This window comes from Roseateles sp. P5_E1 (assembly GCF_054049335.1).
Genome location: NZ_JBFUMN010000001.1, coordinates 436,671 through 493,597, shown reverse-complemented (window position 1 = coordinate 493,597; position 56,927 = coordinate 436,671). Strand labels below are relative to the sequence as shown.

At 67.2% G+C, this 56,927-nt stretch carries 51 protein-coding genes (2 of these 51 cut by a window edge); 35 read left to right on the top strand and 16 right to left on the bottom strand.

Annotated elements, in window-relative coordinates:
* From ACXJKJ_RS02365 to ACXJKJ_RS02340, 6 genes are all read right to left on the bottom strand, one after another.
* Positions 1-1,184 carry the 5' portion of an efflux RND transporter periplasmic adaptor subunit gene (locus ACXJKJ_RS02365; protein ID WP_457388923.1) on the bottom strand. 46 nt of this gene lie to the left of the window's left edge, so the window shows 1,184 of its 1,230 coding nt (coding positions 1-1,184); the start codon lies at positions 1,182-1,184; its stop codon lies off the left edge, out of view.
* Positions 1,185-1,351: 167 nt separating this feature from the next.
* Positions 1,352-2,926: a peptide MFS transporter gene (locus ACXJKJ_RS02360; RefSeq protein ID WP_457388921.1), complete on the bottom strand. Its 1,575-nt coding sequence runs from the start codon at positions 2,924-2,926 to the stop codon at positions 1,352-1,354.
* A gap of 146 nt (positions 2,927-3,072) precedes the next feature.
* Positions 3,073-3,654: a L,D-transpeptidase gene (locus ACXJKJ_RS02355; RefSeq protein ID WP_457388919.1), complete on the bottom strand. Its 582-nt coding sequence runs from the start codon at positions 3,652-3,654 to the stop codon at positions 3,073-3,075.
* 126 nt (positions 3,655-3,780) lie between these two features.
* Entirely contained in the window at positions 3,781-4,611 is an 831-nt protein-coding gene (locus ACXJKJ_RS02350) for a hypothetical protein (RefSeq protein ID WP_457354824.1), read from the bottom strand.
* 35 nt (positions 4,612-4,646) lie between these two features.
* A complete protein-coding gene (locus tag ACXJKJ_RS02345) occupies positions 4,647-5,045 on the bottom strand; it encodes a hypothetical protein (protein ID WP_056191498.1) in 399 nt (132 codons plus the stop codon).
* A gap of 215 nt (positions 5,046-5,260) precedes the next feature.
* Positions 5,261-6,043 (bottom strand): exodeoxyribonuclease III, encoded by a 783-nt coding sequence (locus ACXJKJ_RS02340; protein ID WP_056191496.1) that lies wholly within the window; start codon positions 6,041-6,043, stop codon positions 5,261-5,263.
* Positions 6,044-6,223: 180 nt separating this feature from the next.
* Between ACXJKJ_RS02340 and ACXJKJ_RS02335 the strand changes: the two genes are divergently transcribed.
* From ACXJKJ_RS02335 to ACXJKJ_RS02325, 3 genes are all read left to right on the top strand, one after another.
* Positions 6,224-8,542, top strand: a complete 2,319-nt coding sequence (locus tag ACXJKJ_RS02335) for a TonB-dependent receptor (RefSeq protein WP_457388917.1) — start codon at positions 6,224-6,226, stop codon at positions 8,540-8,542.
* A 164-nt stretch (positions 8,543-8,706) separates the two neighbouring features.
* On the top strand, positions 8,707-9,375 hold the full coding sequence (gene pyrE, locus ACXJKJ_RS02330) for an orotate phosphoribosyltransferase (protein WP_457354828.1): 669 nt from the start codon (positions 8,707-8,709) through the stop codon (positions 9,373-9,375).
* Complete coding sequence (locus ACXJKJ_RS02325) at positions 9,375-10,067, top strand: hypothetical protein (protein WP_056191490.1); 693 nt, start codon at positions 9,375-9,377, stop codon at positions 10,065-10,067. The genes pyrE and ACXJKJ_RS02325 overlap by 1 nt, the downstream gene beginning before the upstream one ends.
* 24 nt (positions 10,068-10,091) lie before the next feature.
* On the opposite strand, the gene gatB is transcribed toward ACXJKJ_RS02325, so the two are convergent.
* From gatB to gatC, 3 genes are read right to left on the bottom strand one after another with little or no spacing between them, the layout of a single operon-like run.
* The gene (gene gatB / locus ACXJKJ_RS02320; protein WP_056191488.1) at positions 10,092-11,540 is read right to left on the bottom strand and encodes an Asp-tRNA(Asn)/Glu-tRNA(Gln) amidotransferase subunit GatB; all 1,449 of its coding nucleotides are present in this window, start codon (positions 11,538-11,540) and stop codon (positions 10,092-10,094) included.
* A 2-nt stretch (positions 11,541-11,542) separates the two neighbouring features.
* Positions 11,543-13,030 (bottom strand): Asp-tRNA(Asn)/Glu-tRNA(Gln) amidotransferase subunit GatA, encoded by a 1,488-nt coding sequence (gene gatA / locus ACXJKJ_RS02315; protein ID WP_457388914.1) that lies wholly within the window; start codon positions 13,028-13,030, stop codon positions 11,543-11,545.
* Positions 13,027-13,326, bottom strand: coding sequence for an Asp-tRNA(Asn)/Glu-tRNA(Gln) amidotransferase subunit GatC (gene gatC / locus ACXJKJ_RS02310; RefSeq protein ID WP_056191485.1), 300 nt, complete (start codon positions 13,324-13,326; stop codon positions 13,027-13,029). Before gatC ends, gatA begins: the two co-directional genes overlap by 4 nt.
* Before the next feature lie 212 nt (positions 13,327-13,538).
* On the opposite strand from gatC, the gene ACXJKJ_RS02305 reads away from it, so the two are divergent.
* The 5 genes from ACXJKJ_RS02305 to rodA all read left to right on the top strand — a co-directional run bounded on the left by ACXJKJ_RS02305 (position 13,539) and on the right by rodA (position 19,424).
* The gene (locus ACXJKJ_RS02305) at positions 13,539-14,582 is read left to right on the top strand and encodes a rod shape-determining protein (RefSeq protein ID WP_056191483.1); all 1,044 of its coding nucleotides are present in this window, start codon (positions 13,539-13,541) and stop codon (positions 14,580-14,582) included.
* Between the two features lie 149 nt (positions 14,583-14,731).
* Complete coding sequence (gene mreC / locus ACXJKJ_RS02300; RefSeq protein WP_457388913.1) at positions 14,732-15,724, top strand: rod shape-determining protein MreC; 993 nt, start codon at positions 14,732-14,734, stop codon at positions 15,722-15,724.
* Positions 15,721-16,242, top strand: a complete 522-nt coding sequence (gene mreD / locus ACXJKJ_RS02295; protein WP_056191481.1) for a rod shape-determining protein MreD — start codon at positions 15,721-15,723, stop codon at positions 16,240-16,242. The genes mreC and mreD overlap by 4 nt, the downstream gene beginning before the upstream one ends.
* Positions 16,243-16,248: 6 nt before the next feature.
* Positions 16,249-18,273 (top strand): penicillin-binding protein 2, encoded by a 2,025-nt coding sequence (gene mrdA / locus ACXJKJ_RS02290; protein ID WP_457388911.1) that lies wholly within the window; start codon positions 16,249-16,251, stop codon positions 18,271-18,273.
* On the top strand, positions 18,270-19,424 hold the full coding sequence (rodA, locus tag ACXJKJ_RS02285) for a rod shape-determining protein RodA (RefSeq protein WP_056191477.1): 1,155 nt from the start codon (positions 18,270-18,272) through the stop codon (positions 19,422-19,424). The genes mrdA and rodA overlap by 4 nt, the downstream gene beginning before the upstream one ends.
* On the opposite strand, the gene ACXJKJ_RS02280 is transcribed toward rodA, so the two are convergent.
* Both ACXJKJ_RS02280 and ACXJKJ_RS02275 read right to left on the bottom strand, forming a co-directional pair.
* Entirely contained in the window at positions 19,402-20,841 is a 1,440-nt protein-coding gene (locus ACXJKJ_RS02280; RefSeq protein WP_457389019.1) for a sensor histidine kinase, read from the bottom strand. The two genes, rodA and ACXJKJ_RS02280, sit on opposite strands and share 23 nt — an antisense overlap.
* A 99-nt stretch (positions 20,842-20,940) precedes the next feature.
* The gene (locus ACXJKJ_RS02275) at positions 20,941-21,612 is read right to left on the bottom strand and encodes a response regulator (protein ID WP_056191475.1); all 672 of its coding nucleotides are present in this window, start codon (positions 21,610-21,612) and stop codon (positions 20,941-20,943) included.
* A gap of 176 nt (positions 21,613-21,788) precedes the next feature.
* Between ACXJKJ_RS02275 and recA the strand changes: the two genes are divergently transcribed.
* The 13 genes from recA (at position 21,789) to ACXJKJ_RS02210 (ending at position 34,823) form a co-directional block, all read left to right on the top strand.
* Positions 21,789-22,826 (top strand): recombinase RecA, encoded by a 1,038-nt coding sequence (recA, locus tag ACXJKJ_RS02270; protein ID WP_056191472.1) that lies wholly within the window; start codon positions 21,789-21,791, stop codon positions 22,824-22,826.
* Positions 22,827-22,842: 16 nt separating this feature from the next.
* Entirely contained in the window at positions 22,843-23,373 is a 531-nt protein-coding gene (locus tag ACXJKJ_RS02265; protein ID WP_056191470.1) for a regulatory protein RecX, read from the top strand.
* Positions 23,374-23,550: 177 nt separating this feature from the next.
* The gene (locus tag ACXJKJ_RS02260; RefSeq protein WP_457321236.1) at positions 23,551-24,204 is read left to right on the top strand and encodes a DUF2889 domain-containing protein; all 654 of its coding nucleotides are present in this window, start codon (positions 23,551-23,553) and stop codon (positions 24,202-24,204) included.
* A 25-nt stretch (positions 24,205-24,229) separates the two neighbouring features.
* Positions 24,230-25,390: an ADP-forming succinate--CoA ligase subunit beta gene (gene sucC, locus ACXJKJ_RS02255; RefSeq protein ID WP_457388909.1), complete on the top strand. Its 1,161-nt coding sequence runs from the start codon at positions 24,230-24,232 to the stop codon at positions 25,388-25,390.
* A 21-nt stretch (positions 25,391-25,411) separates the two neighbouring features.
* Positions 25,412-26,305: a succinate--CoA ligase subunit alpha gene (gene sucD, locus ACXJKJ_RS02250; protein WP_057297752.1), complete on the top strand. Its 894-nt coding sequence runs from the start codon at positions 25,412-25,414 to the stop codon at positions 26,303-26,305.
* Positions 26,306-26,432: 127 nt separating this feature from the next.
* Positions 26,433-27,128, top strand: a complete 696-nt coding sequence (locus ACXJKJ_RS02245) for a TerC family protein (protein WP_056191462.1) — start codon at positions 26,433-26,435, stop codon at positions 27,126-27,128.
* A gap of 10 nt (positions 27,129-27,138) precedes the next feature.
* Positions 27,139-28,278 (top strand): serine/threonine-protein kinase, encoded by a 1,140-nt coding sequence (locus ACXJKJ_RS02240; RefSeq protein ID WP_457321232.1) that lies wholly within the window; start codon positions 27,139-27,141, stop codon positions 28,276-28,278.
* Positions 28,275-29,072: a Stp1/IreP family PP2C-type Ser/Thr phosphatase gene (locus ACXJKJ_RS02235; protein WP_056191460.1), complete on the top strand. Its 798-nt coding sequence runs from the start codon at positions 28,275-28,277 to the stop codon at positions 29,070-29,072. The genes ACXJKJ_RS02240 and ACXJKJ_RS02235 overlap by 4 nt, the downstream gene beginning before the upstream one ends.
* A 52-nt stretch (positions 29,073-29,124) precedes the next feature.
* Complete coding sequence (locus ACXJKJ_RS02230; RefSeq protein WP_056191458.1) at positions 29,125-29,775, top strand: FHA domain-containing protein; 651 nt, start codon at positions 29,125-29,127, stop codon at positions 29,773-29,775.
* A gap of 165 nt (positions 29,776-29,940) precedes the next feature.
* Positions 29,941-30,726, top strand: a complete 786-nt coding sequence (locus tag ACXJKJ_RS02225) for an MBL fold metallo-hydrolase (protein WP_056191456.1) — start codon at positions 29,941-29,943, stop codon at positions 30,724-30,726.
* A 241-nt stretch (positions 30,727-30,967) separates the two neighbouring features.
* A complete protein-coding gene (locus tag ACXJKJ_RS02220; protein WP_457388907.1) occupies positions 30,968-31,420 on the top strand; it encodes a pilin in 453 nt (150 codons plus the stop codon).
* Positions 31,421-31,608: 188 nt separating this feature from the next.
* Entirely contained in the window at positions 31,609-33,015 is a 1,407-nt protein-coding gene (locus ACXJKJ_RS02215; RefSeq protein ID WP_457388905.1) for an O-antigen ligase family protein, read from the top strand.
* A 185-nt stretch (positions 33,016-33,200) separates the two neighbouring features.
* Complete coding sequence (locus ACXJKJ_RS02210) at positions 33,201-34,823, top strand: Wzy polymerase domain-containing protein (RefSeq protein WP_457388903.1); 1,623 nt, start codon at positions 33,201-33,203, stop codon at positions 34,821-34,823.
* Here the strand turns inward: ACXJKJ_RS02210 and moaC are convergent.
* A complete protein-coding gene (gene moaC, locus ACXJKJ_RS02205) occupies positions 34,815-35,303 on the bottom strand; it encodes a cyclic pyranopterin monophosphate synthase MoaC (protein WP_457388901.1) in 489 nt (162 codons plus the stop codon). The two genes, ACXJKJ_RS02210 and moaC, sit on opposite strands and share 9 nt — an antisense overlap.
* A gap of 74 nt (positions 35,304-35,377) precedes the next feature.
* On the opposite strand from moaC, the gene ACXJKJ_RS02200 reads away from it, so the two are divergent.
* A complete protein-coding gene (locus tag ACXJKJ_RS02200) occupies positions 35,378-36,970 on the top strand; it encodes a M48 family metalloprotease (protein WP_457388899.1) in 1,593 nt (530 codons plus the stop codon).
* Between the two features lie 123 nt (positions 36,971-37,093).
* On the opposite strand, the gene ACXJKJ_RS02195 is transcribed toward ACXJKJ_RS02200, so the two are convergent.
* Positions 37,094-37,726 (bottom strand): glutathione binding-like protein, encoded by a 633-nt coding sequence (locus ACXJKJ_RS02195; protein WP_457388897.1) that lies wholly within the window; start codon positions 37,724-37,726, stop codon positions 37,094-37,096.
* A gap of 69 nt (positions 37,727-37,795) precedes the next feature.
* Here ACXJKJ_RS02195 and ACXJKJ_RS02190 point away from each other — a divergent pair, with 69 nt between their 5' ends.
* Entirely contained in the window at positions 37,796-38,425 is a 630-nt protein-coding gene (locus ACXJKJ_RS02190) for a TetR/AcrR family transcriptional regulator (protein WP_457388895.1), read from the top strand.
* A gap of 185 nt (positions 38,426-38,610) precedes the next feature.
* Here ACXJKJ_RS02190 and ACXJKJ_RS02185 read toward each other — a convergent pair whose 3' ends face one another.
* Positions 38,611-38,967 carry a phage holin family protein gene (locus ACXJKJ_RS02185; protein WP_235531772.1) on the bottom strand — a complete coding sequence of 119 codons (357 nt, stop codon included), beginning with the start codon at positions 38,965-38,967 and terminating at the stop codon, positions 38,611-38,613.
* Positions 38,968-39,094: 127 nt separating this feature from the next.
* Here ACXJKJ_RS02185 and ACXJKJ_RS02180 point away from each other — a divergent pair, with 127 nt between their 5' ends.
* The 7 genes from ACXJKJ_RS02180 to ACXJKJ_RS02150 all read left to right on the top strand — a co-directional run bounded on the left by ACXJKJ_RS02180 (position 39,095) and on the right by ACXJKJ_RS02150 (position 45,603).
* Complete coding sequence (locus ACXJKJ_RS02180; RefSeq protein WP_457388894.1) at positions 39,095-39,868, top strand: energy transducer TonB; 774 nt, start codon at positions 39,095-39,097, stop codon at positions 39,866-39,868.
* A gap of 97 nt (positions 39,869-39,965) precedes the next feature.
* Positions 39,966-42,275, top strand: coding sequence for a TonB-dependent receptor (locus ACXJKJ_RS02175; protein WP_457388892.1), 2,310 nt, complete (start codon positions 39,966-39,968; stop codon positions 42,273-42,275).
* A 23-nt stretch (positions 42,276-42,298) separates the two neighbouring features.
* Positions 42,299-42,982, top strand: a complete 684-nt coding sequence (locus tag ACXJKJ_RS02170; protein ID WP_457388890.1) for a Fe2+-dependent dioxygenase — start codon at positions 42,299-42,301, stop codon at positions 42,980-42,982.
* Entirely contained in the window at positions 42,979-44,097 is a 1,119-nt protein-coding gene (locus ACXJKJ_RS02165) for an alpha-hydroxy acid oxidase (RefSeq protein ID WP_457388888.1), read from the top strand. Before ACXJKJ_RS02170 ends, ACXJKJ_RS02165 begins: the two co-directional genes overlap by 4 nt.
* Before the next feature lie 10 nt (positions 44,098-44,107).
* On the top strand, positions 44,108-44,392 hold the full coding sequence (locus ACXJKJ_RS02160) for a PepSY domain-containing protein (protein ID WP_056191418.1): 285 nt from the start codon (positions 44,108-44,110) through the stop codon (positions 44,390-44,392).
* A gap of 6 nt (positions 44,393-44,398) precedes the next feature.
* Positions 44,399-44,944 (top strand): cytochrome b/b6 domain-containing protein, encoded by a 546-nt coding sequence (locus ACXJKJ_RS02155; RefSeq protein ID WP_457388886.1) that lies wholly within the window; start codon positions 44,399-44,401, stop codon positions 44,942-44,944.
* Positions 44,945-45,165: 221 nt separating this feature from the next.
* Complete coding sequence (locus ACXJKJ_RS02150) at positions 45,166-45,603, top strand: SWIB/MDM2 domain-containing protein (protein ID WP_056191416.1); 438 nt, start codon at positions 45,166-45,168, stop codon at positions 45,601-45,603.
* A gap of 154 nt (positions 45,604-45,757) precedes the next feature.
* Here ACXJKJ_RS02150 and ACXJKJ_RS02145 read toward each other — a convergent pair whose 3' ends face one another.
* Positions 45,758-46,147, bottom strand: a complete 390-nt coding sequence (locus ACXJKJ_RS02145) for a response regulator (RefSeq protein ID WP_056191414.1) — start codon at positions 46,145-46,147, stop codon at positions 45,758-45,760.
* A 221-nt stretch (positions 46,148-46,368) separates the two neighbouring features.
* On the opposite strand from ACXJKJ_RS02145, the gene ACXJKJ_RS02140 reads away from it, so the two are divergent.
* A complete protein-coding gene (locus ACXJKJ_RS02140) occupies positions 46,369-47,181 on the top strand; it encodes an MHFG family PEP-CTERM protein (protein WP_457388883.1) in 813 nt (270 codons plus the stop codon).
* 152 nt (positions 47,182-47,333) lie between these two features.
* Here the strand turns inward: ACXJKJ_RS02140 and uvrA are convergent, their stop codons facing one another.
* The gene (uvrA, locus tag ACXJKJ_RS02135) at positions 47,334-50,237 is read right to left on the bottom strand and encodes an excinuclease ABC subunit UvrA (RefSeq protein ID WP_457388881.1); all 2,904 of its coding nucleotides are present in this window, start codon (positions 50,235-50,237) and stop codon (positions 47,334-47,336) included.
* 71 nt (positions 50,238-50,308) lie between these two features.
* Here uvrA and ACXJKJ_RS02130 point away from each other — a divergent pair, with 71 nt between their 5' ends.
* The 4 genes from ACXJKJ_RS02130 to ACXJKJ_RS02115 form a co-directional block, all read left to right on the top strand.
* Entirely contained in the window at positions 50,309-52,294 is a 1,986-nt protein-coding gene (locus ACXJKJ_RS02130) for an alpha/beta hydrolase family protein (RefSeq protein ID WP_457388879.1), read from the top strand.
* A gap of 137 nt (positions 52,295-52,431) precedes the next feature.
* A complete protein-coding gene (locus ACXJKJ_RS02125; RefSeq protein WP_457388877.1) occupies positions 52,432-52,656 on the top strand; it encodes a hypothetical protein in 225 nt (74 codons plus the stop codon).
* A gap of 151 nt (positions 52,657-52,807) precedes the next feature.
* The gene (locus tag ACXJKJ_RS02120) at positions 52,808-54,058 is read left to right on the top strand and encodes a hypothetical protein (RefSeq protein WP_056191403.1); all 1,251 of its coding nucleotides are present in this window, start codon (positions 52,808-52,810) and stop codon (positions 54,056-54,058) included.
* A 96-nt stretch (positions 54,059-54,154) separates the two neighbouring features.
* Positions 54,155-56,927, top strand: the 5' portion of a protein-coding gene (locus ACXJKJ_RS02115) for an ATP-binding protein (protein ID WP_162247721.1). The gene runs 188 nt beyond the window's last position; only the first 2,773 of its 2,961 coding nucleotides appear in the window; its start codon is at positions 54,155-54,157; the stop codon falls past the right edge of the window.

Genomic DNA, 56,927 nt, shown 5'->3' with positions numbered 1-56,927 from the left:
GCGCCCGGTGCGCCCGGTGGCGCGGCGGGGATGGGCATGCCCTTGTCGTCGACCTTCAGCACCTGCGGCGTGACCGGCGCGCCGGGGAAGGCACGCAACAGGCCGTCGACGATGACCATCTCGCCGGCCTTGACGCCATCGACGACGCGCATGCCGTCGATCAGCGCGCCCGGCGTGACGGGGCGGGGTTGCACGATGTTGTTGGGGCCGACGATGAGGACGATCTTGCGCGTCTGGTCGGTCGTGATCGCGCGGTCGGGCACGACAACGGCGTTGTAGTTGCCGCTGCCGACCAGCTTGATGCGGGCGAACAGGCCCGGCGTGAACAGGCCCTGCTTGTTGTCGAACACCGCGCGGCCGCGGATGGAGGCGGTGGCCGGGTTGAGGCGGTTGTCGACGAAGTCCATCTTGCCGGCGTGCGGATAGCCCTGCTCGTTGGACAGGCCCATCTGCACCGGGTTGGCGACGTCGCGCGACGAGGTGCGGCTGCCATCGCGGGCGGCGCGCATGTACTTCAGGTAGGTTGCCTCGCTGGCGTCGAAATAGGCATAGACCTTGTCGCTGGAGACGACGGTCGTCAGCACCGGGTCGCCCACGCCGACGAGGTTGCCCGGCGTCACGTTGGCGCGCGAGGTGCGGCCGCTGACCGGCGCCGTCACGCTGGCGTACTCGACATTGAGCTTGGACTGCACCAGGGCCGCCTCGGCCGCCTTCTGGTTGGCCTCGGCCGAGCGCAACGCCGAGCGCAGCTGGTCGATCTCCTGTTGGCTGACGGCGTTGATGCTGATCAGCTTCTCGGAGCGGGCCAGATCGGTCTTGGCGAGCTCGGCCTGGGTACGGGCGGCGGCGATCTGCGCCTCCACCCGCGCCACGTCGGCCTTGAAGGCGCGGGCGTCGATGGTGAACAGCGGGTCGCCCTTCTTGACGAGCTGGCCTTCCTTGAAGCGCACCGCGTCGACGGTGCCAGCGACACGGGAGCGCACGTCGACGGTATCCGGCGCTTCCAGGCGGGCGGTGAACTCGTCGAACTCCTGCACCTCGCGCTGGGTGGCCGGCGCCACCGACACGGGCGGCGGGCCGCCATGAGCCCCCGGGCCGCCGCCGCCCTCCTGCTTCTGACCACAGGCGGCGAGCAGGGCGATGAGGACGGGAGACAGGGTCAGCGCCAGATTCTTCTTGGACATGGGGGGCTCCGAATGCAAGCGGGCGACTGTAAGCACATCGACCCGACGCCGTTACCCCAAAACCTAAAGCCCATTCAGGCTGCTGACATTCCTTGTCAACAGGTCGGAACTGTGAACAAAAAAAGCCGCCCGAAGGCGGCTGATGTGTCGCTCAGTAACGCACAGATCTAGTGCACACCATGCATCTTCTTCTTCATCCAGGGCGTCAGCAGCATCAGGATGACGCCAGCGCCGATGGGGATGGCCGTGAAGATCAGAAAGAAGACCGACATCGAGTAGTGGTTGGAGATGTCGTCGATGTAGGAGCCCGTCACGCCGGCCAGCTTGTTGGCGATGGCCGTGTTCAGGAACCAGACGCCGAACATCAGCCCCAGCAGGCGTGCGGGCGCCAGCTTGGAGATATAGGACAGGCCCACGGGCGACAGGCAGAGCTCGCCCATGGTGTGCAGCAGATAGGCCAGGCTCAGATAGAGCATGCTGACCTGGGCCGTCTTGGCACCCTGAGGGATGCCGGCCGAGCCATAGGACAGGGCCGCAAAACCCAGGCCGAGCAGCACGAGGCCGACGCCGAACTTGACCGGACCGGCCGGGTTCCAATGCCTCTCCCACATCTTGGAGAACATCGGTGCCAGGATGACGAGGAAGAAGGAGTTCAGCACGCCGAACCAGCTGGCCGGCACTTCGGACTGCTCCAGCGCGAACTCGCGCGCCAGCATCCAGATCACCAGGCCCCAGATGACGGCGAAGGCCAGGCCCAGCATGGTGTTGGCCAGCAGGTAGCGGCTGCCGGTGCTGCGGTTGAGCTTCCACAACAGCCAGGTCAGGATCACGGCCGGCAGCACCGTCATCAGCGAGTTGACGACCTTGAAGATGAAGCCGCTGGTGCCCACCAGCGCACGGTCGGTGTAGTCGGCCGCGAAGATGGTCATCGAACCACCGGCCTGCTCGAAGGCGAACCAGAAGAAGATCGTGAAGAAGGAGAAGACGAAGATGGCTTTCAGCCGGTCGGCCACGACGTGGGCCGGCGCTTCGTCAGCCGCGGCCGCAGCAGCGGCCTTGGCGCGATCCTCGACCTTCGGGGGCGCGCCGATGTCGCCGAAGATGTGCTGGCTGAAATAGAACTGCAGCGCGCCCAGGATCATGAACAGGCCGGCGAGGCCGAAGCCCAGGTGCCAGGACACCTTCTCGCCAATGTAGCCGCACAGCAGGATGCCGAAGAAGGCGCCGGCGTTCACGCCCATGTAGAACAGCGTATAGCCGCCGTCGCGGGCGTTGTCTTCCTTGGGGCCGTAGAGCTGGCCGACGATGGCCGACACATTGGGCTTGAACAGGCCCGTGCCCAGCACGACGAGGCCGAGGCCGATGTAGAAGCTCGGCACCGTGTTCAGGAACATCGAGATGTGGCCGGCCGCGATGACGAAGCCGCCGAACAAGACGGCGCGGCGCGTGCCGAGGTAGCGGTCCGCCAGGTAGCCGCCCAGCACCGGCAGCAGATAGGCCATGCCCGTGTACCAGCCATACAGCGACGTCGCCTCGGCACGGCTCCACCCCCAGCCGCCCTTGGCGACCTCGGTCACGAGGAAGAGCACCAGCAGGCCGCGCATGCCGTAGTAGGAGAAGCGCTCCCACATCTCGGTAAAGAACAGCACGAAGAGCTGATTGGGCTGGCCGAGGATGGTCGCCGGGGTAGGCGCCGCTCGGCCGGCCGTGGCCGGGTTGGCCACGGGGGTGGTGGTAGTCACGTCAGTCGTTCCAGGTGAAACCGCGAGGAGGCGGGCGGGTAGCCCGTGCGGAAGCCTGGAATTGTCCCGCCAGCAGGGCGTTTTCCGCGGACGGGCGGCCCAGGGATTGCCCTGGGTCGGTTCAAGCCCGCGGTATGCCGAGGAACTCAGGGCGCAGCGGCGTGCGGTGCGCCCGCGGCGGCGGCGAGAACGGGCTCACGCTCCGGCAGGATGTAGACCAGGCTCTTGCCAGCGCCCAGTGTGGGCAGCACGACCTCGTCGAAGAAGGCCGGTTCGACGACGACGCAGCCCAGCGTGATGCGACGGTCTTCCAGCTTGGCCGAGGCCAGGCGCTCTGGGCGGCGCTGGCTGGCCGGCGCGGGACGCAGCCGGTGGATGGCAAGGTTGGCTTCGTAGTCGAACCAGACAATGCGCTCGCCGTTCAGGTTGACGCCCGGCTGGGCTTCAAAGCGGCCGGCCGGTGTCACGCGTTCGTTGACCTTGAGCGCCGCCGGCTGCTTGCCGCGCGAGCTCTGCGGCTCCTGGTCACCGGGCGTCAGGCCCAGCAACACGGGGGCGCGGCCGACGAGACTACCGTCCGCGGCATAGATCGACAGCGTCGCCTGGCGCTTGTCGACGATCGCAAAAGGGCGGCCGTCCCGGGCGTCACTGGCCACCGGCCTTGAGATGACCTGCGCACCAGCCGAAGCCGTCGCAAAAAGGCTCCACACTGTGGCGATGCCACACATGACGGCCCTGGCCCGATCTGCCCAACTGCTGCCCACTCGACGCCCCTTGTCCCGGGCGGCGCAACCATCGCGCCTGCCTTGGCGGGCAGTCTAGGAAAGCAGTCTTGTAACCAACAGACAAGGACTTCACGGTTTGGCGTTGTTACCTCGTCTTGACCCGGCCTGGGCCAGCACCTGGGGCGGTGCAGCGCCTGGGAAGAAGGCCATCAGGGATTTCTTTTCCGGCAGCACGTAGACAACGGCACGGCTCTGGCCCAGGTTGGGCAGGACGGTGCGCTCGAAGAAATCGACGGGAACGTTGATGCAGCCCCAGCTGATGCGGTTGTCGGCCGCCGTCTTGGTGGCCAGGCGCTCCAGGCGGCGCTCCTTGGGGTTGGAGTTGATCACGCGGTGCATGGACACGGCGGCGTCGTAGTCCACCCAGACGACCTCCTTGCCGTCGGCGTTGCGACCAGGGGCCGACACGAAGCGGCCGGCCGGCGTCGTGCGCTCCTGCGGCTTGATCTGCTCGATGCTCTTGCTGCCGATGCCAGCCACCGTGAGGTCGCCGGAGGCATAGCCGAGCAGCACCGGACTGGTGCCAAGCAGGCGGCCACCAGCGGTGAAGACGTAGACCTGGGCGCGGCGCTTGTCGATGATGGCGAAGGCGCTGCTGCCGTTGTCGGCCTCGCGCACGGCCCAGGCGGCCACGCGGGTCACGTCCAGCGGCGCACGGACCTTGCCGAAGTCAAGCTGGCGGTCGATGACCGCGGGCGGCTGGGTTGGGGCGGGCGCCTTGGCGACAGCCACCGGGCGATGGGCGGACGCCACGGCGGGCTTGCGCTTGAAGCTGCCGCTAAAGAAGGTGAAGAAAACGGCCAGTGCCAGGGCAGCGATGACGCCACCCTGGCCGAGGCCGATGAGGATGTCACGCCGCCGGGCTGCGGCGGCGAGATCAGCGCGTTCTCCGAAACGCATGGTTTGTGACGGAGGCAGCGCTCAGCCGACGACGATCAGTGGCGGTCGGCGCGGGGGGCGGGCGCAGCCGGCTGGTCGTACGACGGGCTCGGCGTGGTCGTCGTGGTCGTGGTCGTCGTGTCAGTCGTCGTGGTGGTCGGCGTCGCGGCGGTGCTGTCGACCGGCGGCGTCACCTTGGCCGGGTCGTCGGCGGGCGGCTGCTGCTCGGCCATGGCGGCCGTGGCGGCGGTGCTGTCCGCAGGCGCCGCTGCATTCGGATCAGCCGGCGCCGCATTCGGGTCGGCAGGGGTCTGTTCGCTGGTGGGCGAAGCCGTGGCAGCGGCCATCGGGTCGGTAGGCTGCTTTTGATCTTCGGTCTGGGCGAAAGCCAGGCCGATGCTGGTCACGAGAACGGCGGCGGTCAGTGCACTGGTGGCGGTCTTGAGGGCGGACATGGGGGGAACTCCTTTTGAAAGCGGGAACCGGCCTGGAGCCGGGTGGCTGGGCCGGGCATTTCCACCGGCTGAGGTCCACTCTAGGCCTGCACCCTTGCGCCCGGCGTCGGCGCCGAGCGTCATCTCATGTAGGAGGCTCCCCCAGTCCGTAGCGGCCGGTTACGCCGTGTAGCTGCCGTGCCTCGCCGCTCGCATTCGCCTGAGCCTTCGCAGCCTCAGAGATTGAAGTCGTAGTCCACCGTCAGCGGTGCGTGGTCGCTGAACATCTGACCGGTGTAGATGGCCTCCCGCCGGGCCAGCGCCGCGATGCCGGGTGTGGCGAGGTGGTAGTCCAGCCGCCACCCGACGTTGTTGGCGCGCGCCGCACCGCGGGCGCTCCACCAGGTGTATTGCTCGGCCTTGTCGTTCAACGTACGGAAAACGTCGACGACACCCCCGTCGTCGAAAAGCGTGGTCAACCAGGCGCGCTCCTCGGGCAGGAAGCCGCTGTTCTTCTGGTTGCCGCGCCAGTTCTTCAGGTCGATCTCCTTGTGCGCGATGTTGACGTCGGCGACGAGGATGAACTCGCGCTCGGCCTTCAACGCCTGCAGATGAGGGTAGAGCGCCGCCAGGAAGCGGTACTTGACCGCCTGGCGCTCCTCGCCACTGGTGCCGCTGGGAAAGTAGACGCTGATGAGGCTGAGCTTGCGGCCGGGCTTGTCAAAACGCTTCTCCACCCAGCGGCCCTCGCAGTCGAACTCGGGCATCGCCAAGCCCGTGATCAGGTCGCTGGGCTCTTCCTTGGTGTACAGGCCCACGCCCGAGTAGCCCTTTTTCTCGGCGTAATGGAAATGGCCGTTGAGCAGGTCGCAGCTGCGGAACTTGGCTTCCACGACATCCGCCTGCGCCTTGAGCTCCTGCACGCCGACGGCATCAGCCTGCTGCTTGTCGAGCCAGTCGAAGAAGCCCTTGCTGGCGGCGGAACGCACGCCGTTGAGATTGGCGGTGATGAAGCGCATCGGATTAGGGAGAGGGTTTGACCTGGAGAAGTATCGCAGTGCAGCAAATGCACAACACAGCGGCACGCTTTCATCACGGAACCGTCATGTGATCTTTACGATCCAGTAGGAATCAGAGGCGCCGCGAGCGCCCATTTCTTTACCCACTTGCCCGCGAACCCGTCAACCCGAGGATTTCTCATGCCCAAATACAGCCTTTCACCGACCCTGCTCGCGCTGGCGCTGAGCACGGCCTTCCCGATGGTGGCCCTGGCGCAAGCCACGCCGGCAGCCGAAGCCAAGAAGGACGTCAGCCAGCTCGAAGCCGTCATCGTCACCGGCAGCCGCCGGGCCGAGAACCTGAAGGAAGTGCCGCTGTCGATCTCGGCGATCAAGTCCGAGGATCTGGACACCTACAACGCCAGCGGCCAGGACGTCCGCGCCTTATCTGGCAAGGTGCCGAGCCTGAACATCGAGTCCGACTACGGCCGCACCTTCCCGCGCTTTTACGTGCGCGGCCTAGGCAACACCGACTTCGACATGAACGCCTCCCAGCCGGTCGGCCTGGTGTACGACGATGTCGTGCAGGAAAGCATCGCGCTCAAGGGCTTCCCGGTCTTTGACATGGCCCAGGTGGAACTGCTGCGCGGCCCGCAGGGCACGCTGTTCGGCCGCAACTCGCCGGCCGGCGTCATGAAGTTCGATTCGGCCAGGCCCACCAAGCGCCTGGAAGGCTACGCCAACATCGGCTTCGGCCGCTGGAGCGCCGTCAACCTCGAGACGGCCGTCAACGTGCCGGTGAACGAAGACCTGCAGCTGCGCGTGGCGGGCCTGGCCCAGCGCCAGAGTGACCGCGTCCACAACCCGGTGACCAGCGCGACCTCCGACCTGGAGGGCTACAACGACAAGGCGCTGCGCCTGCAGGCCCTCTACAAGAGCGGCAACTTCGAGGGTCTTTTCAAGGTCCAGGCCCGCGACTTCAAGGGCACGGCCACGACTTTCCGCGCCAACATCATGAAGCGCGGCACCAATGACCTCGTCGACGGCTACGACGACAGCTCCTACCCCAGCGACGGCTACAACTCGCAGACGCTGAAGTCCAGCGAGATCAGCGCTCGCCTGCGCTGGGATTTCGACGGCGTGTCGCTGTACTCCATCACCGCCCACGACCGCGCCAAGTTCTACAGCCGCGGCGACGTGGATGGTGGCTTCGGCTGCCGCTTCTGCGGCATCCCGGACGGCCCGAAGTACTTTCCCGCAGGCTCGAACACGCCCTACCCGTCCGTCATCCCGTTTGACGCGCAGACGGCCGACGGCATCCCCTACCTGCGCCAGACGACCCAGGAATTCCGCCTGCAGTCCAACACCAGCGCGCCGTTCCAGTGGATCGCCGGCCTGTACTACTTCAATGAGAAGCTGCAGGTCGACAGCTTCAACTTCGACAGCTTCGCCGCGGGTGACCCGCAGAACGGCTATGCCGTGCAGCACCAGGAAGCCAAGTCCTGGGCGGCCTTCGGCAATGTGAAGTACGCCGTCACGCCGGACTTCAAGCTCACCGCCGGCCTGCGCTACACCGACGACAAGAAGGACTTCGACGCCGTGCGCACCTGGACGCCGGGCAAGGCCAACAACGTCGACATCATCGGCCCGTTCTACACCCACCCCAAGTCGACGAACTGGAGCTGGGACTTCGGCGCCAACTACAACCTCGACAAGTCCACCAGCGTGTTCGCGCGCGTTGCCACCGGCTACCGCGCACCGTCCATCCAGGGCCGCGTGCTCTTTGGCGACTCGATCTCGGTGGCGAACTCCGAGAAGGTGCTGTCCGTCGAGGCCGGCTTCAAGGCCGACCTGCTCGACAACACCGCCCGCGTCAGCGGCACGGTGTTCAAGTACCGCGTCAAGGACATGCAGCTGACGGCCGGCTCGGGCTCGACCAATCAGAACCGCCTCGTCAACGCCGCCAAGGCCGAGGGCCAGGGCTTCGAGCTGGACGCCCAGGCCATCATCGCGCGCGACTGGCGCACGACGCTGGGCTTCTCGTACAACGACACGAAGATCAAGGACGCCAATCTCTTCGTGCAACCCTGCGGCAATGCCAACTTCCAGTTCCTGGAAGCCAACACCGGCTGCACGGTGCTCGACCCGGCCGGCCCGCTGGCTGGCACGGTCAGCATCAACGGCAACCCGCTCCCGCGCGCACCCAAGGTCACCTGGAACTGGACGCTCAAGTACAGCGTCGAGCTGGGCAACGGCGAGCTGAGCGTGCTGACCGACTGGGCCTACAAGGACAAGTACAACATGTTCCTGTACGAGGCCGTCGAGTACAAGGCCAAGTCGGCGCTGGAAGGCGGCCTGCGCGTGGGCTACGGCTGGAACAACGGCAAGTATGAAGTGGCGGCCTACTCGCGCAACATCACCAACCACCGCCAGGTCGTCGCCGCCATCGACTTCGACAACCTGACCGGCATCGTCAACGAGCCCCGCAGCTACGGCGTTCAGTTCAAGGCCAGTTTCTGACCTTGTGGGACGGACCTGGCCAGGTAATCCTGGACAGCTCGGTCCTCAACTGATTCAGCGTAAGACGTCATGCGGGCCCCGCCCGCGACTTGGTGAAAACCATCGACGGCCCGGCCCCTTCTAGGGGTCGGGCCTGTTTTTTTGACCCCTAGAATCTTTGTCACATGTCCGCCGCGCCCACCGACTCTCTCGCCCAGTCTTTTGTCGCCTTCGCCGTCGAGGCCGGCGTGCTGCGCTTTGGCGAGTTCAAGACCAAGGCCGGCCGGCTCAGCCCCTATTTCTTCAACGCCGGCCTGTTCGATGACGGTGCCAAGCTGGGGCGACTGGCTGGCTTCTACGCCGAGCGGCTGATGGCCTCGGGCCTGCAGTTCGACATGATCTTCGGCCCGGCCTACAAAGGCATCACGCTGGCCGCCGCTGTATCCATGGAGCTGGCGCGCCGCGGCCACAACGTGCCGTTCGCCTACAACCGCAAGGAAGCCAAGGACCATGGCGAGGGTGGCACCCTCGTCGGCGCGCCGGTCCAGGGCCGCGTGCTGATCATCGACGACGTCATCTCCGCCGGCACCTCGGTGCGCGAATCCATCCAGATGATCGAGGCCGCCGGTGCCGCGCCCTGTGGTGTGAGCATTGCGCTGGACCGCCAGGAGAAGGCGGCCGAAGGCGGCGTCGACAGCCCGCAGTCTGCCGTGCAACAGGTTCAGCAGCGCTACGGCCTGCCGGTCGTCGCCGTGGCGGGTCTTGCCGACCTGCTGGCCTTTCTTGAAGGCGCGCCGGAGCTGGCCGCCCACCGCCCGGCCGTGCTGGCCTACCGAGAGCGTTACGGGGTCTGATGCGCGTCCTGCCCGCCCTGCCCGTTCTTGCCGGCCTGTTCGTCGCCAGCACCGCGCTGGCGCAAGACGTCACGCCCGCCAAGGGCATCTACACCTGCACGACGGCCGATGGCCGCAAGCTGACCGGCGACCGCCCCATCCCCGAGTGCACGACGCGCGAACAGCGCGTGCTCAACCCCGACGGCTCGCAGCGCGCGACGCTGCCGCCCTTCCTCAGCCCCGAGGAGCGCACCGCCAAGGAGGCCGCGGACCGCCGCGCCGCGGCGGAACGCATTGCCCAGTTGGACGCCATCCGCCGCGACCGCACGCTGATGCTGCGCTATCCCACCGAGGCCGCCCACCAGCGCGCCCGCAACGCCGCGCTGGACGACTCCAACAAGGCCATGCGCATGTCCGAGCGCCGCATCAAGGACCTGAACATCGAGCGCAAGCCCCTGCTCGACGAGGCCGAGTTCTACAAGGGCCGCCCACTGCCGGCCAAGCTCAAGCAGATGCTGGACGCCAATGACGCGAGCATCGAGGCCCAGCAGGTTCTCATCGAGAACCAGAAGGCCGAACTCGTGCGCATCAACAAGACCTTCGACGCCGAGCTCGCCCGGCTGAAGAAACTCTGGGCCGGCGCCACGCCGGGCTCACTGCCACCGCTTGGCGAGCTGCCGCCGACGGCACCGCCGCCGACGCCCAAGCGCTGAGTTCAGCTTCGGGCAAACCCTGGGCTAACCGAGCTTCTTCTTCAGCAGTTCATTGACCAGGGCGGGGTTGGCCTTGCCCTTGGTCGCCTTCATCGCCTGGCCGACCAGCGCGTTGAAAGCCTTGTCCTTGCCGGCCCGAAACTCGTCGACCGACTTCTGGTTGGCGGCCAGCACCTCGTCGAGGATGGCCTCGATGGCGCCGGTGTCATTCGACGTCCTGAGGTCCTTGGCGTCGATGACTGCATCGACATCCTTGCCCTCGCCGCTCCACAAGGCTTCGAAAACTTGCTTGGCAGAGTTGTTGGAGATCGTGCCGTCGGTAATGCGCACGATCAACTTGGCCAGCAACTCCGGGCCGACTGGCGCGGCATCAATCTCGCGGTCTTCCGAATTCAGCCGGCGCGACACCTCGCCCATAACCCAGTTTGCAACCAGCTTCGGAACCGCACCCGCGGCCTTCGCGGCCTCGTAGTAGCGCGCCGTCGCCAGGCTCTGCGTCATCATCGTCGCGTCATAGGCGGGCAGGCCATCGACGCTCTCGAAGCGCGCCGCCATCACGCGCGGCAGCTCGGGCATCTCACCCTTCACACGCTCCACCCACTCCGGCGCAATGACCAGCGGCGGCAGGTCGGGGTCGGGGAAGTAGCGGTAGTCCGCCGAGTCTTCCTTGCTGCGCATCGCGCGGGTCTCACCCGTGTCCGGGTTGTAAAGGATGGTCGCTTGGCTGATTCGGCGGCCGTCCTCCAGCTCGTCGATCTGCCAGTTCACCTCGTAGTTCACCGCGTCGACCAGGAAGCGGAAGCTGTTGAGGTTCTTGATCTCGCGGCGCGTGCCATAGGGCTCGCCGGGCTTGCGCACCGACACGTTGACGTCGCAGCGGAACGAGCCTTCCTGCATGTTGCCGTCGCAGATGCCCAGCCACATGACGAGGGCGTGCAGCGTCTTGGCGTACTCGACCGCCTCGGCTCCCGAGCGCATGTCGGGCTCGGAGACGATCTCCAGCAGCGGCGTGCCGGCGCGGTTCAGGTCGATGCCGGACTGGCCGTGATAGTCCTCGTGCAGGCTCTTGCCTGCATCCTCCTCGAGGTGGGCGCGGGTCAGGTTGACCTTGTGCTTGACGTCGCCGACGAAGAACTCGACCGAGCCGCCCTGCACCACCGGGATCTCGAACTGGCTGATCTGGTAGCCCTTGGGCAGATCCGGGTAGAAGTAGTTCTTGCGCGCGAAGATGGACAGCGGCGCCACCTTGGCGCCAACCGCCAGGCCAAAGCGGATGGCCCGCTCGACCGCCGCGCGGTTCAGCACCGGCAGCGTGCCGGGCAGGGCCAGGTCCACCGGCGAAGCCTGGGTGTTGGGCGCCGCACCGAAGGCGGTCGAGCTGCCGCTGAAGATCTTGCTCTGCGTGGAGAGCTGGACGTGGTTTTCGAGGCCGATGACGACCTCATAACCGCGGATGAGCTTGGAAGTTGGCATATTCAGAATCCTGCGGGCGCGGCCAGATGCCAGTCGGTGGCCTGCTGGAGGGCATGAGCGGCGTGCAGCAATTGCCCTTCCCTGAAGTAGTTGCCGATCAGCTGCAGGCCGACCGGCATGCCACCGGCGCCCGTGCCTACCGGCACGCTCATGCCGGGCAGGCCAGCAAGCGAGCCGGGCAGCGTGAAGATGTCGGCCAAATAGGCCTGCGTCGGGTCGTCCTTGCCCTCGCCATGCTTCCAGGCGACGGTGGGCGCCACCGGACCGGCGATGACGTCGCACTGGGCGAAGCACTGCTGGAAGTCGTCAGCGATCATGCGGCGCAGCTTCTGAGCCTGCAGGTAATAGGCGTCGTAGTAGCCGTGTGACAGCACGTAGCTGCCAATCATGATGCGGCGCTTGACCTCTGGGCCGAAACCCTCGGCGCGCGTCTTCTTGTACATATCGAGAAGATCGTCGTACTTGGCCGCACGATGGCCGAACTTGACGCCATCAAAACGGCTCAGGTTGGAACTCGCCTCGGCCGGCGCAATGATGTAGTAGACGGGAATGGCCAGTTCGGTGCGCGGCAGGCTGACGTCCACCAGCGTGGCGCCCAGCTTTTCCAGCTCGGCCAGACCCGCGCGCACGGCGGCGTTCACGTCCGCCGACAGGCCCGCTGGGAAGAACTCCTTGGGCAGGCCAATACGCAGGCCCTTCAGCGGTTTGCCGGCAGAAGCACCTTCGCGAGCGGCCAGCATCTGCGCATGAAAGTCCTGCGGCGGTTGCTGCACGCTGGTCGCGTCGCGCTCGTCGAAGCCGCTCATGCTCGAGAGCAGCAGCGCGCAGTCCTCGGCCGAGCGGGCCATGGGGCCGGCCTGGTCCAGGCTGGAGGCGAAGGCGATCATGCCGTAGCGGCTGCACACGCCATACGTCGGCTTGATGCCGGTGATGCCCGTGAAGCTGGCCGGCTGGCGGATGGAGCCGCCGGTGTCGGTGCCGGTCGTGGCAGGCACGAGGCGCGCAGCCACGGCCACGGCCGAGCCGCCGGACGAACCGCCGGGCACGCGGCCGAGGTCCCAGGGGTTGTGGGCCGGGCCGTAGGCGCTGTTCTCGTTGGCCGAGCCCATCGCGAACTCGTCGCAGTTCAGCTTGCCTAATGAAACCGTGCCGGCCGCGTTCAGCTTGGCGACAACGGTCGCGTCAAACGGGCTGCGGTAGCCGGCCAGGATCTTGGAGCCGGCCGTCGTCGGCATGTCGGCCGTGACGTAGATGTCCTTGTGCGCAATCGGCACGCCGGTCAGCGCAGCGGCATTGCCGGACGCCAGCACCGCGTCAGCCGCAGCCGCACGGGCCAGCGCGCCGTCGGCGTCCACATGCAGGAAGGCGCCCAGGCTGGCGTGGGCGGCAATGCGCTCCAGCAGGCTTTGCGTCGCCTCGCGGCTGGACAGGGCACGGCTTTTCAGGGCGGCGGCCAGCTCGGCCACGCCCATGTCGTGAACGGGCTTCATTCGATGACCTTGGGAACGAGGAAGAGGCCGTCCTCGACGGCCGGGGCGCTGCGCTGGTTCAGCTCGCGCTGGTTGGTCTCGGTGACGGCGTCATCACGCAGGCGCAATTGCACCTGCTGGATGGCCGACAGCGGCGTGTACAGCGGCTCGACGCCGGCCGTGTCGACGGCGCTCATCTGGTCCACGATCTTGAAGAAGTCGTTCAGGTTGCCCAGCAGCGCCGCAGATTCAGCCGGTTGCAGTTCCAGCCGGGCCAAATTGGCGATGCGGCTCACGTCATCGGGAGTGAGGCTCATGAGTCGTTTTCAGAAGTAAGGATTGAGCCAGAAACCCAGTATTGGCGGGCTCAAAACGAAGGGGTTCGGTTATTATCGCCGTCCATCTTCATGGCCTTCGGGGCTGCCCTCTCAGCGACAGATTTCGTCGCGGTCCGGGCGGCCTTGCTGCTTTAAGCACCCCCCATTTTCAGAGCCGCGCCCCGCCGGCGAGGCTCCTTCCGCGCCCACCCATGTTCGCCTCCCTGCGCCGCTATTTCTCGACCGACCTCGCCATCGACCTCGGCACCGCCAACACCCTGATCTACGTGCGTGGCAAGGGCATCGTCCTCGACGAGCCCTCGGTCGTTTCCATCCGCCACGAAGGCGGCCCCAACGGCAAGAAAACCATCCAAGCCGTTGGCCGCGAGGCCAAGGCCATGCTGGGCAAGGTGCCCGGCAACATCGAGGCCATCCGGCCGATGAAGGACGGCGTCATCGCCGACTTCACGGTGACCGAGCAGATGCTCAAGCAGTTCATCAAGATGGTCCACGACTCGAAGACCTTCAAGCCGAGCCCGAGGATCATCATCTGCGTGCCCTGCGGTTCCACCCAGGTGGAGCGCCGTGCGATCCGCGAGAGCGCCCTGGGCGCCGGCGCCAGCGAGGTCTACCTGATTGAGGAACCCATGGCCGCCGCGATCGGCGCCGGGCTGCCGGTGGCCGAGGCCTCGGGCTCGATGGTCGTCGACATCGGCGGCGGCACCACCGAAGTCGGTGTCATCTCGCTGGGCGGCATGGTCTACAAGGGCTCGGTCCGCGTCGGCGGCGACAAGTTCGACGAGGCCATCATCAACTACATCCGCCGCAATTACGGCATGTTGATCGGCGAGCCCACGGCCGAGGCGATCAAGAAGAACATCGGCAGCGCCTTCCCCGGCTCCGAGGTCAAGGAGATGGAAGTCAAGGGCCGCAATCTCTCCGAAGGCGTGCCGCGCAGCTTCACGATCTCGTCCAACGAGATCCTGGAAGCCCTGACCGATCCGCTCAACCAGATCGTTTCCGCCGTGAAGAACGCGCTGGAGCAGACGCCGCCCGAGCTGGGCGCCGACATCGCCGAACGCGGCATGATGTTGACCGGCGGCGGCGCRCTGCTGCGCGACCTGGACCGCCTGCTGGGCGAGGAAACCGGCCTGCCGGTGCTGGTGGCCGAAGACCCGCTGACCTGCGTCGTGCGCGGTTGCGGCATGGCCCTGGAGCGCATGGAGCGCCTGGGCTCGATCTTCACGTCGGAGTGAACCGGCCTTCTTCCCACGCTGAAGCAATGCAACCACAGAGGCACAGAGGCACGGAGAACAGACCGGCTCCGCATTTCCTCTGTGCCTCTGTGCCTCGGTCGTTGCGTTTATCGTCGCAACCGCCACTGTCGGCCTGACCTCGCGGCGCCATGCCCCTCGGCACACTAGACCGCACCCCCCCGCCGTTCTTCCGCCAGGGTCCGTCGGCGCTGACCAAGCTCGCGCTGTGTTCGGCGCTCGCGCTGCTGCTGATGGTGGCGGACGCGCGTTTCAAGCTCATGCAGCCGGTGCGCGCCGCCTATGCGCTGGTGCTGCACCCGGTGCAGCGCCTGCTGCTGACGCCGGTGGACGCCTGGGAGACGGCTGGCGACTACCTGCGCGGCACCAAGCGCGCCATGGAGGCCGAGGACCAGGCCAGGCGGCAGCTCAGCGCCCAGGCCGAGCGCCTGTCGCGCGCCCAGGCGCTGGAGGCCGAGAACGACCATCTGCGCAAGCTGCTGGGCCTCAAGCCCTCGCTGATTGCGCCCTCGATGCCTGCCGAGGTGCTGTTCGAAGCACCCGACCCCTTTTCACGCCGTGTCGTCATCGACCGGGGTGCCACGCTGGGCGTGGTGGCTGGTTCGCCGGTCATCAATGAGGCCGGCGTGCTGGGGCAGGTAACGCGCGTCTACCCGCTGTCGGCCGAGGTCACGCTGCTGACCGACAAGGAGGCAGCCATCCCGCTGTTGAACGCCCGCACGCAGATGCGCAATGCCGCCGCCGGCCGCGCTGACGGATCGGGCATGGAATTGCGTTTCCTGGCCGCGAATGCCGATATCAAGGTCGGCGACCTGATGACGACCTCCGGCCTGGACGGCGTCTACCCGCCGGGCCTGCCGGTCGCCAAGGTCAGCGTCGTCGAGCGGCGCGGCGATTCCAGCTTCGCCCAGGTGCTGCTGGCACCCATTGCCCAGCCCGACAGCGCCCGCCACGTCCTCATCTTGCTGCCGCAGGACCGTCATCTGCCTGCCAAGAAGGAAGCGGAAGCGGCCGCCGCCGATGAAGCCGCCTCCGCCGCGGCCACCAAGGCCGCCGTGCGCGCCGCCAAGAAGGCCGAGCGTGCTGAAAGAGCCGCCGCCAAGGCTTCGGGAGCCTCCCAATGATCATGCCGCGCGCCGCCGACCAGCTGCTGCTGCCGGCCAACCCCTGGTTCATCGGCTTCACGCTGATCGTCGCGCTGATGATCGACATGGTGCCGGCCGGCCGGCTGGCGGCCTCGCCTGACGTGCTGGCCGTCGTGCTCGTGTTCTGGGGCGTGCACCAGCCCCGGCGCGTCGGCGTGTTGTGGGCCTTCATCTTCGGCCTGGCCATGGACGTGCACGACGGCGCCCTGCTCGGGCAGCATGCGCTGGCCTACAGCGGCCTGAGCTTCGGCGCCATCACGCTGCACCGCCGCCTGACCTGGTTCCCGCTGGGCGCCCAGGCCGTGCAGGTGCTGCCGCTGTTCTTCGGCGCCCATGCGCTGGCCTTGATCGTGCGGATGATCATCGGTGGCATGTGGCCGGGCTGGGGCGTGCTGCTGGCGCCGGTCTTCGAGGCGGCGCTGTGGCCCGTGGCCAGCTTCCTGCTGCTGGCACCGCAGCGCCGTGCGCCGGATCGCGACGCCCACCGGCCGCTGTAGACGTCCGTGGTCGTCCTCAAGAACCTCCACCAGGAGCTGTCGCGCTTCCGGCTGCGCGTGCTGGCCGCGGGCGCCTTCGTGCTGTTCTGCTTCGGCCTGCTGGTCGCGCGCCTGCTGTGGTTGCAGGTGGTGCAGTACGACAGCTTCGCCGAACGCGCCGAGTCCAACCGCATCGCCGTCGTGCCCATCGTGCCCAATCGCGGCCTCATCAAGGACCGCAACGGCGTCGTGCTGGCGAGCAACTACTCGGCCTACACGCTGGAAATCAACCCCGAGAAGGTCGTCGATCTGGACGCCACCATCGAGGCCCTGGGTCAGGTCATCGAGGTTCAGGCCCGCGACAAGCGCCGCTTCAAGCGCTTGCTGGAAGAAACCAAGCACACCGACTCCCTGCCCATCCGCACCAAGCTGACGGACGAAGAGGTCGCCCGCTTCACGGCCCAACGCTTTCGCTTTCCCGGCGTGGAGATCAAGGCGCGGCTGTTCCGCTCCTATCCCCTGGGCGAGGTTGGCGCCCACCTGATCGGCTATATCGGCCGCATCAACCAGGCCGAGAAGAAGGCCATGGACGATTGGGAAGAAGAAGACCTCGCCAACTACCGCGGCACCGAGTACATCGGCAAGCTGGGCCTGGAACAGGCCTATGAAAAGGAGCTGCACGGCGCGACCGGTTTCGAGCAGGTGGAGACGAGCGCAGGCGGCCGCGCCGTGCGGCGCCTTGCCCACAAGCCGCCGACGCCCGGCAACACGCTGAACCTGTCCATCGACATCAAGCTGCAGGCGCTGGTGGAGCGGCTTTTCGGCGAGCGCCGCGGCGCGCTGGTCGCCATCGATCCGCGCAACGGCGAGGTACTGGCCTTCGTCTCCAAGCCGACCTTCGACCCCAACCTCTTCGTCGACGGCATCGACGCCGACTCCTGGCGCGACCTCAACGAGGACATCGACAAGCCACTGCTGAACCGGGCCCTGCGCGGCACCTACCCGCCGGGTTCGACGTTCAAGCCGCTGATGGCCATGGCGGCGCTGAACAGTGGCAAGCGCTCGCCCAGCACGGTCATCATCGACAACCTGACCTACAGCTTCGGCGGCCGCACCTTCGGCAGCCCCGAGACCGATCGCGCCGGCCCCAAGGACATGCGCCTGGCCATCGTCAGCTCGTCCAACGTCTACTTCTACAGCCTGGCCAACGAGATGGGCGTGGACCTGATCCACGACCAACTGGAGCCCTTCGGCCTGGGCCGCAAGACCGAGATCGACGTGCAGGGCGAGGTCACCGGGGTCCTGCCGTCGCAGGAATGGAAGCGCCGCTACTTCGCCAGGAGCCCGGCGAATCAGAAGTGGTTCCCCGGCGAGACCATCTCGCTGGGCATCGGCCAGGGCTACAACAGCTTCACCATGCTGCAGATGGCCACGGCCTACTCGACCATCGCTTCCGGCGGCCAGCGCTACAAGCCGCGCCTGGTGCGCGAGATCGAGGACGTGGTGAAGCACGAGCAGCGCCGCATCGCCAGCGATGCGCTGCCCGCGCTGCCGCTGAAGCCCGCCGACGTCGCCGTCATCCAGAACGCGATGAACGGCGTGACGCTCGAGGGCACGTCGCGCCAGGTTTTCCTGGGCGCGGGCTACCAGAGCGGCGGCAAGACCGGCACGGCCCAGGCCGTCGGGTTGAAGGCCGGCGAGAAGTACAGCAGCATCAAGGCAGACGAGCGCAAGCGCGACCATTCGCTCTACGTCGCCTTCGCGCCGGTGGACAACCCGACGGTGGCCCTGGCCGTCATCGTCGAGAACGCCGGCTGGGGATCTTCTTCCGCTGCGCCGATTGCGCGCCGCGTATTCGACTATCTGCTGCTGGGCCAGTACCCCAGCGAGGAAGACATCGCCAAGACGCAGCTGGGCCAGACCTTCGCCCCCACCGGCACACCGCGCAAGGTGGCGGACGTGCCACTGTCAGGCTGGCAGCCGATAGCGCCCTCGGTCTCGGCCTCCGCAGCTTCGGCGCCCCCCGCACCCGCCTCGGGAGCCTCGCGATGACCGTCATCGAACGCCCGCCCCTGTGGCAACGCCTCAAGCCCTGGCTCAGCGGCTTCGACATCCCGCTGCTGCTCGCCGTGCTGTGGATGTGCGGCTGGGGCCTGCTGTGCATGTACTCGGCCGGCTACGACCACGGCACGCGCTTTGCCGACCATGCCCGCAACATGGTGCTGGCACTGGGGCTGATGTTCATCGTCGCCCAGGTGCCGCCGCAAAAGCTGATGGCGCTGGCCATCCCGCTGTACACGATCGGCGTGATGCTGCTGATCGCGACTGCCCTGTTCGGTGTCACGAAGAAGGGGGCCACGCGCTGGCTCAGCATCGGCGTCACGCAGATCCAGCCGTCCGAGCTGCTCAAGCTGGCGACGCCGCTGATGCTGGCCTGGTGGTTCCAGAAACGCGAGGGCCTGCTGCGCTGGCCGGACTTCATCGCCGCGTTCGCGCTGCTGCTCGTGCCCTTTTTGCTGATCGCCAAGCAGCCCGACCTGGGCACCGGCATCCTGGTGCTGGCGGCCGGCCTTTACGTGATCTTCTTCGCCGGCCTGCCGTGGAAGCTCATCGTGCCGGCCCTGGTGCTGGGCGCCGCCGGCGCGACCGCCCTGGTGCTCAGCGAGGACGCCATCTGCCAGCCCGACCTGAAATGGCCGGTGCTCAAGGAGTACCAGAAACACCGCATCTGCACGCTGCTGGACCCGTCAAAGGACCCGCTGGGCAAGGGCTTTCACATCATCCAGGGCGAGATCGCCATCGGCTCCGGCGGCATGACCGGCAAGGGCTTCATGCAGGGCACCCAGACTCACCTGGAATTCATTCCCGAACGCACCACCGACTTCATCTTTGCGGCCTTCGGCGAGGAGTTCGGCCTGATGGGGGCGCTGGCCCTGCTGGCCGGATTCACGGCGCTGATCCTGCGCGGGCTGATGATCGCCTCCGACGCGCCGACCCTGTTCACCCGCCTGATGGCCGGCGCGGTGACGCTGTCCTTCTTCACCTATGTCTTCGTCAACATGGGCATGGTCAGCGGCATCCTGCCGGTCGTGGGCGTGCCCCTGCCCTTCGTCAGCTATGGCGGTACGGCGATGGTGACGCTGGGGCTCAGCCTGGGCCTGCTGCTGTCGATCGCCCGCGTCAAGAAGCTGGTGAAGACGTAGCCGGAAACCTGATCGTGAACCGCGCCCCCGGCCCCTGGCCGTCGGGCGTCTCGCCCCCCACGGCGCGCCGCACGCGCGCGTCATCCAGGGTCAGCTCGGCCTCGTGGTGCTGCACGATCTCCTGCACGATGGCCAGCCCCAGGCCCGAGCCTTCCACACCGCTGCCGAGCGAGCGGTAGAAGGGCTGGAACACCTTGTCGCGCTCGGCGGGCGCGATGCCCGGCCCGGTGYCCTCGACCTGCAGCACGACAACTTGGCCAAAGGGGTCCTCCACCACGCGCACCGTCACCAGGCCGCCGGCCGGCGTGTAGAGCAGCGCGTTGTCGACGAGGTTGCGGATCAGCTCCCCGATCAACACTGGCTGGCCATGCACACGCAGCCGGCTTTCATCCGGCACCACGCCGTCGTAGCCCAGGTCAATGCGGCGCTCCAGCGCGCGCGGCACGAAATCGCGCACCGTGTCGATGGCGATCTCGGCCAGGCTGACGGGTTCACGCCGCATGGCCTGTTCGGCGTCTTCAGCGCGGGCCATGGACAGCAGCTGGTTGACCATGTGGGCCGCTCGCTCGCTGGCGCGGGCAATCTGGGCCAGCGAACGTTTCAATTCATCGGGGTTGGAGCGGCCAGCATCGATCTCGCGCTGCATGAACTCGGCCTGGGTACGCAGGCCAGCCAGCGGCGTCTTGAGCTGATGGGCAGCGTCGGCCAGGAAGTGCTTCTGCCGGCTCATCGATGAGTCCAGCCGCGCGAGCAGGTCGTTGATGGCCTGCACCAGCGGCGCGACCTCATCGGGCACGCGCTGCTCGTCAATGGGCGACAGGTCTGAACTCTCGCGCGAACGGATGCGCCGCTGCAATTCATTCAGCGGCGAGATGCCACGCGCCAGCGCCAGCCAGACCAGCAGCACCGCCAGCGGCAGGATGACGAACTGCGGCAGGATGACGCCCTTGATGATCTCGTTGGTCAGCCGGGCGCGCTTGCCCAGCGTCTCGGCGACCTGCACCAGCATGGTCTTGGCCGACCCGGCCTGCCCCTCGGGCGCCACCCAGAGATAGGCCACGCGCACGGCGTCGGTGCCGACCTCGTCGTCGCGGAAATGCAGCTCCCAGGGCACGACGGGGGCATCCTCGGTCGGCACCGCCAACGTCGCATCGCCACTGAGCAGTTCGCCACGCAGGCCCAGCACCTGGTAGAAGACCGTGTCCGACGCGTCCGCCCGTAACAACGCCGCGGCCTCGGGCGCCAGCGCATAACGGTCCTTGCCCTTGACAGGCGCCGCCTCGGCCGCCACCTGCAGCCCGAGGCTGCGCGCCATCTCGCCCAGCTCGCGGTCATAGGGCCGGCTGGCAATGCCCTGCGCCACCAGCCAGGTCAGCGCGACGCTGATCGGCCAGATCAGCAGCAGCGGCGCGAGCATCCAGTCGAGGATCTCGCCGAACAGCGAACCCTGCGCAGCAGGGGCGCCCGCCCGAACCAGCGTGCCCTGTTCGGGGCTGGCGCCGTCCTTGTTGGGCATTTAGGAGTTGATCTTCTCTAGGCAGTAGCCGAGGCCGCGCACCGTCGCGATGCGAATCGGCCCCTGCTCGATCTTCTTGCGCAGCCGGTGGATGTAGACCTCGATGGCGTTGTTCGAAACCTCCTCGCCCCACTCGCACAGGCGCTCGACGAGCTGGTCCTTGCTGACCAGCCGCCCGGCGCGCTGCAACAGCACCTCCAGCAGCGACAGCTCGCGTGCCGACAGCTCCAGCATCTGCTCATTGATATAGGCCACGCGGCCAGTGGCATCAAAGGTCAGCGGCCCATGCTTGATGAGGCTGCTGGCGGTGCCCAGGCCACGGCGGGTCAGCGCGCGCACGCGCGCCTCAAGCTCCTGCAATGAGAAGGGCTTGGCCATGTAGTCATCGGCGCCCAGGTCCAGCCCCTTGACGCGCTGCTCGACGCTGTCCGCCGCCGTCAGGATCAGCACCGGCATGGTGGAACCGCGTGCGCGCAGCTTGCGCAGCACCTCCAGCCCATGCAGGCGCGGCAGACCAAGGTCGAGGATGACCAGGTCGAACTCATGCGTCGCCAACGCCGAATCGGCCTCGGTGCCAGAACTGACCCTGTCGACAGCGTAGCCAGAGGCCCGCAAGGCCCGCAGCAAGCCATCGGCCAGCACTTGGTCGTCTTCGGCAATCAGGATGCGCATAGGTTTTGTCTCCGCCGCCGATGTTAGGCGGTGGCACGCTGGCTCATGCCATGAGCCACCCCACACCTAGGATGCTCCTCAATCCTGATCCGCTAGCTGCCGTGGATCGGGGGACAAACCACTGTACAAACCCACAGCTTGCCCCATAATTCAGCCCATTCCCCACGGAGATTCGCATGGACGCCCCCGTCAAAGCCCTGAACACCGAAAAAGCCAAGGCCCTGCAGGCCGCCCTCGCCCAGATCGAAAAGCAGTTCGGCAAGGGCTCCATCATGCGGCTCGGTGAAGGCGAGGTCATCGAAGACATCCAGGTCGTCTCCACCGGCTCCCTGGGCCTGGACATCGCACTGGGCGTCGGCGGCCTGCCACGCGGCCGCGTCGTCGAGATCTACGGCCCCGAGTCCTCCGGCAAGACGACGCTGACGCTGCAGGTCATCGCCGAGATGCAAAAGCTCGCCGGCACTTGCGCCTTCATCGACGCCGAGCACGCGCTGGATATCCAGTACGCCCAGAAGCTCGGCGTCAACCTGCAGGAACTGCTGATCAGCCAGCCCGACACCGGCGAACAGGCCCTCGAGATCGTCGATGCGCTGGTGCGCTCCGGCTCGGTGGACCTGATCGTCATCGACTCGGTCGCAGCGCTGACGCCCAAGGCCGAACTCGAAGGCGAGATGGGCGACAGCCTCCCCGGCCTGCAGGCCCGCCTGATGAGCCAGGCCCTGCGCAAGCTGACCGCCACGATCAAGAAGACCAACTGCATGGTCATCTTCATCAACCAGATCCGCATGAAGATCGGCGTCATGTTCGGCTCGCCCGAGACGACCACCGGCGGCAATGCGCTGAAGTTCTAYGCCTCCGTGCGCCTGGACATCCGCCGCATCGGCTCGATCAAGAAGGGCGAGGAAGTCATCGGCTCCGAGACCAAGGTCAAGGTCGTCAAGAACAAGGTCAGCCCCCCGTTCAAGACTGCCGAGTTCGACATCCTCTATGGCGAGGGCATCAGCCGCGAGGGCGAGATCGTCGACATGGGCGTGGTCGCCAAGGTCGTCGAAAAGTCCGGCTCCTGGTACGCCTACCAGGGCGAGAAGATCGGCCAGGGCAAGGACAACGCTCGCGAGTTCCTGCGCGAGAACGTCGACGTGGCCCGCGAGATCGAGAACAAGATCCGTGAATCCCTGGGGGTCGCTCCGCTGACCACGGCGGCCGAGGAGTAAGCCGCCAGCCCTCCCCATGGCGACCCGGGCGCCGCTGTCGTTGAAAGCCCGCGCCATCGGCCTGCTGGCCCAGCGCGAGCACAGCCGTGCCGAGTTGCGGCGCAAGCTGTTGCGGATCGAGCAGCAACGGCGGCAGCGTGCGCGCCTGGCCGCGGCGCAGGCCGCCGGCGAGGGCGAACCGTCGGCGGCTGTCGAAGAGGAAGATGGCGCTGAGGACGTTGCGGTCGCGGTCGATGCCTTGCTCGACGCCCTCGCGGCCACCGGTTACCTGGACGAAACCCGTTTCGTCGAGTCCCGCCTGCATCTGCGCGCCAACCGCTTTGGCGCCCAGCGCATCCAGCAGGAGTTGGCCCAGCACGGGCTCAAGCTGGGTGCCGAACAGCAGGCAGCCCTGCGCGAAACGGAGATGGAACGCGCCCGTGAAGTCTGGCGCAGGCGCTTCGGCGACGATCCTTCGCGCGACGCCGCCGAACGAGCGCGTCAAAGCCGGTTCCTGCTGGCACGCGGTTTTGCCCCCGAAGTGGTGCGCCGCTTGCTGAGGGCCTAAGGGCCGCTTGACCGAGCGCGCAGGGGGAGTTTTCACCCTCCGTGCTACATTGCCGCCTGCCCCAAAAACGAGGGTTCACCCGGTTACAAGCCCCTTTGCCCCTCTGGCAGAGCGGTGCAAAGACCGGGCCGACCCCGTCCCGGCATCGGCCGGGGTGATTCGCCATTCCCCCGTTTCATGCCTGTCGCCCACCCGTCCGTCCCGCGCCGCCCGCTGCATCGCCGCGCCCTCGATGTGCAGGTGTTCGCGCGTGATGACGGCTTGTTCGACGTCGAAGCCAGCCTGACAGACACCAAGACGCATGACGTGCCACTGGCGGGCGTGCCGCGCAAGGCCGGCCAGCCTATCCACGAGATGCACCTGCATCTGACCGTGGACGCGACGCTCACCATCACCGCAGCCCGTTCCGAGACGCTGTGGATGCCGTATCCCGGCGCCTGCGACCACCATGGCAATGCCTATGCCCGCCTCATCGGCCTGAACCTGATGAAGGGCTTCCGGCAGGCCGTCGGTGAACGCCTCGGCGGCACGCGCGGCTGCACCCACGTCACCGAGCTGTGCCAGATCTTGCCGACGGCCGTCATCCAGGCCATGGCTGGCTCCGTCATCGACACGCGTGAGAGCCCCCACGCGCCTTCGGCGCTGCCCCCCGAGGGGGCTGAGACGCCTAGGGGCGGCCCGTCGCCGTCTCGCGAAGGCGATGCCGCCGGCAACCCGCCCTTCCAGCTCGACCGCTGCCACGCCCTGCGCCGCGACAGCGTGACCGTCGCCAAGTTCTATCCCCGCTGGCATCAACAAACCGCTGCCCAGCCGGCCACTTCCGAATCCTGACTTCCCCGACCCGAGAGACCCAGCCATGAAAATCCACGAATACCAGGGCAAAGAGATCCTGCGCCAGTTCGGCGTGCCGGTGCCGCGCGGCATCCCGGCTTTCACCGTGCAGGAAGCCGTCGAGGCCGCCCAGAAGCTGGGTGGCCCGGTCTGGGTGGTCAAGGCCCAGATCCACGCCGGCGGCCGCGGCAAGGGTGGCGGCGTCAAGGTCGCCAAGACACAGGACGACGTCAAGGCGCTGGCCGAGAAGATCCTCGGCATGCAGCTGATCACGCACCAGACCGGCCCTGATGGCCAGAAGGTCCGGCGCCTCTACATCGAAGATGGCGCTGACATCAAGAAGGAGCTCTACGTCTCGCTGGTCACCGACCGCGGCACGCAGAAGGTCGCCTTCATCGCGTCGAGCGAAGGCGGCATGGACATCGAAGAGGTGGCCCACTCCACGCCCGAGAAGATCATCACCGAGATGATCGACCCGCTGGCCAGCCTGACCGAAGCCCAGTCGCGCAAGATCGCTGCGGCCATCGGCCTGACTGGCGCCTCCATCGACCAGGCCGTCGACATCTTTGCCAAGCTCTACAAGTGCTACATGGACACGGACGCGTCGCTGGTTGAAATCAACCCGCTGAATTGCGACAGCAAGGGCAACCTGATGGCCCTGGACGCCAAGTTCAACTTCGACGCCAACGCGCTGTTCCGCCACCCCGAGATCGTGGCCTACCGCGACCTGGACGAAGAAGATCCGGCCGAAGTTGAAGCCAGCAAGTTCGACCTGGCCTACATCAGCCTGGACGGCAACATCGGCTGCCTGGTGAACGGCGCCGGTCTGGCCATGGCCACGATGGACACCATCAAGCTGTTTGGCGGCGAGCCGGCCAACTTCCTGGACGTCGGCGGCGGCGCCACGGCCGAGAAGGTCACCGAGGCCTTCAAGATCATGCTCAAAAACAAGAGCGTGAAGGGCATCCTGGTCAACATCTTCGGCGGCATCATGAAGTGCGACACCATCGCCGAAGGCGTCATCACCGCCTGCAAGGCCGTGAACCTGTCCGTGCCGCTGGTTGTGCGCATGAAGGGCACCAACGAAGAACTGGGCAAGAAGATGCTGGCCGAATCCGGCCTGCCCATCATCGCGGCCGACACGATGGCCGAAGCGGCCACCAAGATCGTCGCCGCAGTCGCCTAAGCCCGCCCAGAGGAATCAGACATGTCCATCTACATCAACAAAGACACCAAGGTCATCACCCAGGGCATCACCGGCAAGACCGGCCAGTTCCATACCCTGGGCTGCCAGGCCTATGCCAACGGCAAGAACGCCTTCGTCGCGGGCGTGAATCCGAAGAAGGCTGGCGAGAAGTTCAGCGAGATCCCCATCTACGCGACCGTCAAGGAAGCCGCCTCGCAGACCGGCGCGACCGTGTCGGTGATCTACGTGCCGCCCGCCGGCGCCGCCGCCGCCATCTGGGAAGCCGTCGAAGCCGACCTGGACCTGGCGATCTGCATCACCGAAGGCATCCCCGTCCGGGACATGCTGGAAGTGCGCAACAAGATGAAGGCCAAGGAAGCCGCTGGCGGCAAGCGCACGCTGCTGCTGGGCCCCAACTGCCCCGGCCTGATCACGCCGGAAGAAATCAAGATCGGCATCATGCCCGGCCACATCCACCGCAAGGGCCGCATCGGCGTCGTGTCACGCTCCGGCACGCTGACCTATGAAGCCGTGGCGCAGCTGACCGAGATCGGCCTGGGCCAGTCGTCGGCCGTCGGCATCGGTGGCGACCCGATCAACGGCCTGAAGCACATTGACGTGATGAAGGCCTTCAACGACGACCCGGACACCGACGCCGTCATCATGATCGGCGAGATCGGCGGCCCGGACGAGGCGGAAGCCGCGCGCTGGTGCAAGGCCAACATGAAGAAGCCCATCGTCGGCTTCATCGCCGGCGTCACGGCGCCCCCCGGCAAGCGCATGGGCCACGCCGGCGCGCTGATCTCCGGCGGCGCCGACACGGCCGATGCCAAGCTCGCCATCATGGAAGAGTGCGGCTTCACGGTCACGCGCAACCCATCCGAGATGGCCAAGCTGCTCAAGGCCCTGCTCTGAGTGCTCCTCGTGAGCGATTCGAGGGCCGTTCACTGAACGGCCCTTTTCCTTTGCTGCCTGCGTAGTTGCACGCAGACGCAGCCCGCCCGGGCGGACCGACACTCGGGCGACCAACACCGAGCCTGCCATGGACCTGCTGAACGCCGCCTTCTTCATCGCGCTGCTGAAGATCATCTGGGTCAATATCCTGCTGTCCGGCGACAACGCCGTCGTCATTGCGCTGGCCTCGCGCAATCTGCCGCACAGCCAGCAGAAGAAGGCCATCGTCTTCGGCAGCGGCGCTGCCATCCTGCTGCGGGTCGTGCTGACGCTGTTCGCCGTACAGTTGCTGCAGCTGCCCTGGCTGAAGCTGATCGGCGCCGTGCTGCTGTTGTGGATCGGCATCCAGCTGCTGGCCGACAGCGAAGACGACGCCGACGTGCACGCCAGCGGCAATCTGTGGACGGCCGTGCGCACCATCCTGATCGCCGATCTCGTCATGAGCCTGGACAACGTCATCGCCGTCGCGGCCGCCGCCAACAGCGCGCCCGAGGGCGCCCGCCTGATGCTGCTCATCATCGGCCTGGGCCTGTCCATCCCACTCATCATCTTCGGCAGCACGCTGCTGTTGAAGCTGATGGAGCGCTTCCCGGTCATCATCACGCTGGGGGCCGCCCTGCTGGGCTTCGTCGCCGGCGAGATGGCGACGACCGATGCGGCCGTGCACGAGTGGTTCGAGGCGCATATGCATGGCCTGGACTACGCCGTCAGCATCAGCTGCGCGGTCCTGGTCGTCGTCGTTGGCATGGCGCTGGCCCGCCGCAGCAAGCGCGAGGCCGCCTAAGATCGACCGCATGGCAAGCGGCGGCAAATCCGGCAAGGCAGGCAGCTTTTGGCAGCGCCTCATCGGTCGGGTGCCCGATCCTGCTGGCTCACCGTACGGCGATCCGTCGGCCCTGCCGACCGTGCAGCAGACTCAAGGCCCCGGCGCGTCCACGCCGCAGGTCAGGGCCGCACAGCCGCCCCCCGACCTGCGCGATTTCGAACTCGGTGCCGAGATCGGCCGCGGCGCGATGGCCGTGGTCTACAAGGCCACGCAACGCTCAACGGGCCGCCAGGTCGCCATCAAGCGCCTCGCGCTGAGCCGCGAATTCTCGGCCGAAGACCTGGCGGACGTGCGCGAGCGCTTCATGCGCGAGGCGCGTGCAGCCGGCCAGCTGGAACATCCAGACATCCTGCAGGTCGTCGATGCCGGCCAGGACGGCGCTGACGCCTGGATCGCCCTCGAATACGTGCTCGGCCGCGACCTGAGCAGCTTCACCAAGGCCGGCCAGCTGCTGCCCGCTCGCGAAGTCGTGCAGATCGGCGCGCGGCTGGCGCGGGCCCTGGCCTATGCCCACAGCCAAGGCGTGGTGCACCGCGACATCAAGCCCGCCAATGTCATGCTGGACCGCATCAATGGCAGCCTGAAGCTGATGGACTTCGGCATTGCCCGCGTTGGCGACGGCAGCCGCACCCGCACCGGCCTCGTGCTGGGCACGCCGTCCTTCATGTCTCCGGAGCAACTTGCCGGCCTGACGGTGGACGGCCGCAGCGACCTCTACTCCCTGGGCGTGCTGCTCTACCAACTGCTCAGTGGCGCACTGCCCCATCAGAGCGAGTCCATGGCGCGGCTGATGCAACAAATTGCGACCGAGCCTGCACCCGATATCCGCATTCACCGCCCCAGCCTGCCCGAGGCCCTCGCCCTGGTGCTGGCCCTGGCGCTGGAGAAGCGCCCCGAGCTGCGCTACGCCGACGGCGAGCAGATGGCTCGTGATCTCGAAGCCGTGCTCGTGCTCGGCCTTCAGGCCGAACCCGCTGCGCCCGAAACGGCTGCAGCGGCTTCCCCCCAGGATGCGGCCTTCGCACAAACACTGCGCTTGGCGCCTGAGGAAGCAGGGCAGAATCCTTGCTCCTCTGCCGAGCCCCACGAGCCACCGCAAGCCTCATGACCCTGGAGTTCTTCAGCGCCACCGACGTGGGACGTGCGCGTGACAACAATGAGGATTCGGTCGCCCTGGACGAGGCCGCAGGCCTGACCGTGCTGGCCGACGGCATGGGCGGCTACAACGCCGGCGAAGTGGCCAGCCAGATGCTGACCAGCTTCGTCAGTTCCGAGCTGGGCCGCTGGCTCAAGGACGCCGGCCGCGAGGCCCGGGCCGGCGAGGTCAAGCGCGCCATGGACATCTGCGTGGACAACGCCAACCGCGCCATCTTCAACGCCGCCAACACCAACCCGCGCTATGCCGGCATGGGCACGACGCTGGTGCTGGGCGTCTTCCGCCCCGAAGGCCTGCTGCTCGGCCATGTCGGCGACTCGCGCGCCTACCGGCTGCGCGCCGGCCGTCTGACGCAGATCACGCGCGACCACTCGCTGCTGCAGGAGCAGATCGACGCCGGTCTGCTGACCGTCGAAGAAGCCGCGTTTTCCAGCAACAAGAACCTCGTCACGCGCGCTGTTGGCGTCGAGGACACGGTGCTGATGGAGCTGCATCTGCACGAGGTCCAGCCGGGCGACACCTACCTGTTGTGCTCCGACGGCCTGTCCGACATGCTCGACGATGACAGCCTCGCCAACCTGCTCAACGGCAATCCGGCCTTGCCCGAAGCTGCACGCGCACTGATCAACGCAGCCAATGACAGCGGCGGTCGCGATAACATCGCGCTCATCCTGGCCCGCGCAGAAGGACGCCAACGTACCGAAGGACGGGGCTGGTGGCCCTTCGGTCGACGCGGCGGCAACTGACTTGCTACCCCATGCAAAGTCAGGGCACGTACAACAGAACTTGAGGTCATAAATGGGCAAACTGGTGGTTTCGCTCGACGGCGTCGTGATCAAGGAGGTGCAGATCACCAAGGACAAGACCACCCTCGGTCGACGTCCCTACAACGACATCGTCATCGACAATCTCGCGGTCAGCGGCGAACACGCCGTGCTGCAGATGGTCGGCGCCGACGTCTTCATTGAAGACCTCAATTCCACCAACGGCACGTACATCAACGGCAAGGCGATCAAGAAGCAGCTGCTGGCCGACAACGACACGGTCGAAATCGGCAAGTACAAGATCAAGTTCCTGCTGAACGACGGCGGCGACTACGAGAAGACCATGATCCTCAAGCCCGGTTCCGGCGCGCCGCCGAGCCTGGGCCTGGGCTCCAACTTCGGCTCGCTGGGTGCGGCCGCCATCGGCCCGGCCTCCATCAAGGTGCTGACCGGCGCCGCCGCCGGCCGCGAGGTCGCGCTGACCAAGGTCGTCACCACGCTGGGCAAGCCCGGCGTGCAGGTCGCCTCCATCACCAAGCGCCCCACCGGTTATGTCTTCGCCCACGTCGAAGGTAACCAGCGCCCCAGCGTCAACGGCATCCCGCTGACGGGCGAATCGATTGCACTCCGCACCGGCGACCTGATCGAGCTGGCCGGCACGCAGATGCAGTTCATCCAGGGTTGATCGCCCGAAGTCCAGGCCGGCCGCGGCCTTCGCGGCTGCTGTGACTTCCTCACGATAGCGACACCCCCAACTCGGTAATCCGACCGTCCGACCCACGGGGCGGGTGCGTACATTCTTGGCTCGGCCTCGCCTGATGCGAGCCACCCATTCCGAGCCACGCACCGCATGAACATCCGCGTCCTGGGCTGCTCCGGCGCCATTGCCGCCGGCTACAAGACCACTGCCTTCCTGCTGGACGACGATGTCCTCATCGACGCCGGCACCGGCGTGGGTGACCTGCCGCTGGATGCGCTGGCCGCGGTCGACCACATCCTGCTCAGCCACTCCCATCTGGATCATGTGCTCGGCATTCCGTTGCTGGCTGATGCGGTGCTGCGCCTGCGCGCCGCGGCGGGCCGTCCGCCCATCCAGGTCCACGGCCTGCCCGAGACGTTGGCCGCCCTGCGCCAGCACATCTTCAATGGCGTGATCTGGCCCGATTTCACCGTCCTGCCCAGCCGCGAGGCGCCGGTGCTGAGCCTGCACCCCTTCCAGATCGGCGACCGCGTCGACCTGGGCGGCCGCCTCATCGAAGTGCTGCCGGCAGCCCACACCGTGCCGGCCGTCGGTTTCGCCGTCGATGCCGGCACCGCGAGCGGCCACGCGCACTGGGTTTTCACCGGCGATACCGGCCCCAACCCGGCCCTGTGGCGGCGCCTGGCCGACCTGCGCCTGTCCCATCTCGTCATCGAGACGGCCTTCAGCGACGACGAGGCCGAGGTGGCCCACGTCAGCCAGCATCTTCATCCGGCGGAGCTGGGCCGCGAATTGACCCATCTGGCCGGCAGCGTCGACGTGCGCATCACCCACATCAAGCCCGGCGAGGTCGAAGCCGTCATGCAAGGCGTGCAGGCCTTGAACAGTCCCCATCGGATCAGCGCGCTGCAGGCCGGCCAGGAAATGGAACTTTGAGCCCGCCTTGCGATCGAGTCTGGCGCCCTGCGGCGCCATTTTTTCGCCTGACGTTTCTCGGCCCGCCACGCTGCAATGACAGAACGCGTCAGCTCGAAGTGACGTTTTTTGTCAGATCTGGCGACTCAACCACCTCAGCCGTGCGCTTTCGCACAGTTTGAGGGCCCGAAAAAGCTGGCACGGCCCCTGCATTCAGGGGGTGTGCCCTCCTCCCACCACTCACACTCGCTGGAGTACTGACATGAACCTGAAAGCACGCGCCCAACAAGGCTTCACCCTGATCGAACTGATGATCGTCGTGGCCATCATCGGCATCCTGGCTGCGGTCGCGATTCCGCAATATAAGGACTACACCGCCAAGGCCAAGGCTGGCAACGCGCTGTCGTCGGCCGACACCGCGAAGGCTGCCGTGGCCCTGTGCGCACAGGAAGAGGGTGGCCTCTCGACGTGCAATACAACCGGCGTGCTGAGCGCTTACAGCTTCACGCCGACCGCCGAGGTCGCCTCGCTGACGATCACCGGCAATGGCGTGATCGCACTGACTTTCAATGCTGCAACCAAGGTTGGCAACGACTTGGGCGCCAAGACCATCACGTTCACGCCGAGCCTGGGCACTTCTAGCGTCGTGTGGACTGCCACCACGACCGTGACCGCTCCGGTGCTCGTGGCAGCGATCCAGAAGAACAACACTTGATCTAGCGTTGTTCAATAAAAAGGGGCCTAGCGCCCCTTTTTTATTTTCTGCGGGGTGATTCGTCAATCTTTACCCAATGGCTTGCGGCGCTTCAGAACATCACTGGCTTCAGGAATTTCGACGTTGCGCCTGCGAAGCAGGCGCATATCGCATTTGTAGAGCCACTTCCTAAGATTTCCAGTCCTGCCATGTATAGAAAAAGTTGGGACACCAAACTGACTGCAGTTTCGTTTGGCGGCGGCTTGCTGATGTTTATCTGCATGATGCCGTTTTATTCGGCATTCAGCGCCTCCGCTCATGACTTGGCAAGGTTGGCGCAAATCCCACTATTCTTGCTCGCCACGATCTATCTGCTTTTGGGCGAACACGCGCCATGGGCACGGGAGAACGTCACAACGGTCGGCGTCTTGGTAGCACTGATGCTGCTTTCCGCTCTTCATGCTCATCAGCCCGCCGCCGCCTTCAGAGAGCTTTCGCTCGTCTTTTCACTGTTCTTCTTGACGCTTGCCATTGGCGCCCTTCGAAAGGAAATGGGGACAGAAAAGATTCTCCTTGCCATCGTCTTGTCGTGGCTCGTCTACGAGATCTTTTTTTTGCTAGCCTGGAGTGCCAGCGCTCTCAATGGCGGTGTGGGTAATTTTTGGCTGATGGTTCCGGGATTCGATAATCCTCGTTTCCTGAATCACGCCCAGACTCCCGCAGTTCCCCTCTTGATTGGCATCGCGAGCGACAGGAACCATTCCCTCAAACTCAGACGTTTCGGCTGGGTCGCCGCTACCTTCAGCATCGCTATCCTCATTGGCCTGGCATCGCGGGCGAGCAGCGTCGCATTGGTGTTGAGCGCGCTGGGGGTTGCAGTTATTTTCCGCCAACGAGCCGGCGCTTACCTGAAGTGCGGCCTGATTTCATTGACGGCGGCGTCGATTCTTTATTTTTGCGTTTTCTACGCAGTACCGCTCCAACTTAACGCCGCGGCGATGACCGCGCCGCACACAGCCAACGACCTGGTCAGCGATCATTCGCGCATATTTCTGTGGAAGATTGCCATCGATCAACTGATGAGTTCGCCGTTGCTGGGTGTTGGCCCGATGCATTTTTCAGAATATATCAATCTGCGCGCCGCGCATCCCCATAATATGTACTTTCAGATTCTTGCAGAATACGGATTGCCGATCGCATTGCTGATATTCTATTGGTTACTGCGCTTGCTATGGGAAGGCATTCGACGCCAACAAGCCGCGAAAAGCGGAATCACCGCGATGGCTGTTTCGGCGACCGCGGGCGTTTTGGCGTTGGCCATTGACGGGTTTTTCTCCGGCAATTTTGTGATGCCCGTATCACAGGTTTGGATATGCATCGCGATCGCCCTGTTTGCCAAGGCTCCGGCTGCCGCGTCAGCACGCAACGCCGTAGAGCAGCCCGAAAAACCCATGGCACCGAGGCTCATCCTGTTGGTACTTCTGATAGTTCAGCTGCTGTTTTCATACTCGACCATCAGGGAATATGAAATGCCGCGGCCCACGCTGGGGCAGCGGCCTGCATCGCCAGCGTCGGAACCGAACAACCCCCGCTTCTGGCTCGACGGGTGGCTGTAAGGGCTTCGCGCGCATCCAAAATACGCCCCTCTCGCCTGGGCTGCCACGCGCTCGGGCCCAGTCCAATACCCAGTCTCCTTAAAGCGTCGCCTACGTGCGTGACACCTATCTCTGCCATGTCGTCGCCTGCTTCCGCTGACTCCGCGCCCCTCAGCCTAGTTCTGGCCGCCGCCCTACCGCCGCTGTTGGCGTTCAACCAGACGCCCGCGGCCACCCTCTACAACCAGTTGCTCGCCCTCTCTGGCTGGGGCCTGGTGCTGCTGTTGTGGGCCCGGTCCACGCCAGGCTGGCGCGCAGGCCTGACGAGCCCCGCAGCCGTCGCCCTGGCCCTGCTGCTCGCCGCTCCGATGTGCTCGGTGGTCTGGCGCGGTTTGCCTGCGTCTCTTGGCCTGAGCGCCACCGCCATCATTGGCGCCGGGCTGGCCGTGCTGCTGGTGGCCCAAGGCTTGCCCCGCGACCAACGCGGCCGCGCCGCTGAAGCGCTCTGCTGGGGCGTGCTGGTGGCCGGGCTCGTCAGCGTGGCCATCAGCCTCGTGCAAGTCTTCATGCCCGACTGGGCTGATGGCAGCGTCATTGCCCGCTCGGGCGTGCCGGGCCGCGCGGTCAGCAATCTGCGTCAGCCCAACCACCTCGCCAGCCTGATGATGTGGGCGGCCGTCGCCAGCGTCTTCTTGACCGAGAAGCGCAACTGGCGCGCCGCGCTGCCGCCACTGCTGTTCGCCTTCGTGTTCACCGTCGTGATGGGCGCCTCGCGCACCGGTTTCATCGGCATCGCGATGCTGGCCCTCTGGGGCTTGGCCGACCGCAAGCTCTCGCGCGCAGCGCGTCTGTGTCTCATCGCGACTCCGTTGATGCTCGGCATCAGCTGGTGGCTGCTCTCGCTGTGGTCGGCTGAAGGACACACCTTCGGTGCGGCCTCGCGCCTGTCCGAGGGTGCCGGTTCACCGGCACGGCTGGCCATCCTGCGCGACGCCTGGGCGCTGACTGTCGCCAACCCGCTCTTCGGCGTCGGCTGGGGTGAATTCAATTTCGCGTGGAGCCTGACGCCCTTTCCGACCCGGCCCATCGCCTTCTTCGACCACACACACAACCTACCCTCACAGCTGGCCGTCGAAATGGGCCTGCCTTGGGCCGGCGCCGTGCTCGGCCTGCTCGGCTGGGCGCTGTGCAAGGCCTGGCGCGGCGCGGCACGCGCGGGCGAAGATGCCCCTCTACGCCGCGCTGCGCTGATGATCGTGCTGACCATCGCGCTGCACAGCCTGCTGGAGTACCCGCTCTGGTACGCCTACTTCCTGCTGCCGGCCTGCTTCGCCCTAGGCCTGGCGCTGCCGGCGGAGGCCGACGCCGCGCCCGCGTCGGCAACAACCTGGCAAGTCATCGGTGCGCTGCTGATCGCCGGCAGCGCCTTCGCAGTGTGGGACTACCAGCGCGTCGTTGCCATCTACACGCCGAGCGAGGACGCGATGCCGCTGAACGAACGCATCGCGAACGGCCAGCGCTCGCTGTTCTTCAGCCACCAGGCCGACTACGCGGCCGCCACCAGCCAACCCCCTGGGCCGCTCGCGCTGGAGGCTGCGCGCCGCACGGCCTTCAATCTGATCGACGCGCGGTTGCTGATGCACTGGTCGCAATCGCTGGACAAGACCGGTGACCAGGAAGGCGCGCGCTTCCTCGCCGACCGCCTGCGCGAGTTCCGCAATCCGACCGGGGACAACTGGTTCGCCAACTGCGAGATCGCCGCCTCAGCCGCCGCCATGCCGCAATGCCAACCGGCATCCGGCGTCGTCCCCTGGCGAGCGCTACGCTGATTCGGCGGCACTCCAGTCGCCGCTCTTGCCGCCCTGCTTCTGCAGCACCCGCACGTTGCCGATGACCATGCCGCGGTCCGCGGCCTTGCACATGTCGTAGATGGTCAGCAGGCCGACCTGCACGGCGCACAGCGCCTCCATCTCGACGCCGGTGCGGCCCAGCGTCTCGACCTGGGCGCGGCACAGCACGCGGCCGCCGGCTTCGTCCAGATCGAAGTCCACCGCAACGCGAGTGATCGGCAGCGGGTGACACAGTGGCACAAGGTCGGCGCAGCGCTTTGCGCCCTGGATCGCCGCGATGCGTGCCACGCCCAGCACATCGCCCTTCTTGGCCGTGCCGCTGGCGATCAATGCAAAGGTCGCCGGCTGCATGCGAATCTCGCCTGCGGCGACGGCGACACGGTGGGTCTCGKCCTTGGCCGACACGTCCACCATATGGGCCTGGCCCTGGGCGTCGAAGTGAGTCAGCGGGGTCGACATACCAAGAAACATTCAGGAAACCGAGTTGCAGGCATCATAGACAGCCGGCTCCCGCCGGCCGGAGTCTCTGTTCGATGAAGAAGTCACCCGCCTCCCGCGCCCTGCTGACCCTGCTTGCGGCCGCCTGCCTCATCACCACCAGCCCGATCCGGGCCCAGGTCAACCTGCCCGCCCTGGGTGACTCGGTCTCGCAGGATCTCGATGTCGTGGCCGAGCGGCAGCTCGGCGAGCGCTACATGCGCATGATCCGCATCGACCCCGCGTGCGTGCAGGACCCCATCCTGCAGGAGTACATGGCCGGCATCTTCGAGCCGCTGGTGGCCGCGTCGCGCAAACTCGGCCATATCGGCGAAGACATCCAGACCCGCTTCGCCTGGGAAAGCTTCCTCGTCGAGGACAAGAGCGTCAACGCCTTTGCGCTGCCGGGCGGCTTCGTTGGTACCCACCTGGGGCTCATCGCGATGACGGTGTCACGCGACGAACTGGCCTCGGTGCTGGCGCACGAGATCTCGCACGTGACGCAGCGCCACATCGCACGCCGCATTGCCGGTGACTCCAAGAACAGCATGGTCGCCATCGCGGGCCTGCTGCTGGGCGTGCTGGCCGCGTCGCGCGGCAACATCGACCTGGCCAATGCCGGCATCGTCGGCGGCCAGGCGGCGGCCACGCAGTTGTCGCTGAACTTCTCGCGCGACATGGAGCGCGAGGCCGACCGCGTCGGCTTCAACGTGCTTGTCGAGGCCGGTTTCGCGGGCAGCGGCATGGTCAGCATGTTCGAGCGCATGGAGCAGGCTTATCACCTGATGGACAACGGCGCCTTCCCGTACCTGCGCTCCCATCCGCTGACGAGTGAGCGCATCGGCGACGCACGCACGCGCCTGGCCCTCGAACCGTTCGCGCGCCCGCGGGGCCTCGCCGAGCATGCGCTGATGGCAGCGCGTTCGCGAGTGCTGATGGACCCCCGCGTCGAGGCCTGGAAGGTACTGGAGAACTACGACGCCGGCGCCCGCAACATCCGCGAGAGCGGCGGCTACGAACAGCTCGGGGCGCGCTATGCCGCGGCGCTGGCGTCCATCAAGCTGCGCAACTTCGACCGCGCAGAGGCCACGCTGCGCAGTGCGGAGGTGACGTTGCAGCTCGTCAACCCCAGCCCCGCCGAGACGGTGGCCGCCAGGCGGCAACTGACCTATCTGCGTGCCGAGCTCGCGCAGGCCCGCGGCCGCCCGATGGAGGGCACCGCCGCGCTGGACACGCTGTCAGGCGAGAAATCCCGCCCCATGCTGATGCAGCGCGTGGGCCTGGCGCTGGCGGCCGGCCCGGGGTCGCCGACCCTGCGCGAGGCCGCGGATGCACTGCAGACCCATGTCAGCCTGGAGCCGCGGGACTCCCTGGCCTGGGCCCAGCTCGCACTGATCTGGCAGAAGCTGGGCCAGCCGCTGCGGGCCGTGCGGGCCCAGGCCGAGGTGCATGCCGCCGCCGGCGACTTGAACGGTGCCATCGACCGCATGCGCTCAGGCCTGCGCCAGTCACGCGGGCCGGATGCCGACCAGGTCGAAGCCTCCGTCATCGACGCCCGGCTGCGCGCCCTGGTCTATGAGCGCCAGTCGCTCCTGGGCGAGATGTACCGCGGCCGCTACATCCCGCCGGACGTCGAACTGCCGAATTGAGACCACCCCGTACGGCCTGACGGCCGCCCCCTTCAAGGGGGCACTCCCGACGGACCGGCAAAGCCGGATCCGTGGGAGTCGCTGGAGGAGCGGCAGCGCTACGCGCGCCTAGAGCACCCACCTTCAAGCGGCGCGGAGACGTTGCTCTTCTTGATAGAGGGCGAACTCCTCACGCAGCGCCCGCGCCACGGCTTCACGCTGGCCGATGCGGCGGTGATAGACCTTGACCGCGGGCCATCCGCCCAAGTCCACGCCGGCATAGGGCGCCCAGTTCAATACGACGGCGAGGTAGATGTCGGCGATGCCATAGCTGCCCTCCAGGTATTCGTGCTGCTGCAGATGAGCTTGCAGGACGCCCAGGCGCAGCGCCGCCTTGTCCATCGAATAGGCCTTCACGTCGGCGCTGGCCTTGGGATCGAGCAGCGGCACGAAGACGGCCTTGTGCAGTTCGGTGCCGATGAAGCCCAGCCATTGCCGCACACGGGCGCGCGCATCGGCTTCGGCGGGCAGCAGGCCCGCCGCCGGGAAGGCCTCGGCCAGATATTGCAGCACCGCGGCGTTCTCGTTCAGCAGCCAGCCCTCCGGGGTGCGCAGCGCCGGCACCTGCCCCATCGGGTTGACCTGCCAGTAGTCGCGCCCGTCCAGCGTGCGCTTGGCCTTGCCGTCCACCTGCGTGAAGCGCGCATCGGCACCTACTTCATACAGCACGGTGCGGCTCGCCAGCGAACAGGCCATAGGGGAAAAGAACAGCTCCATCAAGATCTCCAACAGTGTTTTTGTACTGTATTGAATAGAATTCATTGTCGTCAATGAATTTCATGCGCCGTGGTACAAAAATCTGAAGATGAGGCCAAGCCAACCCCGCGCCCTCGCGGGCGGCCGCGCAGCTTCGACACCGAGGCCACGCTCGCGCAGGCCACGCTGGCCTTCTGGCAGCGCGGCTATGCAGCGACGTCGCTGGACGATCTGAGCCATGCCACCGGCCTGAACCGGCCCAGCCTTTATGGCGCCTTTGGCGACAAGCACGCCCTCTATCTGCAGGCGCTGCGTCTGTATACCGAGCAATCCAATGCCGCCATCGCCGCGGCGTTGGCGGACCGTTCGCTACGCGATGGCCTGCTGCGCGTCTACGAGTTGGCGCTGCAGCTCTACTACCCGCCCGACGAGGCCGCTCGGGGTTGCCTGCTGATTGGCACGGCGGCCACCGAGGCGCCGCGGGACGAAGCCATTCGCCAGCAGCTCGGCGATGCGCTGCGCGGTTTCAACACCGCTTTCGAGGCGCGGCTGCGGCGGGCAGTGACCGACGGCGAGCTGCCGCCCGGCACCGATGTGGCGATGCGCGCCCAACTCGCATCGGCGGTGCTGCATTCGATGGCACTGCGCGCCCGCGCCGGCGATGCGCGCGAGGAACTGGCCGCCTTCGCGGCCGCGAGCCTGGACTTCGTCTGCCGCTGACGCGTCAGTGATCCATTTCGCGTTTGCGGCACCCGGAATTTGCGGGCCGAGCGCTGGGCCGCTCCCGAGCCGGCCCGCCATGGCGATGTGCTTGCCGGTCAATCCGGCAAGTATCGCCGTCCCCTGGGGGGACCGACTGGACTCGCCGGCGTTCAGCAAGGAGAGGCTGGGCGAGGGGCCCCGTCTCAGTCGCCAGGGAAGACGCGCTCGACGACGACGTCGATGACCATGCCGCACAGGCTGTAGATCAGCGAGCCGATCAGCGCGGCGGCGAAGCCCGTCACGGCCAGGCCATCCAGCACCGTGGCGGCCATCCAGAACATCAGCGCGTTGATGATGAAGAGGAAGAGGCCCAGGCTGAGCACCGTCACCGGCAGCGTCAGCAGCACGAGGATGGGCCGCAGCAGCGTGTTCAGCAAGCCAAGCACGAAGGCCGCGATCAATGCGGATGTGAAGCTCTTGACGATGACGCCGGGGTAGAGGTGAGCCACCAGCAGCAGGGCGCCAGCGAGCAGCAGCCAACGAACGAGGATCTTGGTCATGGCCGCGAGCATATCGGGCCACTGCCAGAGCGGTGTCGCATGACTGCAGCATCGCGACGCCGCATCAAATAGGAATCGTTCGCATTCGTGTTAAGATTTTTTCATCGAACACGATCCCGTCTCGCTCGTGAAGCCCGCCCTCGCCTTTGTTGCCTCCAATTCGGCCCTTCCCGCGCCGGTCGCCGTCCCATCGCGACCGGCGGTGGTGCTGCCGTTGCGAGTGCCGGAACCGCGGCTCAGCTTTGCCGAGATGGGGCGCCCGTCGCGCAGCCGGCGCCTGTTGCTGGTGGGCATCGCGGCGCTGCATCTGCTGGGGCTGTGGGGCCTGAGCCAGGTGCAGGATGTGCACCGCACGGTGGCACGCCTGGCACCCGTCGTCGTGCGCCTGGTGGCACCGGCCGAACCGCCCAAGCCATTGCCACCGCCCCCAGTCGCGATGCCGGAGCTGAAGGCGCCGGCGCTAACGATGGTGGACCCGCCGTTGATCGCCGTCGCCGCCGCACCCGCACCCTCTCCTGTAGTCGCGGCCCTGCCGCCACCGCCGCCAGCGGTCGTTCCGGTGCAGACGGCGCCCACGCCAGTCATTCCAATCACACCCCCACCGGCCCCCCAGATCAAGCAGATCCCCGCCAGTGCGGTGCGCTATCTGAAGGAGCCGCGCATGACGGTGCCGCTGATGTCCAAGCGGCTGCACGAGTCCGGCGTCGTGCACCTGCGCGTCATCGTCGACGTGCGCGGCCAGCCGCGTGAGATCACCCTGGCGAAGTCCTCGGGCTTCGCCCGCCTGGACGAGCAGGCGCTGCAGGACATGCGCAGTGCCCGCTTCGCGCCATACACCGAGAACGGGCAGCCCGTCGAGTGGGAGGTCATCGCGCCGATGTCCTACGAAGTCGACCGCTGACCCCACCTCCTTTCCCTGAGTAGCCATGCCGTGGGCGGCGTCTTGCGCCGCCGTGGGCAAAGCCATGCCCATTCAACACGATCCCTCGGAGAAATCCATGTCCCGCAAGAACAAATCGAACAAGTCGAAGACGCAGGCGCTGCTACCCCTGGGCGCGCTGGCCGCCGGCTTCGGCCTGGCCACGGCCACCCTGGCCCAGACCGCGCCCACACAGAAAGCGCCCGCCAAGGAAGAAAGCGTGCTGCCCACCGTGCGCGCCAAGGCCACTGCCGAGCCGCAAGGCAAGGACGGCTACCAGGCCACCGAGACGCGCATCGGCAAGGGCAAGCAGGACATCCGCGACATCCCGCAGTCCCTGACCATCGTCACCGAGAAGCTCATCGACGACCGCAACCTCGACAACGTCAAGGAAGTGCTGAAGAACACCGCCGGCATCACCTTCCAGGCGGCCGAAGGCGGCGAGGAAGACATCAAGATCCACGGCATCTCGCTGCAGAGCACCGGTGACATCTTCATCGACGGCATGCGCGACCCGGCCTTCTACGACCGCGACACCTTCTTCCTCGACAAGGTCGAGCTGCTGCGCGGCTCCGGTGCGCTGATGTTCGGCCGCGGCTCCAGCGGCGGCGCGGTCAACCAGGTCACCAAGCAGGCTGTGCTGGCCGACCAGAACGAGATCAACGTCGGCGCCTACAGCCACGGCGGCCTGCGCGTCACCGGCGACTTCAACAAGCGCAGCGGCGAGACGACGGCCTGGCGCATCGGCACCATGGTCAACCGCGCCGACAACGACGGCTCGGGCAACATGATCAACAAGGCCGGGCTGGCCGGCTCGGTGCGCACCGGCATTGGCGAAGACGACGAGTTCGCCCTCACGCTGTACGCCCTGGACAACAACAACGGCATGAACTACGGCATGCCGTGGATCAAGCCCACGCCGACCGCTCCGAGCAGCGCCACGACGCTGCTGCCGCTGGCACCAACCGCCTACTTCGGGCTGGCAAGCGACCGCAACAAGGGCACGGCCAACTACGTGATGGGCTCGCACACGCACCGCTTCAGCCCCAACGTCGAGCTGGTCACCAAGGCCCGCTATGCGTCCTACACGCGTGACCAGCGCGCCGGCACGGTGCGCTTCGCAGCTGCAGCCCTGCAGCCGGGCGGCATTGCCGCGTCACTGGCGAACTTCGGCCCCAACACCGTGCTGGCTCGCGGCACCCAGCTGAAGATCCAGGATCTGCAGACCATCACCGTGCAGAGCGACCTGAGCGCCAAGTTCAAGGCCGCCGGCATGGAGCACCATGTCATGACCGGCGTGGACTTCGCGCAGGAGAAGAAGCAGGTCTACAACGACAGCCCCGGCTTGACGGCCGCTCAGCGTGCGGCCTTCTACGCGGCGCTGGGCCTCACCAAGCCCAGCACGCTGGCCGGCACGCCCGACGATGGTGCCGGCATCGACGAGTCGCGCCGCCAGCCTCTGAAGGCGAGCGAGTACACCTCCCGCTCTGCCGGCGCCTACGTGCAGGACATGGTGTCACTCACGCCGCACTGGAAGCTGCTCGCCGGCCTGCGCTACGACAAGCTCAAGGGCGACTACGACAACTTCAACTACAGCTACAACGCCACCGGCACGCCGGGCTACGACAAGATCGCTCGCTCAACGACCGACAGCTACCAGATGAACGTGTCGGAGTGGAGCAAGCGCGCCGCCGTGCTGTTCCAGCCGAGCGCCCAGCTGTCCTTCCACCTGATGGGCGCGACGTCGTTCAACACCTCGGGCGACACCTATTCGCTGAGCGCCGCCAACGCCAACATCCCGCCCGAGAAGTCGGTCAACATCGAGTTGGGCGGCCAGTACGACAGCGCCGACGGCAGGCTGACGACGCGTTTCGGCATCTTCCGCGCCACCAAGCTGCACGAGCGCAATACCGACCCGCTGAGCAATCTGGTCGTGCTGTCCGGCAAGCGCCACGCCCAGGGCGTCGACGTCGACATCACCGGCCGCATCACGCCGGAATGGGAAGTCTTCGGCACCTTCACCTGGATGCCGACGGCCATCATCGACATCGGTGCCGAAGGCGCGGAAGGCGAGGGCACGCGCCCGTCGCTGACGCCGCGCTACTCCGGCAGCTTGTGGACGACCTACAAGATCACGCCGCAATGGCGCGTTGGCGGCGGCTTCAACGCTCGCAGCGGCCAGCAGCCCAACCGCAACCCCGGCTTCTACGCGCCCAAGTTCATCATCGGCAACCTGATGGCCGAATACACCGTCATCGAAGACGAGCTGCTGTTCCGCCTCAACGTCGACAATGTGACCAACAAGCGCTACGCCGACACCCTCTACACGGGCCACTACATCCCGGGCAAGGGCCGCGTCGTCGCGCTGACGGGCACCTACAAGTTCTAACCCCGAAAGGCCCGCGCCCCGCCATGCTGCTCAAGATCGAACAGGTTCTGGATGCGGCCGGCCTGGCGAGGGCCCGCGAACTGATGGCCGCGGCCCCCTGGGCCGACGGCCGCGCCACCGCCGGCCGCCAGGCGGCCCAGGTCAAGAACAACGAGCAACTGCAGCCGGGCAGCGAGCAGCACCGCGAGCTGCAGGCCCTGGTGCTGCAGGCGCTGGAGAAGCACCCGCTGTTCTTCTCGGCCACGCTGCCCAAGCGCGTGCTGCCGCCGCTGTTCAACCGCTATGCCGGTGCCAGCAACGCCTACGGCAGCCATGTCGACCAGGCCGTGCGCTACCTCCCCGGCGGCGTGCAGCGCGTGCGCACCGACATCTCCTGCACCCTGTTCCTCAGCGCACCGGCCGACTACGACGGTGGTGAGCTCGTCATCGAACACGCCTTCGGCGAGCAGCGCGTCAAACTCGCCGCCGGCGACCTCGTCGTCTATCCCGGCAGCAGCGTGCACCGCGTCGAGCCCGTCACGCGCGGGGAGCGGCTGGCCAGCTTCTTCTGGATCGAGAGCATGGTGCGTGGCGACGAACAGCGCCGCCTGCTCTATGAGATGGACATGAGCCTGATGAAGCTGCGCGGCGAGCAGGGCGAAACGCCCGAACTGGTGCAGCTCACCGGCACGTATCACAACCTCTTGCGGATGTGGGCCGACACGTGACTGCGCCTCGCATCGAGTCGTTGCCGGACGGCCTCGCCAACCTGGCAGATTTCGAATCGCACGCCCAGACCCGCGTCGATCCCGCAGCCTGGGCCTACCTGAACGGCGGTGCCGCGGACGAGATCACGCTGCGCGCCAACCGCGCGGCCTGGGACGCCATCAAGCTGCAGCCCCGCGTGCTGCGCGACCTCTCCGGCGGCCACACGCGCGTGACGCTGCTCGGCCGCGAGCTGCGCCACCCCATCCTGCTGGCGCCCATCGCCTACCAGCGCCTTTTTCATGCCGACGGCGAGCTGGCCATCGCCCACGCCGCCGCGGCGCAGCAGGCCGGCCTCATCCTCAGCGCCCAGGCCAGCGTGACGATGGAAGAGGTCGCCGCACCGATGCTGGCCGACCCGAGTGCCGGCCCGCTGTGGTTCCAGCTCTACTGGCGTGACGACCGCGACTTCATGCGTGCGCTGCTCCAGCGCATCGAAGCCACCGGCTACCAGGCCCTGGTGCTCACCGTTGATGCACCCGTGCACGGCGCGCGCGACCGTGAGCGCCGCATCGGCTTCAAGCTGCCCGATGACATCCGCGCGGTGAACCTCGGCGGCGTCAAGAAGCCGCTGAACCTGCAGCCCGGCCAGAGCGCGCTCTTCGACGGCCTGATGCCGCGCGCCGCCACCTGGCGTGAGATCGACTGGCTGCGCGCCGAGAGCCGGCTGCCGCTGCTGCTCAAGGGCGTCACGCACACCGACGATGCGCGTGAAGCCCTGGCCCGCGGCGTGACCGGCTTCATCGTCTCCAACCACGGCGGCCGCACGCTGGACACGCTGCCGCCCACCGCCGAACTGCTGCCACCGCTGCGGGCCGCCCTCGGGCCCGACGTGCCGCTGCTCGTCGACGGCGGCATCCGCCGCGGCACCGATGTGCTCAAGGCCATGGCCCTGGGTGCCAACGCCGTGCTGCTCGGCCGCCCCTACGTTCATGCCCTCGCCGCCAGCGGTGCGCTGGGCGTGGCGCATGCGCTGCGCCTGCTGCGCGACGAACTCGAGATCGCCATGGCGCTCTCGGGCTGCAAGACTCTCGCCGACGCCGGCCCGGCGCTGCTCTGGCCCGGCAACTCCCGTTGAAAGGCTCACCATGAAATTCCTCGCCTCCCTTCTCCTCGCTTTCACCGCCTCCGCCGCCTTCGCTCACGGCAACGTCTCCTGCCCCGCCGTGCCCAAGGAAGAGAAGAAGCCGCAGATGGAACTCCAGAAAAAACTCGAAGGCGAAGGCTGGAAGGTCCGCAAGGTCCAGAACTACAACGGCTGCTACGAGGTTTACGGCTTCGATGGCGCCGGCAAGAAGGCCGAGGCCTTCTTCAATCCCAAGACCTTCGAGCGCGTCTATCCGGAAGGCGAGCAGCCCGCCGAGAAGAAGTAGATCAGCATGCGCGTGCGCGTCTGGGACGGCCTTGTGCGCCTGCTGCACTGGACGCTGGCGGCCGCCGTCGCGACCGCGTGGATCAGCGGGCACTGGCCGCCCAGCCACTTCGACGCCTGGCACCACACTGCCGGCTATGTCGCGGGCGCGGCCGTGATGCTGCGGCTGGTCTGGGGCTTCGTTGGCCACGGCTACGCGCGCCTCGCCCAGTTCGTGCGCCGGCCGCGCACGGTGCTGGCCTATGCCCGCGCGATGCGCGCCGGGCGCGAGCGGCGCTACGTCGGCCATAACCCGCTGGGTGGATGGATGGTGCTGGCGCTGTGGTCCACGGCCGCCTTGCTGACGCTCAGTGGCTGGCTCTACACGACCGACTGGCTGTGGGGCTACGAGTGGCTGTCGGACCTGCACGCGATGCTCGCCTGGCTCATCGCGACCCTCGTGGTCGGCCATCTCGGCGGCGTCCTTTTGACGAGTTGGCGGCATCGCGAGAACCTCGTCAGCGCCATGTTCAGCGGCATGAAGCGCGCGCCCGGCAGCGACGACATCGCCTGACTGCAAGGCCCGTGAAGGCCCAAGTGATGCGGCCTAGCGACAAGCAGGGCCTCAAAGGCCCGATTTCATGGGCCTTTGCGGGTCATCCCCTCTATGAAAGCCTTCTCTTCCCCTAGGGAGCGCAGTACCATCGCCGCCGCAGGGTGCTAGAGAGTATTGAAGGCTTACGCGGCCTTCACCCGGACCCGGCACATCAACAACCTTTGATGGAGTGAATCGACATGGCAACTGCGAAGAAGGCCGCGCCCGCGAAGAAGGCGGCGGCACCGGCTAAGAAGGCCGCACCGGCGAAGAAGGCAGCAGCGCCCGCAAAGGCGCCTGCAGCAAAGAAGGCAGCTCCGGCCAAAAAAGCCGCAGCACCTGCGAAGAAGGCAGCTCCGGCCAAAAAAGCCGCAGCACCCGCCAAGAAGCGCACGCCCAACGCCGCCTTCATGAAGGCCCTCACCCCCAGCGCCGCTCTTGCGGCCATCGTCGGCGCAGCTCCCCTGCCGCGCACCGATGTGACCAAGAAGGTCTGGGAATACATCAAGAAGAACAAGCTGCAGGATGAGCTGCAGAAGCGTGTCATCAACGCCGACGCCAAGCTGAAGGAAATCTTCGGCAAGGCCAAGGCCGACATGTTCGAGATGACCAAGCTGATCAACAGCCACCTGAAGTGAAGCGGCGCCGCGCAAGCGGCCTCGTCAACACAAGCCCGGTCCTGCCGGGCTTTTTTTATTCCTGATCAGGGCCCGGGATCAACCGTGCGTCACGACATCCAGCGTCAAAGGCATCTCGCGACCCTGCCCAGAAGCCCAGCCTCGTCGGGCCTGCTTAGCCCAGCAGCTTGTGCAAGCCGGCCTGAAGGATCGGCACGTCGATGGGTTTGAGCCAGTAGTCGTCGAAGCCCGCCGCGCGGGCGGCGCGTACGAGGGCACCCGGGTTGTCGGCCGAGAGCGCAACCCAGCGCGCGCTCAAAGCTGCGGCCAGGCTGGCGTCCGCGGCCACGCGTTCGCGCAACTCCAGGCCGGTCATGTCGGGCAGGTTCATGTCGACCAACACCAGCGCCGGCTGGCATTCGGCCAGGGCCGCCAGGGCCTCGGCGCCTGTCTCGACCATGCGCAGCTCCCAGCCCTGCAGCAGCCGGAACACCTCCTCCATCAGGATCAGGTGGATGCGGTCGTCTTCGACGTAAAGCACCAGCGGCGCGGCGCGATCGGGCATGGCGGGTTCGGGGGGACTGCGGGAGGCGGTCGGCACGATAGCAGCAATGGCGGGCCGGACCAGCAAGCGATGACGGGCAATCGTTTTCAGCCTTTTGCGTGATTTATCTCACCCGATGGCCACCCCCTCTTTGCGGGTCTTCAACGCGGACAAACCCTAGCCTTCCCTAATACTAGGGACATGCGCCCTGGTTCGGGCGCTTCCCTTTTGCGGGCCTTCCGATGTCCTTGATCGCCACCCTCGCCCTCGCCGTTTCCGCCGGCTCCACGCTGCCCCAGTGCAGTTGGGACCGCCCCGGCGCCAATCCATTCATGGGCGACGTGGTCGCGGCCGTCGATCGCTACCAGGACATCCCCACCGCGACGCGCGAGAAGCTCAAGGCCCGCATGAAGGCGCGCAGCTATGACGACATTGCCGTCATCGGGCGCGATGCCATCACAGGCAAGGCGAGCTACGCACCCGAGATTCGCGACATGCATTTCGGCCCCGGCGCCGTCTGCCGCACGGTGACGCGCAGCAAGTGGACGGCGACGACGCAGGAGCGCGGCCTCGTCTATTGCGAGGACGGCCAGTGCATCCTGGTGCCCACCGTCTGCCGCAACGTCAGCCGCATCCGCCGCCTGGACAAGCCCAGCGCCGTGGCACCGGCCCACGCCAGCAACGTCGCCTCGTCGACTCGTGAGGGCGAAGAAACTGCGCCACTGGAATTCGAGGCCCCGGGCGCCGGCCCCGCAGCCGCAGCGCCGGACAGCTTTGCCACCGCATCCGGCGTGTCAGCGCTGTCGAGTTCGCCTGCTCAGGGCGGCAGCCTGCTGGCGGGCGGCGGCGCCAGCGGCCCTGCCAGCGCCGGCGGTGGTGGGGCTCCCGGCCTCGTCAACCTCGGCATGCCCGCCCTGCCGCCCGGCACGATTCGCCCAGCCGACGGCCCCATTGATCTGCCCCACACGCCGGCCGTGCCCGAACCCGGCACCTGGGCCATGATTGCCCTGGGCCTGCTCGTCATCATCTTCCGCGCGAGGCAGCGCAGGCGCTGAAGCCCCTCGTCCGGCCTCGCCCTTGCTGAACGCGGGCGAGTCCAGCCGGTCCCCCGAGGGGACGGCGATGCTTGCCGGGTCGACCGGCAAGCACATCGCCATTTCGGGCCGGCTTGGGAGCGGCCCGGCGCTCGGCCCGCAGGTGCGGCTCGTCAGCGCCGGAGCAAGGGCGCCAGATAGCGCCCCGTGTGGCTGGCCTCACAGGCCGCCACGTCCTCCGGCGTGCCCGCCACCAGGAGCGTGCCGCCGCCGGCGCCGCCTTCCGGCCCCATGTCGATGAGCCAGTCGGCCGTCTTGATGACGTCCAGGTTGTGCTCGATGACGACGATGGTGTTGCCCGCGTCGCGCAGCTGGTGCAGCACCTTCATCAGCAGCGCGATGTCGGCGAAGTGCAGGCCGGTGGTCGGCTCGTCCAGGATGTAGAGAGTGCGCCCCGTGTCGCGCTTGGAGAGCTCCAGCGCCAGCTTGACGCGCTGGGCCTCGCCACCGGACAGCGTCGTCGCACTCTGGCCCAGCTTCACATAGCCCAGGCCCACGTCCAGCAGCGTCTGCAGCTTGCGCGCCAGCGCCGGCACGGCGTTGAACAGCTCATAGGCGTCCTCCACCGTCATGTTCAGCACCTGGGTGATGTTCTTGCCCTTGTAGAGCACCTCCAGCGTCTCGCGGTTGTAGCGCCGGCCCTGGCAGACGTCGCAGGGCACGTACACATCCGGCAGGAAGTGCATCTCCACCTTCAGCACGCCGTCACCCTGGCAGGCCTCGCAGCGGCCGCCGGCGACGTTGAAGCTGAAGCGCCCGGGGCCGTAGCCGCGTTCGCGCGCCGTGTTCATCTCGGCGAACAGCTCGCGGATGGGCGTGAACAGGCCGGTGTAGGTGGCGGGGTTGGAGCGCGGCGTGCGGCCGATGGGTGACTGGTCGACGTTGATGACCTTGTCAAAGGCGTCCAGGCCCTCGATCTCGTCATAGGGCGCCGGGTCGGCGTGGCTGCTGTAGAGCTTCTTGGCGACGGCCGTGTAGAGCGTGTCGTTGACCAGCGTGCTCTTGCCGGAGCCCGACACACCGGTCACACAGGTGAACAGGCCCACCGGGATCTCGACCGTCACGCCCTTGAGGTTGTTGCCGCGCGCATTGACGATGCGCAACCGGGACTCCTGCACGGGCTTGTGCCGCTCGGCGGGCACCTCGATGCGGGCCACGCCGCTGAGGTACTGGCCCGTCAAGGAATTCGGGTTGGCCGCCACCTGATCAGGCGTGCCCTGGGCCATGACCTGGCCGCCATGCACGCCGGCGCCGGGGCCGAGGTCCAGCACCCAGTCGGCCGCGCGGATGGCGTCCTCGTCGTGCTCCACCACCAGCACCGAATTGCCCAGGTCGCGCAGCCGCCGCAGCGTCGCGATCAGCCTGTCGTTGTCGCGCTGATGCAGGCCGATGCTGGGCTCGTCCAGCACATACATGACGCCTGTCAGGCCTGAACCGATCTGGCTGGCCAGGCGGATGCGCTGGGCCTCGCCGCCGGACAGCGTCTCGGCGCTGCGGTCCAGGCTCAGGTAGTTCAGGCCGACGTCGTTGAGGAAACGCAGCCGCGACGCGATCTCGCGAATGACCTTGTCGCCGATCTCGGCCTTGTTGCCCTTGAGCTTGAGCGTCTCGAAATAGTCCAGGCACTCGCGCAGCGTCGAATGCTCGACCTCGAAGATTGGCCGGCCGCGCACGCCCGCCGGCGCATCGGCTGGCTGCAGCACGACATGCCGTGCTTCACGGCGCAGCCGCGAACCCTCGCAGGCCGTGCAGGGCTTGGCAGCCATGTAGCGGGCCAGGTCCTCGCGCACGGCGGCTGAATCGGTCTCCTTGTAGCGCCGCTGCAGGTTGGGCAGGATGCCCTCGAAGGGATGCTGGCGCTTGACCGAGCGCTTCTTGCCCGCGGCCGTCTCGGCCTGGTAGACGAAGCTGATGTCCTCGGTACCCGAGCCGCGCAGCAGCACCTCCTGGGCGGTGGCCGGCAGGCTGTCCCACGGGGCCTCGACGTCGAACTTGTAGTGCGCCGCAACCGACTCCAGCAGCGAGAAGGTGTAGGGGTTGCGCCGGTCCCAGCCCTTCACCGCGCCACTGGCCAGCGACAGCGTCGGGAAGGCGACGACCCGGTCGGCGTCGAAGACGGTGACCTGGCCCAGGCCCTCGCAGCTCGGGCAGGCGCCCACCGGCGAGTTGAAGGAGAACAGCCGCGGCTCCAGCTCCGGCAGCGAATAGGAACAAACCGGGCAGGCGAACTTGCTGGAGAACAGTGTCGTCTGCTCGCTGTCCATGTTCATCACCAGGGCCCGCCCGTCGGCCAGGCGCAGCGCCGCCTCGAAGCTCTCGGCCAGGCGCTGGCGCAGCGAATCCGCCGCGTCATGGCGCAGCTTGATGCGGTCGATGACGACGTCGATGTCGTGCTTCTCGGCCTTCTTCAGCGCCGGGATGTCGGGCGCCTCCACCGTGGCGCCGTCGACGCGAAAGCGCACATAACCCTGGGCCTGCAGGTCGGCGAACAGCTCGACGAACTCGCCCTTGCGGTCGCGCACCACCGGCGCCAGCAGCATCAGCTTGGCCTCGTCCGGCATGGCCAGCACGGCGTCCACCATCTGGCTGACCGACTGCGCCTCCAGCGGCAGGTCGTGGTCGGGGCAGAAGGGCGTGCCGGCGCGGGCATAGAGCAGGCGCAGATAGTCGTGGATCTCGGTGACCGTGCCGACGGTCGAGCGCGGGTTGTGCGACGTTGCCTTCTGTTCGATGGAGATCGCGGGGGACAGGCCCTCGATGATGTCTACGTCGGGCTTGTCCATCAGCTGCAGGAACTGCCGCGCGTAGCTGGACAGGCTCTCCACATAACGCCGCTGGCCCTCGGCATACAGCGTGTCGAAGGCGAGCGACGACTTGCCCGACCCGGACAGCCCCGTGATGACCACCAGCGCATGGCGCGGCAGGTCGACGTCGATGTTCTTCAGGTTGTGCGTGCGCGCACCGCGCACGCGGATGAATCGGGATTCAGGAGGCGCGGGCAAATCCGGGAGGGCCATGGCAGTTTTCACAAGCGAACCGGACATGATAGGCCGCCACAATCTGGCGCGTCCAAACCACGCTACCGCACATGAAGTACCGCCTCGCCGCTGCCCTGCTTGCAGCCGCCACCGCGCTGGGTGCCAGCACGGGCGTCAGTGCCGCAGAGCCGCCGTCCGCCGCCGCCTTCTTCAAACGCGCGGCGGTGCGCGCGCCCAAGCTCAGCCCCAGCGGCCGCTATCTCGCCATTCAGGCCGCCGGCAAGGGTGACCGCATCTGGCTGGCCGTGCTGGACCTGCAGACCATGCAGCCGCCCAAATTCATCGCCGGCTTCAATGACGCTGACATCTCGACCCATCACTGGATCAGCGAGGACAGGCTGGTGTTCGACGTGTCCGACTCTCCGGACGGCACCACGCGTGTCAACGGCCAGGGCCTGTGGGCGGTCGACCGGGAAGGCGCCAACCTCCGCCAGCTGATCAAGACCGACAAGCCCTTCGTCACCACGGCGACGCTGATCAACGATCGGCGGCTGGACTTCAACTGGGTGCTGCACAGCGTGCCGCCGGGGCTGGACGGCGGCGAGGTCATCGTCCTGCGCCGGCCTTGGTCGAACGAACGCGAGGCCACGGGCGTGCAACTGGCGCGGCTGGACACCCGCACCGGGCTCACGCGCACGCTCAGCGCGGGCATGCCCGACCACACCAGGAATTGGCTGCTCGACTGGCGCGGCGAACCCCGCGTCATCGACACCCAGCACCAGGGCCGCAGCCAGCTGTTCAGCCGCGACGATGCGGGCCGCTGGCAGCCCTGGTACGACGACGACCCCCACGCACGCAAGCACCCCTGGCCGATCTGGGCCGGGCCGGACGGCCTGATGCTGGGCGAGCGCGGCTACGGTGGCTATGACGCCGTCTTCCGCGTCGACCCCAAGACCGGCAACGCGGACGGGGAACCGCTGATCTCCACGCCCGGCTACGACTTCGAAGGCCGACTCATCACCGAGCCCGGTACGGGCCGGCTGCTGGGCGTGCGCTTTGAAACCGACGCGCCCGGCACCGTGTGGCTGGACAAGACGATGAAGGCCGCCCAAGCCGACATCGACGCTCGCCTGCCTGGCAGCGTCAACCTGATCGAATGCCTGCGCTGCGTGCAAGCCAGCCACTTCATCGTCACCTCGCTGTCCGACGTGCGCCCGCCGCTGTACTACCTGTACGAGACGGCCGAGAAGCAGCTGCAGTCGCTGGCCGGCACCCGCACCGACCTGCCGGCCGCCGCCATGGGACAGCGCGACTACCACCGCATCAAGGCCCGCGACGGCCTGGAGCTGCCGGTGCTGGTCACGCAGCCGGCCGGCGGTGTCAAGGGCGCCACGCCTACCGTCGTGCTGGTGCATGGCGGGCCTTATGTCCGCGGCACCCACTGGTCATGGTCACCCTATGCCCAGTTCCTCGCCAGCCGCGGCTACCTCGTGCTGGAACCGGAATTCCGCGGCAGCACCGGCTACGGCTTCAAGCACTTCAAGGCTGGCTGGAAGCAATGGGGCCTGGCCATGCAGGACGACCTCGCCGACACCCTGGCCTGGGCCGTGAAACAGGGCTGGGCCGACCCCAAGCGCGCCTGCATCATGGGCGCCAGCTATGGCGGCTACGCCGCCATGATGGCCGCCGTCACGCAGCAGGACCTGTTCAAGTGCRCCGTCAACTGGGTGGGCGTGACCGACATCGGCCTGCTGAGCAGCATCAGCTGGAGCGACATGTCCGACGAGTGGAAGGATTACGGCATGAAGCGCCTCGTGGCCGACCCGGACAGCGACGCCGAGCAGATGCGCAAGACCTCGCCGCTGGCGCGCGCCAGCGAGATCCGCATGCCGCTGCTGATGGCCTACGGCGGCGAGGACCGGCGCGTGCCGCTGAAGCACGGCACCGAGATGAAGGCCGCGCTGCGCGCCGACCAGCCGCTGGAATGGGTGGTCTACCCCGACGAAGGCCACGGCTGGTTCAACCTGAAGACCAACGAAGATTTCTGGGGGCGCGTCGAGCGCTTCCTGGCCAAGAACCTGGCGGTGAAGAACTAGCGGTTTGTCGCGGCCGCATGCAGCTCGCGGCCCGCGTCTGGCGATTCATCGCAGCGCCATGGCGGCGCTCGTGTCCAGTGACGAAACTGCTTACATCGACACAGCAAACCCGCTGAACGAAACCCCAAGGAAGCATCATGAAAGCCACCGTCCTGATCCAAGCCGCCGCCGTCGCTGCCTTCGCGTTCACCGCCTTCGCCGCCAGCGCCGCCCCCCAAGAAGTCACCAAGCTGCCCCGCGTCGTCATCACCGGCAAGGCCACGCAGGAAGTCGCCCAACTGCCGCGCGTCGTCATCACCGGCTACGCCGTGCGTGAAGTCGCCCAGCTGCCGCGCGTGACCATCACCGGACACCGCGTCTGAGTCCCACATGAGGATTCAAATGACCCAGGAACACCGAGCCGAGTCGCCGGCGCAGCAGGCCGACGGCCAAGGCTGTGCCGACGACTCGGCTTGGCGTGAAAAAATCACGCGTCTGTGAAAGACAATCCAGGCTTCTGATTGGAGCCTGCTTGTGAAAGAAGAGCTGCGCAAACGCCGGTCCTGGCTGGATGGCTTCATGGCTTATCCAGCACCGGCCGGCCTGAGCGAAACCGCACTGCGCGAGAACATCATCCTGCTCGACCAGGCGCTCTACACGCTGTGGGGCCTGGGCGACAACCTGATCTACGCCTGGACACCCGAGCCGCGCGGCCTGCGCGTGCTGGTCGCGCCGCACCAGATGCTGACCGAGTACACGCTGGGTGACGGCACCTCGCCGCTGACCGAGGTGACGCGGCGCACGCGGCTGCTGGACAACCTGCTGTCCAACCAGGAGCACCTCGAAAAGCAGGCCTTCGACAGCGTGGCCGCCGCGCTGAGTGTGGTGCCCAAGCTCATCGAGCTGCCCTTCAACCCCGAGCGGGGCCTGGGCCTGCCGCTGATCGCGGCCATCGCGGCGCGCTACGGCATCCGCCTCGTCGAGGACCGCGCCGTCATCCTGTTCGACGCGGTCGGCTTCTCGCTGCTGACGCCGCTGCAGCAGGTGGTGCAGCTCAACAGCCTGTCCTGCTCGGTCAACGCGGCCTACGCCAAGTTGCTGGACCGCGAGATCAACATCAACTTCGCCCGCACAACGACCGGCGACGGTTTCTACATCTGGAACCGCATGCGTGGCGTCGAGGCCAATGTCGAGCTGTACCAGCTGATGCAGTTCATCCTCGCCGACAACGCGCTGGCGCTCGAGCGCGCGACGCGCCCCGAGTCGGTGCCCAAGCTGCGCGCGTGCTTTCACGTCGGCTCGCACTACGAGTTCTACCAATCCGAAGGCCTCAACCCCACGTCCTTCAGCTATTTGGTCGGCCAGGTCACGATCGAGCTCGCCCGCATGATCGAGCGCGCCGAACCGGGCCAGATCCTGGTCGGCAAATTCAACACGCTGATGCACGACGAGGTCAACGGCGAGGACGTGCACATCGACAGCCTGGACTTCGTCGAGCGCACGCGGGCGCCGCTGCGCAGCCTCAATGGCCTGAAGCTCGCCGGCTCCGAGGTCGACGAGATCGCCTGCTACCTGACCGGCCGGCGCGACTCGACCGGGCTTTGGGGCATCAGCGAATACCACATGGCCGACAAGCACGGCTTGATCCACCGCGTCTACAACGCCAAGATCAACATCCATCGCCGCAACGGCGAGCCCATCTACCTCGGCCTGCGCGAGGAAGACCTGCCTCCCGACGCGCCGCGCACCGTGGCGGACACGGATTTCGTGCCGCTGCAAGGTTGACGACGGTCAGCAGGCGACAAGAGCTAGAGCAGAGCCCCCAGAACGGCCTGTTCATGCGGTCAGCCCCGAAGCGCAACGGCTAGGATGACCAGCGCCGTGACCGAGTCCTCCGCGCCCTTCGCTGCCCCCCCTGCGCCTGTCGGCCAGCGCCGACTGCTAACCCTGCTGTTCGCCGACCTCAGCGGCTCCACTGCCATGGCCGAGTGGATGGAGGCCGAGCACTATGCGGCCATGCTCGGGGGCTTGCGCGCGCTGTACGAGCGCATCGTGCCCCACCACGGCGGCGTCATCGCCCGCATCCAGGGCGATGGCATGCTGGCCGTCTTCGGCCACCCCGACGTGCGCGAGGACGACGGCCGCCGCGCCACCGAGGCCGCGCTGGAACTGCACGCCGCCGTGCGCGAGCTGCTGCCGCCCGGCCCCCGCCCCGCCGACTTCCCCGGCCTGGCCCTGCACAGCGGCATCCACGCCGGCATCGTCCTCGTCAACGACGGCGACCAGATGCGTGGCCGCTTCGAGCTGCTCGGCAACGCACCCAATATCGCGGCCCGGCTGTCAGAGGCCGCCAAGCGTGACGAGATCATCGCCAGCGAGGAGAGCCTGGGCCTGCAGAGCCAGTTCTTCGACACCGGCCCGCGCTTCTCGCTGCAGCTGAGGGGCCGCGCGACGCCGCTGGCCGCCTACCGTGTGTTCGGCCGCGCGCCGGTGGGCCGGCGCTTCGAGGCCAGCATGCGCCGCGGCCTGGCCCCCTTCGTCGGCCGCGGCGGCGAACTGGCAACCCTGGAGGCCACGCTCGCGCGCGCGCTGCAGGGCGGCACGCTTTGGCTGGGCATCCGCGCCGGCGCGGGCGTGGGCAAGACCCGGCTCACCGAGGAATTCCTGCGCCACGCCCAGGACCAGGCCGTCCAGATCCACCGCGGCTATTGCGAGAGCTACCTCAGCGCCGAGCCGCTGCAGCCCTTTTTGCAGATGCTGCGCGCCATGGACATGCATGACGGCGGCCTGCACGACGCACCGCCCGAACTCTTCGCCGCCCAGCACAGCCAACCCGGCCAGCGCGCCGACGCCCTGCTGACCCTGCTGCTCGCGCTGGCGCGGCGCATGCCCCAGCTCGTCTTCATCGACGACCTGCAATGGGCCGACGACGCATCACTGCGCCTGCTGCATCGGCTGCGCGCCGCTGCCGATCGTGAGCGCCTGCCGCTGCTGCTGCTGACCGCCAGCCGACCGCAGCCCGCCTTGCCTGGGGCCAACGACGGCGATGCCGACCTCATCGAGTTGCCGCCGCTGACCGAGACCGAGGCCGCCCGCGCCGTGCAGCAGCTGCTGCCGCAGATCGACCCCTTCATCGCCGCCGAGGTGCAGCGCCACGCCGGCGGCAATCCCCTCTTCATCGAGGAGCTCTGCCACGCCGCGGCCGACACGGGTGAAGGCCTGGTCGCCGGGCCGAGCAGCTCGGCCTGGCTGGCCGCCCTCGTCGAATCCCGCGTCGGCCGCCTGCCGCCCGAGCAGGCGCAGCTGGTGCGCGTGGCGGCCGTCATCGGCAATGTCATCCCGTCCTGGCTGCTGCAGGCGTTGTCCGGCTGCGGGGAGCAGCACCCCGCCGTGCAGGCTTTGGCGGCCCAGGACTTCATCTTCCCGGACCAACGCCCCGGCCATCTGCGCTTCAAGCACGGCATCACGCGCGACGTCGTCTACGAGGCCACCGGCCTGCACCAACGCCAGGCCCTGCACCGGCGCATCAGCGTCGAACTGGCAGAACACGGTGGCCAGGACCTGCACGAACAGCTGGCCTATCACGACGCCGCCGCCAACGACTGGCCGGCCGCCGCCCACCACGCCGAAGCCGCCGGTGACCAGGCCCTGGCCGCCTCGGCACTGGACCGGGCCAAGAAGCAGTTCCGCGCCGCCCTGGCCGCGCTGGAGTTCCTTCCCGACGATGCGGAGCGCCGGCGCCGCTGGGTTGGCATCGCCCAGCGCCTGGGCATGGCCTGCGTCTTCGACGCCTCCCAGGACGACCTGCGCGTGCTCCGCCATGCCGCCACCCTGGCCAAGGCCGAAGCCGAGCCCGGCCTCATCGCCCGCACCGAATACTGGCTTTCCTATGTCGGCTACGCCCTGGGTGAGACGCGCGACAGCCTGCGCCATGCGCGCGCCGCCGTCGAGACGGCCCAGGACTGCGGCGACCATGCGCTGCTCGCGCAGCTGCCCGGCACCGTCGGCCAGCTGCAGGCCGCCGCGGCCGACTACGCCAACGCCCTGCCCATGCTGGACCTGGCCATCGCCCGCCAGCGGGCGCGCGCCCGCAAGAGCGCGGTCAACCAGATCGGCCTGTCCTTCTCGCTGTGCTGCCGCGCCTATGTGCTGGCCGACCAGGGCCATTTCGACCAGGCCCACGAGATCTTTGCCGAGGCCCTGACGCCCTTCGATGGCAGCGGCCATGCGGTCGAGGCCAGCATCCAGGGCTGGCGCGCCGCCGTGCTGCTGTGGCAGGGCCGCTGGGCCGAGGCGCGCGAGGCCGCCCTCGTTGCCCACCGCGTCGGCGCTCAGGTGCGCAGCATGTTCACCTGCGCCATGGGGCACGCGGCCGGCGCCTATGGCGCCTGGATGCAGGAGGCCGACCCAACCGCGCGCCAGCACATCCTGGACGCCACCGCCTGGCTGGCGCCGCGCGGCGGCGGCCTGTACAGCAGCTTCCAGCACGGCTGGCTGGCCGACATCCTGGCCACCCAGGGCGACGCCGGCGCGGCCCGCCACCACGTCGCGCTGGCCCTCAAGCGCGGCCGCCAGCATGACTGGATTGGCGGCGCCATGGCCTACCGCGCCGCCGCCCGGCTGGCGGCGCGCATGGGGGACAGCGAGCGGGCCA

Excerpts from the sequence above, each read along its gene's own strand:
- ACXJKJ_RS02355 (WP_457388919.1), bottom strand. The coding sequence starts at position 3,654 with ATGTGTGGCATCGCCACAGTGTGGAGCCTTTTTGCGACGGCTTCGGCT.
- ACXJKJ_RS02350 (WP_457354824.1), bottom strand. The coding sequence starts at position 4,611 with ATGCGTTTCGGAGAACGCGCTGATCTCGCCGCCGCAGCCCGGCGGCGT.
- ACXJKJ_RS02345 (WP_056191498.1), bottom strand. The coding sequence starts at position 5,045 with ATGTCCGCCCTCAAGACCGCCACCAGTGCACTGACCGCCGCCGTTCTC.
- ACXJKJ_RS02340 (WP_056191496.1), bottom strand. The coding sequence starts at position 6,043 with ATGCGCTTCATCACCGCCAATCTCAACGGCGTGCGTTCCGCCGCCAGC.
- ACXJKJ_RS02335 (WP_457388917.1), top strand. The coding sequence starts at position 6,224 with ATGCCCAAATACAGCCTTTCACCGACCCTGCTCGCGCTGGCGCTGAGC.
- pyrE (WP_457354828.1), top strand. The coding sequence starts at position 8,707 with ATGTCCGCCGCGCCCACCGACTCTCTCGCCCAGTCTTTTGTCGCCTTC.
- ACXJKJ_RS02325 (WP_056191490.1), top strand. The coding sequence starts at position 9,375 with ATGCGCGTCCTGCCCGCCCTGCCCGTTCTTGCCGGCCTGTTCGTCGCC.
- gatB (WP_056191488.1), bottom strand. The coding sequence starts at position 11,540 with ATGCCAACTTCCAAGCTCATCCGCGGTTATGAGGTCGTCATCGGCCTC.
- gatA (WP_457388914.1), bottom strand. The coding sequence starts at position 13,030 with ATGAAGCCCGTTCACGACATGGGCGTGGCCGAGCTGGCCGCCGCCCTG.
- gatC (WP_056191485.1), bottom strand. The coding sequence starts at position 13,326 with ATGAGCCTCACTCCCGATGACGTGAGCCGCATCGCCAATTTGGCCCGG.
- mreC (WP_457388913.1), top strand. The coding sequence starts at position 14,732 with ATGCCCCTCGGCACACTAGACCGCACCCCCCCGCCGTTCTTCCGCCAG.
- mreD (WP_056191481.1), top strand. The coding sequence starts at position 15,721 with ATGATCATGCCGCGCGCCGCCGACCAGCTGCTGCTGCCGGCCAACCCC.
- rodA (WP_056191477.1), top strand. The coding sequence starts at position 18,270 with ATGACCGTCATCGAACGCCCGCCCCTGTGGCAACGCCTCAAGCCCTGG.
- ACXJKJ_RS02275 (WP_056191475.1), bottom strand. The coding sequence starts at position 21,612 with ATGCGCATCCTGATTGCCGAAGACGACCAAGTGCTGGCCGATGGCTTG.
- ACXJKJ_RS02265 (WP_056191470.1), top strand. The coding sequence starts at position 22,843 with ATGGCGACCCGGGCGCCGCTGTCGTTGAAAGCCCGCGCCATCGGCCTG.
- ACXJKJ_RS02260 (WP_457321236.1), top strand. The coding sequence starts at position 23,551 with ATGCCTGTCGCCCACCCGTCCGTCCCGCGCCGCCCGCTGCATCGCCGC.
- sucC (WP_457388909.1), top strand. The coding sequence starts at position 24,230 with ATGAAAATCCACGAATACCAGGGCAAAGAGATCCTGCGCCAGTTCGGC.
- sucD (WP_057297752.1), top strand. The coding sequence starts at position 25,412 with ATGTCCATCTACATCAACAAAGACACCAAGGTCATCACCCAGGGCATC.
- ACXJKJ_RS02245 (WP_056191462.1), top strand. The coding sequence starts at position 26,433 with ATGGACCTGCTGAACGCCGCCTTCTTCATCGCGCTGCTGAAGATCATC.
- ACXJKJ_RS02240 (WP_457321232.1), top strand. The coding sequence starts at position 27,139 with ATGGCAAGCGGCGGCAAATCCGGCAAGGCAGGCAGCTTTTGGCAGCGC.
- ACXJKJ_RS02235 (WP_056191460.1), top strand. The coding sequence starts at position 28,275 with ATGACCCTGGAGTTCTTCAGCGCCACCGACGTGGGACGTGCGCGTGAC.
- ACXJKJ_RS02230 (WP_056191458.1), top strand. The coding sequence starts at position 29,125 with ATGGGCAAACTGGTGGTTTCGCTCGACGGCGTCGTGATCAAGGAGGTG.
- ACXJKJ_RS02225 (WP_056191456.1), top strand. The coding sequence starts at position 29,941 with ATGAACATCCGCGTCCTGGGCTGCTCCGGCGCCATTGCCGCCGGCTAC.
- ACXJKJ_RS02220 (WP_457388907.1), top strand. The coding sequence starts at position 30,968 with ATGAACCTGAAAGCACGCGCCCAACAAGGCTTCACCCTGATCGAACTG.
- ACXJKJ_RS02215 (WP_457388905.1), top strand. The coding sequence starts at position 31,609 with ATGTATAGAAAAAGTTGGGACACCAAACTGACTGCAGTTTCGTTTGGC.
- ACXJKJ_RS02200 (WP_457388899.1), top strand. The coding sequence starts at position 35,378 with ATGAAGAAGTCACCCGCCTCCCGCGCCCTGCTGACCCTGCTTGCGGCC.
- ACXJKJ_RS02195 (WP_457388897.1), bottom strand. The coding sequence starts at position 37,726 with ATGGAGCTGTTCTTTTCCCCTATGGCCTGTTCGCTGGCGAGCCGCACC.
- ACXJKJ_RS02185 (WP_235531772.1), bottom strand. The coding sequence starts at position 38,967 with ATGACCAAGATCCTCGTTCGTTGGCTGCTGCTCGCTGGCGCCCTGCTG.
- ACXJKJ_RS02175 (WP_457388892.1), top strand. The coding sequence starts at position 39,966 with ATGTCCCGCAAGAACAAATCGAACAAGTCGAAGACGCAGGCGCTGCTA.
- ACXJKJ_RS02170 (WP_457388890.1), top strand. The coding sequence starts at position 42,299 with ATGCTGCTCAAGATCGAACAGGTTCTGGATGCGGCCGGCCTGGCGAGG.
- ACXJKJ_RS02160 (WP_056191418.1), top strand. The coding sequence starts at position 44,108 with ATGAAATTCCTCGCCTCCCTTCTCCTCGCTTTCACCGCCTCCGCCGCC.
- ACXJKJ_RS02155 (WP_457388886.1), top strand. The coding sequence starts at position 44,399 with ATGCGCGTGCGCGTCTGGGACGGCCTTGTGCGCCTGCTGCACTGGACG.
- ACXJKJ_RS02150 (WP_056191416.1), top strand. The coding sequence starts at position 45,166 with ATGGCAACTGCGAAGAAGGCCGCGCCCGCGAAGAAGGCGGCGGCACCG.
- ACXJKJ_RS02145 (WP_056191414.1), bottom strand. The coding sequence starts at position 46,147 with ATGCCCGATCGCGCCGCGCCGCTGGTGCTTTACGTCGAAGACGACCGC.
- ACXJKJ_RS02140 (WP_457388883.1), top strand. The coding sequence starts at position 46,369 with ATGTCCTTGATCGCCACCCTCGCCCTCGCCGTTTCCGCCGGCTCCACG.
- uvrA (WP_457388881.1), bottom strand. The coding sequence starts at position 50,237 with ATGGCCCTCCCGGATTTGCCCGCGCCTCCTGAATCCCGATTCATCCGC.
- ACXJKJ_RS02125 (WP_457388877.1), top strand. The coding sequence starts at position 52,432 with ATGAAAGCCACCGTCCTGATCCAAGCCGCCGCCGTCGCTGCCTTCGCG.